This is a genomic window from Roseovarius sp. (assembly GCF_040223625.1).
In the GTDB taxonomy this organism is placed as follows: domain Bacteria; phylum Pseudomonadota; class Alphaproteobacteria; order Rhodobacterales; family Rhodobacteraceae; genus Roseovarius.
The window spans coordinates 172,136-228,219 of the sequence record NZ_JAVKFX010000033.1 but is presented as its reverse complement, the minus strand read 5'-3'; the positions used below and the strand labels follow the sequence as shown (position 1 = coordinate 228,219).

Annotated in this window: 56 protein-coding genes and 1 pseudogene (2 of these 57 running past the window's edge); 42 read left to right on the top strand and 15 right to left on the bottom strand. The window is 67.1% G+C overall.

Features of this window, described 5'->3' with window-relative positions:
* Together ahcY and RLN94_RS10400 are read left to right on the top strand one after the other, a co-directional pair.
* Positions 1–349, top strand: part of the annotated coding region (gene ahcY / locus RLN94_RS10405; protein WP_350168923.1) for an adenosylhomocysteinase (this coding region is incomplete at its 5' end). 993 nt of the annotated region lie to the left of the window's left edge; 349 of its 1,342 annotated nt are in view.
* A gap of 12 nt (positions 350–361) precedes the next feature.
* On the top strand, positions 362–1,354 hold the full coding sequence (locus RLN94_RS10400; RefSeq protein WP_350133018.1) for an adenosine kinase: 993 nt from the start codon (positions 362–364) through the stop codon (positions 1,352–1,354).
* Positions 1,355–1,391: 37 nt separating this feature from the next.
* Here RLN94_RS10400 and argE read toward each other — a convergent pair whose 3' ends face one another.
* The 4 genes from argE to RLN94_RS10380 form a co-directional block, all read right to left on the bottom strand.
* Complete coding sequence (gene argE, locus RLN94_RS10395; RefSeq protein WP_350133016.1) at positions 1,392–2,537, bottom strand: acetylornithine deacetylase; 1,146 nt, start codon at positions 2,535–2,537, stop codon at positions 1,392–1,394.
* A gap of 10 nt (positions 2,538–2,547) precedes the next feature.
* Positions 2,548–3,471 (bottom strand): LysR family transcriptional regulator, encoded by a 924-nt coding sequence (locus RLN94_RS10390; protein WP_350133014.1) that lies wholly within the window; start codon positions 3,469–3,471, stop codon positions 2,548–2,550.
* 97 nt (positions 3,472–3,568) lie between these two features.
* Complete coding sequence (locus RLN94_RS10385) at positions 3,569–4,243, bottom strand: DUF1028 domain-containing protein (RefSeq protein ID WP_350133012.1); 675 nt, start codon at positions 4,241–4,243, stop codon at positions 3,569–3,571.
* Complete coding sequence (locus RLN94_RS10380) at positions 4,240–4,665, bottom strand: RidA family protein (RefSeq protein ID WP_350133010.1); 426 nt, start codon at positions 4,663–4,665, stop codon at positions 4,240–4,242. The genes RLN94_RS10385 and RLN94_RS10380 overlap by 4 nt, the downstream gene beginning before the upstream one ends.
* A 227-nt stretch (positions 4,666–4,892) precedes the next feature.
* On the opposite strand from RLN94_RS10380, the gene RLN94_RS10375 reads away from it, so the two are divergent.
* Positions 4,893–6,167, top strand: coding sequence for a flavin-containing monooxygenase (locus tag RLN94_RS10375; RefSeq protein ID WP_350133008.1), 1,275 nt, complete (start codon positions 4,893–4,895; stop codon positions 6,165–6,167).
* Between the two features lie 24 nt (positions 6,168–6,191).
* Here RLN94_RS10375 and RLN94_RS10370 read toward each other — a convergent pair whose 3' ends face one another.
* The 3 genes from RLN94_RS10370 to dctP (RLN94_RS10360) all read right to left on the bottom strand — a co-directional run bounded on the left by RLN94_RS10370 (position 6,192) and on the right by dctP (RLN94_RS10360) (position 9,261).
* Complete coding sequence (locus RLN94_RS10370) at positions 6,192–7,535, bottom strand: TRAP transporter large permease (protein ID WP_350158759.1); 1,344 nt, start codon at positions 7,533–7,535, stop codon at positions 6,192–6,194.
* A 3-nt stretch (positions 7,536–7,538) separates the two neighbouring features.
* Positions 7,539–8,081, bottom strand: a complete 543-nt coding sequence (locus RLN94_RS10365; RefSeq protein WP_350133004.1) for a TRAP transporter small permease — start codon at positions 8,079–8,081, stop codon at positions 7,539–7,541.
* Positions 8,082–8,184: 103 nt separating this feature from the next.
* Positions 8,185–9,261, bottom strand: a complete 1,077-nt coding sequence (gene dctP / locus RLN94_RS10360; protein WP_350133002.1) for a TRAP transporter substrate-binding protein DctP — start codon at positions 9,259–9,261, stop codon at positions 8,185–8,187.
* Positions 9,262–9,372: 111 nt separating this feature from the next.
* Here dctP (RLN94_RS10360) and RLN94_RS10355 point away from each other — a divergent pair, with 111 nt between their 5' ends.
* The 12 genes from RLN94_RS10355 to RLN94_RS10300 all read left to right on the top strand — a co-directional run bounded on the left by RLN94_RS10355 (position 9,373) and on the right by RLN94_RS10300 (position 22,704).
* On the top strand, positions 9,373–10,167 hold the full coding sequence (locus tag RLN94_RS10355) for an IclR family transcriptional regulator (protein ID WP_350132999.1): 795 nt from the start codon (positions 9,373–9,375) through the stop codon (positions 10,165–10,167).
* Between the two features lie 92 nt (positions 10,168–10,259).
* Entirely contained in the window at positions 10,260–11,543 is a 1,284-nt protein-coding gene (locus RLN94_RS10350; RefSeq protein ID WP_350132997.1) for a 3-isopropylmalate dehydratase large subunit, read from the top strand.
* The gene (locus tag RLN94_RS10345; protein WP_350132995.1) at positions 11,540–12,055 is read left to right on the top strand and encodes a 3-isopropylmalate dehydratase small subunit; all 516 of its coding nucleotides are present in this window, start codon (positions 11,540–11,542) and stop codon (positions 12,053–12,055) included. The genes RLN94_RS10350 and RLN94_RS10345 overlap by 4 nt, the downstream gene beginning before the upstream one ends.
* Before the next feature lie 3 nt (positions 12,056–12,058).
* A complete protein-coding gene (locus RLN94_RS10340; protein WP_350132993.1) occupies positions 12,059–12,955 on the top strand; it encodes an isocitrate lyase/PEP mutase family protein in 897 nt (298 codons plus the stop codon).
* Positions 12,956–12,977: 22 nt separating this feature from the next.
* Positions 12,978–14,603: a hypothetical protein gene (locus tag RLN94_RS10335; RefSeq protein WP_350132991.1), complete on the top strand. Its 1,626-nt coding sequence runs from the start codon at positions 12,978–12,980 to the stop codon at positions 14,601–14,603.
* A 289-nt stretch (positions 14,604–14,892) separates the two neighbouring features.
* Positions 14,893–16,200 carry an NtaA/DmoA family FMN-dependent monooxygenase gene (locus RLN94_RS10330; RefSeq protein WP_350132989.1) on the top strand — a complete coding sequence of 436 codons (1,308 nt, stop codon included), beginning with the start codon at positions 14,893–14,895 and terminating at the stop codon, positions 16,198–16,200.
* Between the two features lie 62 nt (positions 16,201–16,262).
* A complete protein-coding gene (locus RLN94_RS10325; RefSeq protein WP_350168918.1) occupies positions 16,263–17,279 on the top strand; it encodes a TRAP transporter substrate-binding protein in 1,017 nt (338 codons plus the stop codon).
* Between the two features lie 19 nt (positions 17,280–17,298).
* Positions 17,299–17,796, top strand: a complete 498-nt coding sequence (locus tag RLN94_RS10320; protein ID WP_350132985.1) for a TRAP transporter small permease — start codon at positions 17,299–17,301, stop codon at positions 17,794–17,796.
* On the top strand, positions 17,793–19,079 hold the full coding sequence (locus tag RLN94_RS10315) for a TRAP transporter large permease (protein ID WP_350132983.1): 1,287 nt from the start codon (positions 17,793–17,795) through the stop codon (positions 19,077–19,079). The genes RLN94_RS10320 and RLN94_RS10315 overlap by 4 nt, the downstream gene beginning before the upstream one ends.
* A 37-nt stretch (positions 19,080–19,116) precedes the next feature.
* A complete protein-coding gene (locus RLN94_RS10310; protein WP_350132981.1) occupies positions 19,117–20,070 on the top strand; it encodes a flavin reductase in 954 nt (317 codons plus the stop codon).
* 4 nt (positions 20,071–20,074) lie between these two features.
* Positions 20,075–21,700 (top strand): GMC family oxidoreductase, encoded by a 1,626-nt coding sequence (locus RLN94_RS10305; protein WP_350132979.1) that lies wholly within the window; start codon positions 20,075–20,077, stop codon positions 21,698–21,700.
* Positions 21,697–22,704, top strand: coding sequence for an amidohydrolase family protein (locus RLN94_RS10300; RefSeq protein WP_350132977.1), 1,008 nt, complete (start codon positions 21,697–21,699; stop codon positions 22,702–22,704). The genes RLN94_RS10305 and RLN94_RS10300 overlap by 4 nt, the downstream gene beginning before the upstream one ends.
* 5 nt (positions 22,705–22,709) lie before the next feature.
* Here RLN94_RS10300 and RLN94_RS10295 read toward each other — a convergent pair whose 3' ends face one another.
* A complete protein-coding gene (locus RLN94_RS10295; protein ID WP_350132975.1) occupies positions 22,710–23,204 on the bottom strand; it encodes a flavin reductase family protein in 495 nt (164 codons plus the stop codon).
* 211 nt (positions 23,205–23,415) lie between these two features.
* On the opposite strand from RLN94_RS10295, the gene RLN94_RS10290 reads away from it, so the two are divergent.
* A complete protein-coding gene (locus RLN94_RS10290) occupies positions 23,416–24,045 on the top strand; it encodes a GntR family transcriptional regulator (protein ID WP_350132973.1) in 630 nt (209 codons plus the stop codon).
* Between the two features lie 158 nt (positions 24,046–24,203).
* Positions 24,204–24,821: pseudogene (gene ribB / locus RLN94_RS10285) on the top strand (3,4-dihydroxy-2-butanone-4-phosphate synthase); the annotation flags it as partial.
* Between the two features lie 36 nt (positions 24,822–24,857).
* On the opposite strand, the gene RLN94_RS10280 reads toward ribB, so the two are convergent.
* Positions 24,858–25,337, bottom strand: a complete 480-nt coding sequence (locus tag RLN94_RS10280) for an Lrp/AsnC family transcriptional regulator (protein ID WP_350132972.1) — start codon at positions 25,335–25,337, stop codon at positions 24,858–24,860.
* A gap of 128 nt (positions 25,338–25,465) precedes the next feature.
* Here RLN94_RS10280 and RLN94_RS10275 point away from each other — a divergent pair, with 128 nt between their 5' ends.
* The 14 genes from RLN94_RS10275 (at position 25,466) to RLN94_RS10210 (ending at position 40,168) form a co-directional block, all read left to right on the top strand.
* Positions 25,466–25,690, top strand: coding sequence for a hypothetical protein (locus RLN94_RS10275; protein WP_350132970.1), 225 nt, complete (start codon positions 25,466–25,468; stop codon positions 25,688–25,690).
* Positions 25,687–26,919 (top strand): 3-methyl-2-oxobutanoate dehydrogenase (2-methylpropanoyl-transferring) subunit alpha, encoded by a 1,233-nt coding sequence (locus RLN94_RS10270; RefSeq protein ID WP_350132968.1) that lies wholly within the window; start codon positions 25,687–25,689, stop codon positions 26,917–26,919. Before RLN94_RS10275 ends, RLN94_RS10270 begins: the two co-directional genes overlap by 4 nt.
* Positions 26,920–26,921: 2 nt before the next feature.
* Positions 26,922–27,935 (top strand): alpha-ketoacid dehydrogenase subunit beta, encoded by a 1,014-nt coding sequence (locus RLN94_RS10265; protein WP_350132966.1) that lies wholly within the window; start codon positions 26,922–26,924, stop codon positions 27,933–27,935.
* A gap of 3 nt (positions 27,936–27,938) precedes the next feature.
* A complete protein-coding gene (locus RLN94_RS10260; RefSeq protein ID WP_350132964.1) occupies positions 27,939–29,237 on the top strand; it encodes a dihydrolipoamide acetyltransferase family protein in 1,299 nt (432 codons plus the stop codon).
* Positions 29,230–30,609, top strand: a complete 1,380-nt coding sequence (gene lpdA / locus RLN94_RS10255; protein ID WP_350132962.1) for a dihydrolipoyl dehydrogenase — start codon at positions 29,230–29,232, stop codon at positions 30,607–30,609. The genes RLN94_RS10260 and lpdA overlap by 8 nt, the downstream gene beginning before the upstream one ends.
* A 90-nt stretch (positions 30,610–30,699) precedes the next feature.
* Complete coding sequence (locus RLN94_RS10250) at positions 30,700–31,368, top strand: GntR family transcriptional regulator (RefSeq protein ID WP_350132960.1); 669 nt, start codon at positions 30,700–30,702, stop codon at positions 31,366–31,368.
* 116 nt (positions 31,369–31,484) lie between these two features.
* Complete coding sequence (locus tag RLN94_RS10245) at positions 31,485–32,216, top strand: 4-carboxy-4-hydroxy-2-oxoadipate aldolase/oxaloacetate decarboxylase (protein ID WP_350132958.1); 732 nt, start codon at positions 31,485–31,487, stop codon at positions 32,214–32,216.
* A 372-nt stretch (positions 32,217–32,588) separates the two neighbouring features.
* On the top strand, positions 32,589–33,155 hold the full coding sequence (locus tag RLN94_RS10240; RefSeq protein WP_350132956.1) for a TRAP transporter small permease subunit: 567 nt from the start codon (positions 32,589–32,591) through the stop codon (positions 33,153–33,155).
* On the top strand, positions 33,152–34,462 hold the full coding sequence (locus RLN94_RS10235) for a TRAP transporter large permease (RefSeq protein ID WP_350132954.1): 1,311 nt from the start codon (positions 33,152–33,154) through the stop codon (positions 34,460–34,462). The genes RLN94_RS10240 and RLN94_RS10235 overlap by 4 nt, the downstream gene beginning before the upstream one ends.
* A gap of 52 nt (positions 34,463–34,514) precedes the next feature.
* A complete protein-coding gene (locus tag RLN94_RS10230) occupies positions 34,515–35,534 on the top strand; it encodes a TRAP transporter substrate-binding protein (RefSeq protein WP_350132952.1) in 1,020 nt (339 codons plus the stop codon).
* 155 nt (positions 35,535–35,689) lie between these two features.
* A complete protein-coding gene (locus tag RLN94_RS10225; protein ID WP_350132950.1) occupies positions 35,690–36,904 on the top strand; it encodes an alpha-hydroxy acid oxidase in 1,215 nt (404 codons plus the stop codon).
* A gap of 30 nt (positions 36,905–36,934) precedes the next feature.
* A complete protein-coding gene (locus RLN94_RS10220; RefSeq protein WP_350132948.1) occupies positions 36,935–38,242 on the top strand; it encodes an NtaA/DmoA family FMN-dependent monooxygenase in 1,308 nt (435 codons plus the stop codon).
* Positions 38,243–38,246: 4 nt separating this feature from the next.
* Positions 38,247–39,089 (top strand): amidohydrolase family protein, encoded by an 843-nt coding sequence (locus RLN94_RS10215; RefSeq protein WP_350132946.1) that lies wholly within the window; start codon positions 38,247–38,249, stop codon positions 39,087–39,089.
* Positions 39,090–39,211: 122 nt separating this feature from the next.
* Positions 39,212–40,168: a LysR family transcriptional regulator gene (locus tag RLN94_RS10210; RefSeq protein WP_350132944.1), complete on the top strand. Its 957-nt coding sequence runs from the start codon at positions 39,212–39,214 to the stop codon at positions 40,166–40,168.
* 18 nt (positions 40,169–40,186) lie between these two features.
* Here RLN94_RS10210 and RLN94_RS10205 read toward each other — a convergent pair whose 3' ends face one another.
* Entirely contained in the window at positions 40,187–40,906 is a 720-nt protein-coding gene (locus tag RLN94_RS10205) for a GntR family transcriptional regulator (protein WP_350132942.1), read from the bottom strand.
* Positions 40,907–41,034: 128 nt separating this feature from the next.
* Here RLN94_RS10205 and dctP (RLN94_RS10200) point away from each other — a divergent pair, with 128 nt between their 5' ends.
* The 7 genes from dctP (RLN94_RS10200) to RLN94_RS10170 all read left to right on the top strand — a co-directional run bounded on the left by dctP (RLN94_RS10200) (position 41,035) and on the right by RLN94_RS10170 (position 48,188).
* Positions 41,035–42,060, top strand: coding sequence for a TRAP transporter substrate-binding protein DctP (gene dctP / locus RLN94_RS10200; protein WP_350132940.1), 1,026 nt, complete (start codon positions 41,035–41,037; stop codon positions 42,058–42,060).
* A gap of 70 nt (positions 42,061–42,130) precedes the next feature.
* A complete protein-coding gene (locus RLN94_RS10195) occupies positions 42,131–42,652 on the top strand; it encodes a TRAP transporter small permease subunit (RefSeq protein WP_350132938.1) in 522 nt (173 codons plus the stop codon).
* A complete protein-coding gene (locus RLN94_RS10190) occupies positions 42,642–43,958 on the top strand; it encodes a TRAP transporter large permease (protein ID WP_350132936.1) in 1,317 nt (438 codons plus the stop codon). The genes RLN94_RS10195 and RLN94_RS10190 overlap by 11 nt, the downstream gene beginning before the upstream one ends.
* Positions 43,959–43,972: 14 nt before the next feature.
* The gene (locus RLN94_RS10185) at positions 43,973–44,143 is read left to right on the top strand and encodes a hypothetical protein (RefSeq protein WP_350132934.1); all 171 of its coding nucleotides are present in this window, start codon (positions 43,973–43,975) and stop codon (positions 44,141–44,143) included.
* Positions 44,144–44,148: 5 nt separating this feature from the next.
* Positions 44,149–45,882, top strand: coding sequence for an L-arabinonate dehydratase (gene araD / locus RLN94_RS10180; RefSeq protein ID WP_350132932.1), 1,734 nt, complete (start codon positions 44,149–44,151; stop codon positions 45,880–45,882).
* Between the two features lie 13 nt (positions 45,883–45,895).
* A complete protein-coding gene (locus RLN94_RS10175) occupies positions 45,896–46,621 on the top strand; it encodes a ribonuclease activity regulator RraA (protein WP_350132930.1) in 726 nt (241 codons plus the stop codon).
* Positions 46,622–46,673: 52 nt separating this feature from the next.
* Positions 46,674–48,188, top strand: coding sequence for an aldehyde dehydrogenase (NADP(+)) (locus tag RLN94_RS10170; protein ID WP_350132928.1), 1,515 nt, complete (start codon positions 46,674–46,676; stop codon positions 48,186–48,188).
* 112 nt (positions 48,189–48,300) lie between these two features.
* On the opposite strand, the gene RLN94_RS10165 is transcribed toward RLN94_RS10170, so the two are convergent.
* Positions 48,301–48,939 (bottom strand): HD domain-containing protein, encoded by a 639-nt coding sequence (locus RLN94_RS10165; RefSeq protein ID WP_350132926.1) that lies wholly within the window; start codon positions 48,937–48,939, stop codon positions 48,301–48,303.
* Positions 48,940–49,105: 166 nt separating this feature from the next.
* Positions 49,106–49,969: a shikimate dehydrogenase gene (locus tag RLN94_RS10160; RefSeq protein ID WP_350132924.1), complete on the bottom strand. Its 864-nt coding sequence runs from the start codon at positions 49,967–49,969 to the stop codon at positions 49,106–49,108.
* Between the two features lie 183 nt (positions 49,970–50,152).
* Between RLN94_RS10160 and RLN94_RS10155 the strand changes: the two genes are divergently transcribed.
* The 4 genes from RLN94_RS10155 to RLN94_RS10140 are packed head-to-tail and all read left to right on the top strand — an operon-like array spanning position 50,153 to position 53,848.
* Positions 50,153–50,989 carry an alpha/beta fold hydrolase gene (locus tag RLN94_RS10155; protein ID WP_350132922.1) on the top strand — a complete coding sequence of 279 codons (837 nt, stop codon included), beginning with the start codon at positions 50,153–50,155 and terminating at the stop codon, positions 50,987–50,989.
* Complete coding sequence (locus RLN94_RS10150; RefSeq protein WP_350132920.1) at positions 50,982–52,505, top strand: flavin-containing monooxygenase; 1,524 nt, start codon at positions 50,982–50,984, stop codon at positions 52,503–52,505. Before RLN94_RS10155 ends, RLN94_RS10150 begins: the two co-directional genes overlap by 8 nt.
* Positions 52,506–52,524: 19 nt before the next feature.
* Entirely contained in the window at positions 52,525–53,313 is a 789-nt protein-coding gene (locus RLN94_RS10145; RefSeq protein WP_350132918.1) for an SDR family NAD(P)-dependent oxidoreductase, read from the top strand.
* 58 nt (positions 53,314–53,371) lie between these two features.
* On the top strand, positions 53,372–53,848 hold the full coding sequence (locus RLN94_RS10140) for a MarR family winged helix-turn-helix transcriptional regulator (protein ID WP_350132916.1): 477 nt from the start codon (positions 53,372–53,374) through the stop codon (positions 53,846–53,848).
* A 4-nt stretch (positions 53,849–53,852) separates the two neighbouring features.
* Here the strand turns inward: RLN94_RS10140 and mdoH are convergent, their stop codons facing one another.
* The 3 genes in view from mdoH to RLN94_RS10125 are tightly spaced (at most 8 nt apart) and all read right to left on the bottom strand, a layout consistent with a single transcriptional unit that may run on beyond the window.
* Complete coding sequence (gene mdoH / locus RLN94_RS10135) at positions 53,853–55,652, bottom strand: glucans biosynthesis glucosyltransferase MdoH (RefSeq protein WP_350132914.1); 1,800 nt, start codon at positions 55,650–55,652, stop codon at positions 53,853–53,855.
* Positions 55,653–55,660: 8 nt separating this feature from the next.
* The gene (locus RLN94_RS10130) at positions 55,661–55,894 is read right to left on the bottom strand and encodes a hypothetical protein (RefSeq protein ID WP_350132911.1); all 234 of its coding nucleotides are present in this window, start codon (positions 55,892–55,894) and stop codon (positions 55,661–55,663) included.
* On the bottom strand, positions 55,876–56,084 hold the final stretch of the coding sequence (locus RLN94_RS10125) for an OpgD/OpgG family glucan biosynthesis protein (protein ID WP_350132909.1). Its footprint extends 1,396 nt past the window's final position; 209 of the gene's 1,605 nt are visible here — the last part of the coding sequence; the start codon falls outside the window, past its right edge; the stop codon is at positions 55,876–55,878. Before RLN94_RS10125 ends, RLN94_RS10130 begins: the two co-directional genes overlap by 19 nt.

Genomic DNA, 56,084 nt, shown 5'->3' with positions numbered 1-56,084 from the left:
GTGGACCAACATCAAGGACCAGGTGGACATGATCGAGATGCCGAGCGGAGCCCGGATCATTCTGCTGTCGGAAGGGCGTCTGCTGAACCTCGGCAATGCCACCGGTCACCCCAGCTTCGTGATGTCGGCGAGCTTCACCAACCAGGTGCTGGCGCAGATCGAGCTTTGGACCAAGGGCGAGCAGTATGACAACCAGGTCTACATCCTGCCCAAGCATCTCGACGAGAAGGTCGCGCGACTGCACCTCGAGCGGATCGGCGTCAGGCTGAGCGAGCTTCGGGAAGACCAGGCCGACTATATCGGCGTGCCGAAGGACGGCCCCTACAAGCCGGAACACTACAGGTATTGAGGGATGGCTGACATGAGCAACAAGACGCCCCATATCGTGGGCCTCGGCAATGCGATTGTCGACGTGGTCGCGGCGGTGGAGACCGCCGTGATCGACCGCCACGGCCTGACGCCGGGGGGCATGCACCTTGTCGATGCGGGCGCCGCGCAGGCGCTGTTCGACGAGGTCGGCCCCGGCGTGAGGCAATCGGGCGGGTCGGTGGCCAATTCCATCGCCCACCTGTCGGAAACCGGGGTCACCGGCACCTACCTGGGCAAGGTCGCGGATGACGACCTTGGCCAGACCTTCCGCGAGGAGATGTCGGGGTTGAGCATCGCCGCCCCGGTGGCGCCGTCGCCGGATGGCGAAACGGGCACGGGCCGCTGTGTCGTGCTGGTGACGCCGGATGGCGAGCGGACGATGAGCACCTACCTGGGCGCCGCCGTGACGATGGCGCCCTCGGACCTGGCCGAGGCGATGCCCGACGGCCTCGATATCCTGTTCATCGAGGGCTACCTGTGGGATGCCCCGCAGGGCGCCGCGGTGATCGAGGATGCGGCGCAGAAGGCCAAGGCGGCGGGGGCGCGCATCGCGCTGACCCCGTCGGATGCCGGCTGTGTCGAGCGCAACCGGGACGTGATGTGGAATTTCATCACCCGTCACGTGGATATCCTTGTCGGCAACCTGGCCGAGGTCGGCCAGTTGGCGGGCACGGAAGACCCCGACAGCGCGATGGGCTGGGCCATCGGCAACGTGCCGGTGGCGGCGGTCACCCTGCATGACGAGGGCTCGATGGTGGCGGATGCCAGCGGCGTCTACCGCATTCCGGCCGCCCCCGTGGCCAAGGTCGTGGACACGACCGGCGCGGGCGATGCCTATGCCAGCGGCTTCCTCGGCGCGCTGGCGCGGGGCGAGACGGTCGAAGAGGCCGGCAAGCGGGGCGCCGAGATGGCCGCGCGCGTGCTGACCCATTACGGCGCCCGCAACGGGGCGGCGGCGCAGGCGATCTCGCTGCCTGCCGCATAAGGATTGGCAGGCCCCGCCGGTGGTGCGGGGCCTGACCCTAGTTGGAAATTTCCCCCACAATCCGGGCCATCATCCGGTCGCAGGCGTCAAGCTGTGCGGTGGTGATGTATTCGTCGGCCTTGTGGCCCTGGCCGGCCATGTCGCCCGGCCCGCAGACGACGGTGGGGATGCCCAGCCGGTCGAACACGCCGGCCTCGGTGCCGAAGGCGACCTTGGTGAGCTCAGTTTGTGCAAAACTGCGGGCGAGTTGGGTGACTGCGGCATCTTCGGCCACGTCGAGGCCGGGATAGGCGGTGGTCTGGTCGAGCTCGATGCGGGCGTCGGGGAAGGTGCCCTTGTAGCGGTCGGCGACGCGCTCTGCCGCCTCGGTGATCCGTTGAGACATTTCGTCGGCCGGGTCAGCGGCGAGGTGGCGCAGTTCGAAGCGCATCTCGGCCCGGTCCGGCACCATGTTGACGGCGAGCCCGCCTGAAAGCTGGCCCACATGAACCGTGCTGTAGGGGATGTCATAGCCCGGATCGCGGGCGCCGGTCCGTTCGAGCCATGCCTGCAGGTCGCGCAGCTCCGCCATGAAATCGCCCGCGAGGTGCAGCGCGTTGACGAAACCCGGCGCCAGCGCGGAATGGCCGGCCTGTCCGTGGCAGGTGGCGCGCCACGCGGCCTTGCCCTTGTGGCCGGTGGCGATCTGCATCTGCGTGGGCTCGCCCACGAGGCAGGCGCGGGGCTGGCCGAGGAGGGGGGCGAGGGCGTCGGCCATCTGCTGAATGCCGACGCAGCCGATTTCCTCGTCAAAGGAGAAGACGAGCTTCAGCGGTTCGCGGAGGTTCTGCCCGGCGGCCCGTTCCGCGGCGGTGAGCATGCAGGCGAGGTAGCCCTTCATGTCGGTGGTGCCGCGGCCGTAGAGGCGGTCGCCCTCGGGCGTGAGGCGGAATGGGTCGTGGGTCCAGTCCTGCCCATCGACGGGCACCACGTCGGTGTGGCCTGAGAGCAGGATGCCGCCGTCGCCCGGCCCGGTTTCGGCGTAGAGCCCGGCTTTCTGCCCGCTGGCATCGGGCAGGCGGGTGGTGTGGAGGCCGAGGGTTTGCAGGACGCCTTCGATGTAGTCGACGATCGCCAGGTTGCTGCGATGGCTGACCGTGTCGAAGCCCACCAGCTTTTCGAGATGGTCCGTCGTGCGTGTCATCTCGCGACGCTCATATCTTCACACCCGGCAGGTGGTCGGGGGTGACCCGCGCCTTGCAATGCTCGACGAAGGCGCGCACCACGCTGGCGCTGCCGGCGCCCTCGGCCATCAGCAGGCCCAGCCGCATCGGGCGGGCGTCGCCCTCGAGGGGGATGAATTTCAGCGGCTTGCCGTCGGGCGAGACATCGCTCAGCAACCGGACATTGGCCAGCGAATAGCCGAAGCCGTTCGCCACCAGCCCGCGCATCACCGCCATGTCTCGGGTGCGCTCGGCGATCACCGGCTTGGCGCCGATCCGGGCGAAGAAGGACAGGAAGTATTCCGCGCTGAACGGCAGGTCGAGCAGGACCATGGGCAGGCCCAGCAGGTCTTCGACCGCGACGGTCTTGCGGTCGGCCAGGACGTGATCTTCGCTGACGATGGCGTAGGGGGGCAGTTCTATCAGCGGCTCGAAGGAAAGATCGGCGGGCAGGTCGAGATCGTAGGTAAGAGCCACGTCGATCTCGGCCCGGCGGAGGAAGCTGAAGATATCGGCCTGGTTCAGCTCGTGCTGTTCGACGCGGACCTCGGGGAAGGCATCCTGAAAGCTGCGGCGGACGGGGGGCAGGACGACCTGCGCGAAGGTCAGCAGGCACCCCACGGCCAGCGGCCCGCGTATGAGGCCGGAGATGTCGCCGGAAAGGTCCATCAGCGCGTCGGCCTCGCGCAGGACGGTGCGGGCCTGCTCCAGCATCCGCCGCCCGCCCGAGGTCAGCGACAGGCCCTGCGCGTGCTGGCGGACGAAAAGAGGCAGGCCGAAGACGCCTTCGAGATGGGTGATGGCGGCGGAGATGGAGGGCGAGGAGACGTTCACCTTTTCCGAGGCGGCGGCGATGCTGCCGGTTTCGCCGACGGCCACGAAATATTCCAGTTGCCTGAGCGTGTATCCCAGCATGTGCGCGCCTCCGCCGGCCGGGGAGGGGTGGGGCGTCCCGGCCGCTGGGGCGGGAGTATAGCGACGGGGCGCGTACATGGAAGGGACGGACCGGGGCTCAGTCGTCGCCCGGCACGCCGTAGGAGGGCGCCTCGCGCGGGTCGAGGGCGCGCTGGATATAGGCGTCGAGCTGGGGTTTGTAGACCTCCCACGCGGTGGCGATGGCCTCTACGGGGCAGTCCTCGGTCCAGTCGCAGCGGAGGTCGGCGACGGGCCATGGCACGCGGTCGACCAGCATCATGCCGGCGGAATGCACCGGCCCGGCCTCGCCCCCCGCCGCGAGGCCGGCGCGCATGGCGGCGATCAGGCGGTCGCCGAGGTGGCCGGTGGCGGTCTCGAAGCCTTCGACGATGGCCGAGGGCACGCCGTCATTGGCCAGAAGGTTGCCGCCCGAGGCCACGTCACGGCCCTGGGCCTGGGTCCAGATGCCCAGCGAGTTGGGGCCGGAATGGATGGCGGTGCCGCCCTGGGTATCGACGGCCAGAACCTGACGGTATTCGATGAACCGGCCACGTTTCTGCACCTCGGCGATGGCGTCGGCCGCGCTGAGGCCTTCTTCCATCAGGTCGAGCGCCAGCGGGCCGAGGGTGGGGTCGGTGACGTTCTGCGAGGCGACGGCGCCCACGCCCGCCCGGGCGTAGGAACAGCGCGCGGCGACGGCGGGGGAGGAAGAGGAGATCGCCACGCCGAACATACCCGTTTCGGCGCAGCGGGCGACGAGGGAAAAGGTCATGCGTCCCCCTGCGGGATGACGGCGGTGCCGTCGATCTCCACCAGCCATTCGGGCCGCGCCAGCGCCTGCACCACCAGCCCGGTCGAGACGGGGTGCACGCCTTTGATGTATTCGCCCATGGTGCGATAGACGGCCTCGCGGTGGCGCACATCGGTGATGTAGACCACGACCTTGACGAGGTGTTCCATCCGCCCGCCGGCCTCCTCGATCAGCTGCTGGATGTTCTGCATGACCTTGTGGGTCTGTTCGACCGGGTCGTGGCTGTCGATATTCTTCGCGTCGTCGAGGTTCTGGGGGCATTGCCCGCGCAGCCAGACGATCCGGCCGCCTTCCGTCACCACCGCCTGGCAGAGATCGTTGTCGAGCTGCTGTTCGGGGTAGGTGTCCCTCGTGTTGAACTTGCGGATGCGGGTATGGGCCATGGGTCTCTCCGATTTGCGTGCGTCCGGGCGGTGGCGCGATCCTGTCACGAACCGGGCCCCTTGGGAAAGCAGGCTATGCCTCATCGGCGCTTAGGCGCAGGCTAAGGCGGCGGCTTAGGCTGGGCCCAAGCAACGGTTAGAGAGATCATCGTTTTGGCAGGCGGGCCGTTTGCCTATTCTCGGGGGCAAGACGCATTTCAACCGGACAACAGGAAGAGGAGGCGAAGATGACCCCCGAGAAAACCAACACGCTCGTCGTCGGCGGCGGACAGGCCGGGATCGCGATGAGCGAGCACCTGACCAAGAACGGCATTGCCCATATCGTGCTGGAACGGCACCGGATCGCCGAGCGCTGGCGCTCGGAGCGGTGGGATTCGCTGGTGGCGAACGGCCCGGCCTGGCATGACCGGTTCCCCAACATGGAATACACCGTCTCGGAGGCGGACGCCTTTCCCGGCAAGGAGGAGGTGGCGGATTACTTCGTGGACTATGCGAAGATGATCGGCGCGCCGGTGCGCTGCGGTGTCGAGGTGACCCATGTCCGGCGCAACGAGGGGCGGCCCGGGTTCCGGGCGGAGACCTCGGCCGGCGTCATCGAGGCGCAGAACGTGGTCGCCGCGACCGGCCCGTTCCAGCGGCCCGTCATTCCCGACATCGTGCCGGCCGAGGCGGGGGTGGTGCAGATGCATTCCACCGGCTACCGCAACCCCGACCAGCTCCCCGAGGGGGCGGTGCTGGTCGTGGGCGCCGGGGCCTCGGGCTCGCAGATCGCCGAGGAACTGCTTGCCTCCGGGCGCAAGACCTACCTGTCGGTGGGGCCGCATGACCGGCCGCCGCGCAGCTATCGCGGGCGCGATTTCACCTGGTGGCTGGGCGTGCTGGGCAAGTGGGACCTGTCCACGCCGGGGCCGGACAGCGAGCACGTGACCATTGCCGTGAGCGGCGCCAACGGGGGCCGGACGGTGGATTTCCGCAGGCTCGCCGCGGAGGGCATGACGCTGGTCGGGCGGACGGAGGCCTACGCGGGCGGCACCCTGACCTTCGCGGCCGACCTTGCCGGCAACATCGCCCATGGCGACCGCAACTACCTGTCGGTGCTGGACGAGGCCGACGCCTTCATCTCCCGCAACGGGCTCGACCTGCCGGAGGAGCCAGAGGCGCGCGAGATCGGCCCGGACCCGGATTGCGTGACCGATCCGATCCGCGAGCTTGACATGGCCGAGGCCGGGATCACCTCGATCATCTGGGCGACGGGTTTCTCCGTCGATTACGGCTGGCTCGAGGCCGACGTCTTCGACGCAAGCGGCAGGCCCCGCCACCAGCGCGGCGTCTCGCCCGAACAGGGGGTCTATTTCGTGGGCCTGCCATGGCTGTCGCGGCGGGGGTCGTCGTTCATCTGGGGCGTGTGGCACGATGCCAAGTACATCGCCGACCACATCGCCACGCGCGAGGGCTATCTCGCGTACCGGCCGATGCCGCAGAAGGAGCTTGCCGGCGCCTGATTTCGGGCGCCGGCGGGGCCATGGTCACATCAGGATGCCGGGCAGCCAGAGCGATATCGCCGGTATCCCCGCGATCAGGCCCAGCACCACCACCTCGGCGATCAGGAACAGCGAGATCCCCGCGAAGATCGACTCGAGACGCACCTTGTCGCCCAGGATCGACTTGATCACGAAGACGTTCAGCCCGATGGGTGGCGTCACCAGCCCGATCTCCAGCAGCTTGATGACCAGCACGCCGAACCAGATCAGCGACAGGTCATAGCCGCTGACGATCGGGATGGTCAGCGGCAGGGTCAGCAGGATGATCCCGATCGGGTCGAGGAACATGCCGAGGACGAGGTAGAACAGCACGATCAGCAGCAGCACCGCCACCATCGACACTTCCGACGCGGCGATCCAGTCGCCGATGGCGCCCGAGAGGCCGGTCAGCGCGATGAAGCTGACATAGATCTTGCCCGCCACGGCGATGGCGAAGATCATCGACGACTGGAACACGCTTTCCCGCAGGGCCGAGACGATGCGCTTGAAATCCAGCCGGCCGAGCAGAAGGCCCAGCACCAGCGCCGAGATGGCCCCGACGCCGGCGGCCTCGGACGGGGTGAAGAAGCCGGCATAGATGCCGCCGATCACCACCACGAACAGCGCCACGATGGACCAGCAGTTGCCCAGGCTCTGCCAGCGGTCGCGGGCCGAGATGGTCTCCTCGGGGCGGGGCGCGGCGGAGGGCTTGAGCTTGGCCCACAGGAAGATCACCAGCAGGTAGGCCAGCAGCGACAGGATGCCCGGCACGATCGCCGCCATGAACAGCCGCGCGATGGATTGCTCGGCGAAGACGCCGTAGAGGATGAACAGGATCGACGGCGGGATGAGCGAGCCCAGCGTGCCGCCGATGGCGACGGACCCGGTGGCGAGCGGCTTGGAATAGCCGAATTTCAGCATCTCGGGAATCGCGATCCGCCCCATCGCCGCCGCACAGGCGACCGAGGAGCCGGTGATCGCCGAGAAGCCGCCGCAGCCCACGACCGAGGCCATGGCCACGCCGCCCGGCAGCTTCGCGAGCCAAAGGCGTGCGGCGCGGTAGACATCCGTGGTGAACCCGGCCTCGTAGGCGAGGTGCCCCATCAGCACGAAGAGCGGCACGGTGGCGAGGCTGTAGCTTTTGAGGAAGTCGTAGGGCCCGTTGGCGATCAGCGACAGGGTGGGGCGCCAGGCGTATTCCGGCATGAACTCGGCGCCCGGGCGCCACGAGAAGATGATGAACACGCCCACCGAGGCGGAGATGCCCAGCGCCGCCGCGATGGGCACGCGGATGGCCAGAAGCAGGATGGTAATGCCGAGCGCGATCAGGCCGACCATAAGCGGATCCATGGGTCAGACCTCTTCGTTCGGGGTTTCGGGGGCGGTCTCGTCGCGGCCGGTGATGACGGTGTGGATGCCGTCGATCATGCTCAGGACAAGGCGGGCGACGAAGAGCAGGATGGCGGCGCCGAACACTGCCTTCATCGGCCATGTGGGGATTTGCAGAACCCCGTCGTAATAGGCGCCCTTGGCGATCTCGTTGGGCATCCGCCCGGCCACCATGATGCCGATCCCGCCGAAGAATACCGCCATCGCCAGCGCGCCGAACACCCGCAACGCCCCCAGCATCCGCGTGCCGAGCCAGTCGGTGGTGACGGTCACGGTGATATGCCCGCGCATCCGCTCGACATAGGCCAGCGGCAGGACGATCACCGCCACGTTCAGGAGGCCCACCATCAGCAGGTCATCGGGGATGGGCCGGAGAAACAGGAGCTTGCCGAGGATCGAGGCGACGATGATCAGCCCCATCGTCAGCAGGACGATCCCCGCGAGGATCATGGCGAGGGTTTCGAGCAGCGACTGCGCCTTGCGGACATGCGTGCCTACGGAAGTCATGGGGGCGACACCTTGAAGCTGTGCAGAAAAGGACGGGATTTCAAAAACGCCGGACACCCGTTCGATCGAGTGCCCGGCGCCATGTGCCGTTAGAGACGTCGGATCAGTCCCAGGGGTAGCCGTTCTCTTCGACTTCCTTCTGGTACTTCTCGGCGAGCGAGAGCCAGTCCTGCGAGATCGTCTCGCCATCCAGGCCCTTGGCGTTCGCCTTCTCGACCCAGTTGACGTTGTCCTTCAGGGCTTCCTCGATCAGCGCCTGGCGCATTTCTTCCGGCGCGTCGATCATCTCGACCTTCTTGCCGTCGATGCCCTCGGCCAGCATGGCCTTGGTCTCGACGCGCGAATTGGCCATGATCTTTGCCATTTCGAGCGTGAAGTCGCGGCCCAGCTCCTCGACGATTTCCTGGTGCTCGGGCGACAGGCTTTCGAAGGTTTGCTTGTTCATGATGATCCCGAAGCCCAGCGTCTGGCCGAGCGCGGTTTCGGTCATGTAATCGGCGACCTCGTACTGCTTGTAGCCGTTGACCACGTAGTAATAGGTGGTCGAGCCGTCGACCGAGCCGTTCGACAGCGCCTCGTAGACCTTGGGCTGCGACATCGACACGGTGGCCGCGCCATAGGCTTCCAGCGCCGGCACGTGGGCGCCGGTGGTGCGGATCGTCATGCCCTCGAGATCCTCGAGGCTGCGCACGGCCTTGTCACGGGTCAGAAGCTGGGTCGGGCCGGTGGTGTAGTTGCCGAAATACTTGACGTTGAAATCCTCGGCCTCTTTCAAGGCGTCGGGATGCGTCGTCATCAGTTCATAGGCCGCCATCATCCCGGCGTATTCGTCGGCGATCTCGCCGGTATCCACAACCTCGTAGACCACCAGTTCGCCGGGCGCATAGACCGGAACGATCGAGCCCATGTCGGCCACGCCGTCCGAGATGGCCTGCGCCGCGCCGGACGCGCCGACAAGGGCGCCGCCCCAGATGATGTCGAGGCCAAGCTCGCCGTCGGTGCGCTTGCGCAGCTCCTCGTCGAGCCAGACGAGGCCGCCCGCCCGGGCGCCGGCATTCGGGCCGAACTCGGCAAAGCGCAGTTCGCGCGTCTGCGCCTCGGCGGCGGTGGTCAGGGCCGCGGTGACGAGCCCGGCCGATACGAGTGCGGGGGCGACAAGGCCCCTGATCAAGTGTTTCATGGTATTCCTCCCTGTTCAGGCCGATGACGGCCAGTCGAGCCGAATATCGCACGAGAGGATTGCGTTGTGTCAACAGTCAATTTATATTTCACCAGATGAAAGGGAGATAAAATGGCAAATGACGCGGTAAAGTTGCGAGGTCAGCAGGGCGCCACCCTTCCGCGGGTCCGGTCGATCTCCCGCGCGGTGGCGATTCTTCGGGCCTTTTCGTCCGCGCACCCGCACCGGGCGCTCAATGAAATCGTGCGCGAGACGGGGCTGGACGCCGGGACCACCCGGCGCATTCTGGTCACCCTCAGGGACGAGGGGCTGGTGTTCCAGGATCCGGTGAACGGGCTCTACAGCGCGTCGGCCGGGCTGCTGGAACTGGCGCGTGCGGTGCCCGAATCGGTGACCCTCGTGAGCCTCGTGAACGACCGGCTTCTGCAACTGGCGCGCGATACGCAGACGACCATCTACCTGTCGACGGTCGATGGCGACGCGGCGATCTGCCAGGCCTGTCACAATGGCGGGCAGGCGATCGAGGTGCGCTGGTGGGCGGTGGGGGAAAACCGCTCGTTCGACCGGGGCACCGGGCCGCGCGTGCTGCTGGCGCATCTGTCGGAGCAGGAGCAGGAGCGCATCCTGGCCGGGCCGCTGAAGCTGGAACCGGGCGAGGAAAAGACCCTGCGCGCCGAGATCGCCCGGGCCCGCGAGAAGGGCTTCATCGTCAAACATGACGAGATCGTCGAGGGGATTTCGGCCATGGCGGTGCCGCTTCTGGATGACAACGGCCAGTTGCTGGGCGCGATTTCCTCGGGCGGGCTGACGCCGAACTACGTGGGGGCCGCGCAGGCGGACCATCTGGAGAAGATGCAGACGGCGGTATCGGACATGCGCAACGCGGTGCGGGGCCTCGCGGTCTGATCGTTTCACCAGATGAAATTAGAGTTGTTGGTTGACTTGCGCGCCGGGAAGGCTCACCATCGCGCAAACCCAATCCGAAGGGAGGTCGGAGCATGGGCTTCACCATAGCCGAAAAGATTCTCGCCCGGGTCTCGGGCAAAACCGAAGCGCGGGCGGGCGATGAATTGCTCGCCAAGCCGGATTTCGTCATCGCCTACGATTTCCCGGGCTACACCGACGTGATCTTCCGCCAGATGGAAGAGGAGTTCGGCATCGAGAAGGTGGCCGAACCGGACCGCTACGCGCTGTTCATCGACCACATGGTGCCCACCGCCACCGCGGCGGAAGAGGACCTGCACGAGAACACGCGAAGCTGGGGCAAGAAGAACAACGTGCCCGTCTACGAGCGCAAGGGCATCGGCCACCAGGTTGCCGCCGAGCTGGGCTATGCCACGCCGGGCGCCTTCGTGGTGCATTTCGACGGGCATATCTCGCAATTGGGCACGTTCGGCACGCTGGCCATCGGCGTGCGGCGGCACCTGCTCGAGGCGTTCGTGAAGGAGCGGATCAAGTTCCAGGTGCCCGAGACGGTGCGGATCGACATCACCGGCGAATTGCAGATGGGCGTCACGTCGCGCGACGTGTTCCACCATATCGTGCGCGAACTGGGCCCGCGGGCCTGCCGCGGCATGGTGATGGAGATCGGCGGCCCGGCGATCGAGGCCATGTCGCTGGAGGCGCGGCAGACGATCAACTGCCTGGCGATGTTCACCGGCGCCATCACCGCGATCAACAACCCCGACGAGAAGGCGCTGGCCTATATGCGCGAGCGCCAGAAGCTGGATATCGAGCCGCTCTTCTCGGACCCCGACGCGACCTATCACGCGCGGCATGAGATCGACATCACCAACCTCGAACCCGTCGCCGTGATCCCGCCCAGCCCCGCCAACACCCGCGACCTGAGCGAGGTGGCGGGCACCGAGGTGCAGGTGGGGTATCTGGGCTCCTGCGCCTCCGGCAGGGTCGAGGACCTTGCCCTGGCCGCCGATGTGCTGGAAGGCCGCCGGATCAAGGACGGCTTCCAGCTTTACGTGATCCCCACCAGCCAGGAGATCATGGAGGAGGCGGCGCGGCAGGGCATCCTCAACCGGCTGATCAACGCGGGCGCCTTCATCAGCTCGTCCTCCTGCGACTATTGCTTCGGCCGGATGGGCGCAATGCGCGAGGGGCAGAAGGCCGTCTCGACCGGCACGCTCAACGTGCGGGGGCGCATGGGCTCGCCCGACAGCGATATCTATATCGTCAACGCGGCGGCCGTCGCCGCCTCGGCCATCGAGGGCCAGATCGCCGATCCGCGCCCCTACCTGGCCGCGGCCAAGGAAAAGGTGCCGTCATGACGCTGGCCAACCTCCGGGGTCGCGTGGCCTGGATTTTCGAGGACGAGGATTTCGACGTCGACCAGATCGTCGGCGTGAAGAACATCAAGATCAAGGACCCCGACGAGCTGGCCAAGCTGTGCATGGCCGCCGAGGAACCGGATTTCGCCGAGAAGGTGAAGCCCGGCGACCTGCTCGTCGGCAATCACAATTTCGGCTACGGCCACCCGCATTACCCGCCGATGATCGGGATGCGGAAGCTGGGGATCGGCGGCGTGATCGGCGAAAGCTTCTCGCCCGGCTACTGGCGCGGCGAGATCGCGATGGGCTTTCCGCAGGTGGTCTGCCCCGGCATCATCGGCGTGGTCAGCCGCTGGGACGAGATCGAGGTCGACTGGGCCGCGGGCGTGCTGCGCAACCTGACCGCCGGAACCGAACTGCCCATCGAACCACTCAGTGAAAGCGACCGCGACATGCTCGAGGCCGGCGGCATCGTCGGATACCTGCATGCCCGTGAAGGCGAGGAGGCCTGACCCATGATCGAAGATGACGTGAAACGCGATTTCGCGGCGAAGGCCCGCGCGGGCGAGACCCAGTTCGTGGCCGGCTGTTTCGACGCCATGTCGGCCATGCTGGCCGAGAAGGCCGGGGCGCCGGCGGTGATGACCTCGGGCTTCGCGCTCTCGGCCACCAATTTCGGCTTCCCGGATGTCGAGCTTTACACCATGACCGAGAACCTCGGCGTGATCCGCAACGTGGCCAATGCCGTCAAAATCCCGGTCATTGCCGATGCCGATACGGGCTATGGCAACGCCATCAACGTGATGCGCACCGTGCGCGAGTTCGAGCACGCGGGCGTGGCCGCGATGATCTTCGAGGATCAGCTCGCCCCCAAGCGCTGCCCCGCCGTGGCCAATCAGGTGGAAATCCTGCCGGCGCATGAGCAGGCGGGCAAGATCCGCGCCGCCGTGTCGGCGCGCAGGAACCCCGACACGCTGATCATCGCCCGCACCGACGCGCCCACCGTCTCGGGCGCCATCGACCGGGCAAAGCTTTATGTCGAGGCGGGCGCCGACCTCGTCCAGCCGATCAGCAAGACCTTCACCGATCTCGACAGCCTCAGGCAATTGCGCGAGGCGGCGGGCGTGCCGCTGTCGCTGCAGATCCTCGGCTGGCTGGAGAAGGACCTGACCGCCGACCAGATCCGCGAGGTGGCGGGGCTGGCGACCTATCCGCTGGTCGGGCTGATGTCCGCCGCGCAGGCGATGCAGGACAATTACGCCCGGCTGATGGCCGACCTGAACACCGGCGACCTGCCGCATCCGGTCATGAGCATGGGCGACTTCAAGGATTTCATCGGGTTCGAGGAAGTCGAGAACCAACAGGAAAAGTACCTCCTCGCCGACATCCGCGCGGCGAACGCGGCCGAGTGACTCAAGGAAAGACAAGAAAAAGATGGCAGAAGATTTCACCCGTATCGCCGCCGAACGCCCGCCCCATGCGCTCGGCGCCACGCCGGGCCGCGAGCGGATCGCCGCGCGCCCCAGGGCCGTGCCCAGCTTCGACCGCCCGCCGCTGATCGAGACGCGGCCGCCGCGCTGTCCGCCCTTTGTCGAGGTGACGGACCCCGACCAGTTGCTGCCCTATCTCGAACACGTCGCGCAGCGCCCCTACAACCACGGCCTCAACGCCTGCTGGGATCTGAAGCCGGGCGAGCGGGTGCTGCTGCGGGTCGACAACTGGCATTCCGACCTGGTGATCCGGGCCTGCCAGAAGATCCTCGAGAAATACGGGGTGAAGTACGAGATCAAGAAGATCGACCGCGGCCCGGTGCCCCAGTGGATCGGCACCGACGAGGTGGATTACTACCTGTTCCGCACCCGCGAGCTGGCGGAATGGATGGACTGGTGGGAAGAGGCCGAGAAGGAACAGGCCTATGACAAGATCCTGATGGGCTATGGCGGCCCGGTCCTGGCCGAGCGTCACATCAAGATCCAGCGGATGCCGTTCATCACGCCGGAAATCCTGGCCTCCCCAGCGCATACCATGCCGATCGAGGTGCTGAACGCCATCGACCGCTGGACATGGGACCGCGTGCGCACCTGCAAGCGGGCCCGCATCGTCGACCCCGAAGGCACGGATATCGAGTTCACCAACCACGCCGGCTACTGGGACAGCAAGCGCGAGTTCTACGACCCCGAGCTGACCGCCCGGACATGGACCACGAACGAGCATTTCGGCAAGCAATACCTGCCCGGCCACGTCACCGGACGGCCGTGGATGTTCCTGCCCGGCAAGGAGGATGGCAACGGCGTCATCGCCGGCACCACCAACCACATCGCGCCCTGCGACTGGACCCAGCTGATCGTCGAGAACTCGAAGATCACCCAGATCAACGAGGGCGGCGAATTCGGCGACCGGCTGCGCGAGCTTAAGGAGCAGACCGACCACCTCGAATACCCCGAGTTTCCGGGCAAGGGCCTGCTCTACTGGTGGGAAGCCTCGATCGGCACGAACCCCCACGTGCATCGCCCGCGCAAGGATTTCCCGTCGGGCTTCGTCAACTGCCTGTATGAGCGGGTGCGCTCGGGCGTCATCCACATGGGCTTCGGCACGATCATCTCGTCGATGGCGGAACGGCGCGCGGCGCGGGCCGGGCACCCGGTGGGGCACTGGCATCTGCACCTCTATTTCCCGACCTACACGATGGAGCGGGAAGGCGACAACGAGACGCTGATCGAGAACGGCCGCCTGGGCGCGCTGGACGATCCGGAGATCCGCAAGCTCTGCGCCAAGTACGGCGATGTCGACCTGTGGCTGGACGAAAGCTGGAACCCGGCGGTGCCGGGGCTGAACATGGAAGGCGACTACTGGGATCACTATGGCCGCGATCCGCTGCACTGGGTCAAGACCGAGCTGGAGGTCTGCCGCAACTACCACCCGCTGTTCATGAAGATGACCGGGGCGGACGACAAGTATTGCCACGGCGCGGGCGCGGAGTGGTGGAAGGGCGGTTGCTGCAACCACTCGGGCGTCACCGGCGGCGGGTTGCCGGGCAATTGCTGTGGCGGGCATGGCTGAAGCCTGACGTCAGAACGTAAGGGAAATGGAAAAAGCCCCGCCGAGATTGGCGGGGCTTTTTCCTTTTGCGGTCAGGATGTTGGCCGCGTTTCGCGTTGCCGGGGACGAGATAAACAAAAAACTAGTATACAAGCTGGAATACCAGTTGTAGCCTACCTATCGAATCGTCGTGACCCGCGCAGGGGGCGACCACGAATTGGGAGGAGAGGACCATTGCCCGACCGGCTGGCAGACCGAATTCATGCGCCCGCAGGACGCCCCGAGCGGAATGACCGGAAGGCGCACGGCCATGTCTGAGATCCATCTCGTTCACATGTTCTTCCACTCGCCCATCACGCACACGGCGCTGAGCTGGGCCAGCGAGGAGGACGGGCAGCTTGCCGGGCTGGGCAGCTTCGCCTACTGGCAGGACATGGCCCGCACGCTGGAGCGCGGCTGTTTCGATGCCGCCTTCTTTGCCGATACGCCGGCCGCCTCGGACCAGTACAAGGGCGGGCCGGAGACGCCGCTGAAATACGGGGTCGTCTGGCCCACGCATGACCCGATGCCGCTGGCCGCCGTGATGACCGCCGCCACGAAGCACCTGGGCGTCGGCGTGACCCTGTCGATCACCGGCAATTCGCCTTACCTGGCCTATCGCCGGCTCTCGACGCTCGATTACCTCAGCGGCGGGCGCATCGGCTGGAACGTGGTCACCGGGCACATGCAGGCCGAGCACAAGGCCGTGGGCCAGCAGCTCGTGCCCCATGCCGAGCGCTATGACGCGGCCGACGAGTTCATGGAGGTCTGCTACAAGCTGTGGGACAGCTTCGGGGAGGGGGCGCTGCCGATGGACAAGGCGGCGGGTATCCTCGCCGATCCCGACAAGGTCGCGCAGGTTCGGCATGAGGGGAAATATTTCCGCTGCGACGCGGTTTCGCCGACATTGCCGTCGCCGCAGGGGCGGCCGGTGATCTTCCAGGCGGGCTCCTCGGGGCGCGGCATGGAGTTCGCGGTGAAACATGCCGAGGCGATCTTTGCCATCCAGCCGCATCTCAAGGCGATGACCAAGTTCCGCGAGCGGTTCGACGACGCCGCGGCACAGGCCGGGCGCGACCCGATCGGCATCCTGTTCGGGCTGCAATACGTCCTTGGCAGCACCGAGGAGGAGGCGCAGGCCCGGCTCGAGGCGCTGCGCGAGCGGGTGCCGCTCGATGCCGGGCTGAGCCGGCTGTCGGCGCCGCTGGGCATAGATTGCAGCACGCTCGACCCCGATCAGCCGCTCGAGGAGGTGCCGACACAGGCCTCGCAGGGCATGGCGCAGGCGCTGAGCCAGATCGGCAGCGACACCGGCAAGAAGATCACCGTGCGCGAGGCCGCGATCCAGATGGGCCTGTCGGTCGGTCTGCCGCAGGTCGTGGGCTCGCCCGAACAGGTGGCGGACGAGATCGAACGCTACTGGCGCGAAAGTGGGGCACTGGGCTTCAACCTCAGCGCGCCCACCAAGCCGGGTATGGTCGAGGAGTTCGTCGACCACGTCGTGCCGATCCTGCAGGATCGCGGCCTCGTGCGCCGCGCGTATCCGGGGGACACGCTGCGCGACAGTCTGAAACTTTGAACGCACCGGGCGCGCCGCCCGGACAATCCTGATATCAAACGGCGCAACAACGGGAGGAAGACATGAGAACTCACCAGATCATGGCCGCCGGGGCCGCTCTGCTCGTGCAGGTGTCCGGAGCCTATGCCGCGGATCACAACTGGCGCTACGTGGGCGTGATCAACGCCGCGCACGACTATGCCAAGATCATGATCGAAGGCTTCGAACGGGTCGAGGAACGCACCGATGGCGCGCTGCGTATCGAGTACGTGTCCTACGGCGAAACGCCCTACAAGGCGACGGATGCCCTGACCCTCGTCCGCGACGGGCTTGTCGAGATGACCGAGTGGATCCCGGCCTATTACGCCTCGACCTATCCGCTTCTGGCCGGGCCCGAGCTGCCCTTCGTGACGGCCGAGCTCAAGGATGCCGCCGGCTTCCAGGCGGCGACGCTGGAGGCGTGGAGCACGCCCACGATCAGCGAGTACAAGCAAGGCATCATCGACGAGCACGGCGCCGTCAGCCTGTCGACGCAGTTCTACGACCCGATCAACATCTGGTTCACCGACGAGGTGACGGATATCGAGGGGATGAAGGGCAAGAAGGTGCGGGCGTTCTCGCCGGTGCAGGCCGATTTCCTGACCTCCGCCGGCGCCTCGCCGGTCAACATCGCCGCCGCCGAGGCCTATACCGGGCTGCAGCGCGGGGTGATCGACGGGGTGATCACCGGCGCCGGTGCCGTGGTCAGCTTCAAGTGGAACGAGGTGCTGGAATCGGGCTTCACCACGAACCTGACACTGCTGTCCTTCGACATGGTGGCCGCCGAGTCGAAGCTGAACGAGCTGCCCGAAGAGGTGCGCGCCGTGCTGGTCGAGGAGATGGCCAATGTCGAGGCAGAAATCCGCGAGCTGATGCCCAAGGCGTATGAAGAGAAGATCGCCGAGCTGAAGGAGGAGGGGCTGACAATCACCAACCCGTCGCCGGAGCTTTATGGCGAGTTCCACCGCATGGCGGTCGAGGAGGTTTTCCCGGCCTGGGCCGAGCAGGCCGGACCGCAGGCCGAGGAAATCCTGTCGGATTTCGGCATCGAGCTGAACTGAGCAGGGAACGGACGGGCCAATGGAGACCGGACAGGCCAGATGGCACGAGCGGGCGGGGGTGTTTGCCTCCGCCGCCTTGCTGATCGTGCTCTTCCTGCTGCTGCTGGCGGATGTGATCCTGCGCTGGCTGCAGGTCGAGTTCTATTGGGGCAGCGAGGGCGGCGGGCTCTTGATGGCGTGGATGATCTTCCTTGCCCTGCCGATGGTGATGCGCAGGCGCGGCCATATCGCCACCGACTTCGTTGTGGCGCACCTGCCGCTGTCGGCCCGGGCCGTGCTGAGCATGGCGGGGCACGTCCTGATGATCGCCTACCTTGGCTGCCTGGTCTGGTACTGTGCCGAGCTGGCCCATTCCAACTGGCAGGGCGGGGCGCGGTTCCAGGGCATCCTGCGGCTGCCGATGCATGTCGTGCAAAGCGGCATCCTTTTCGGCCTTGTCCTGATGCTGCTCAGTGAAATCCTGATCCTGTTTGAAGAGGTCCGCGCCTTCGGCCGGGCCGGGAAAGGCAAAACATGACCGTTATGGTTCTCATGGGGCTGACGGTCGTGCTGCTGCTGGCCTTCGGCTTTCCCATCGCCCTGGTGCTTGGGGCGACTGGGGTGATCTGGACGCTGATCTATGACCCCAATTACATGTCGGGCATCGCCCATACCGTGTTCAACACGGCCAGCGGCGAGACGCTGATCGCCATCCCGCTCTTCGTGCTGATGGGCCAGATCGTACAGCATTCCCGCGTGGCCGAGCGGTTCTATGAAACCGTCGCCCGCTGGCTGCGCTTCCTGCCGGGGGGGCTTCTGCATGCCAACATCTCTGTCAGCGCCGTCTTCTCGGCGGTCAGCGGGTCGAGCATGGCGACGGCGGCGACCGTGGCCTCGGCCGCGCTGAACAGCCTCGAGCGGCTGAAATACGACCGGCGGATGGCCACCGGCACGCTGGCGGCGGGGGGCACGCTGGGCATCCTGATCCCGCCGAGCATCCCGCTGATTGTTTATGGCTCGCTGGCCGAGGAATCGATCGGCAGCCTGTTCATCGCGGCGCTGCTGCCGGCGCTGCTGATGGTGACGCTGTTTCACGCCTACATCTTCGTCCGGGCGCTGCTGAACCCGTCGCTGGCGCCGCGGGTGCACGGCTCGGAGATCACCAAGGTCAGCGTGGCGGAGGGGCTCAACAGCGTGCTGCCGGTGATGGCGATCATCCTCGTCGTGCTGGGCGGGATCTATGCCGGCTGGACGACCAGCACCGAGGCCGCGGCGCTGGGCTGTCTGATGTCGCTGCTGGCGGCGGGATGGCAGAAGGCGATGTCCGTGCCGATGCTGCGCCGGGTGCTGACCGAGACGGTGATGCTGAGCGGGATGATCCTGTTCATCGTGATCGGCGCGCAGGTGTTTTCCTTCGCGGTCTATACCTGGGGCATCAATATCGAAATTGGGCGGTTCGTGGCCGGCCTCGCCTTCCCGCCGCTGGCGATCTTCGGCGTGATCGTGGTGGTCTACCTCGTGCTGGGCATGTTCGTCGACGCGCTGTCGCTCATGCTGATGACGCTGGCGGTGGTGCATCCGATCGTGACGAACCTCGGCTATGACCCGATCTGGTTCGGCATCGTGCTGGTGCTCCTGCTCGAGGTCGGGCTGATCACGCCGCCGGTGGGCATCAACCTCTTCACCATCAAGGCCGTGCGAAACGACATAGCGCTGAGCGATGTCGCCTTCGGGGCGCTGCCCTTCGTCGTCATCGTGCTGCTGACCGTCGGGGTTCTGGTGGCCTTTCCGCAGATCGCGCTCTGGCTGCCCTTCCGCTAGGCGCGGCGCCGCCCTCGAACCCTACAGGGAGACCCAAATGACCAAGCCTGTCGAAGACGGACACCCGAGCGACGACCTGAGCGGCTTTCGCCGCAGCCTTGGCGAGTTCGCCACCGGCGTCACGGTGATCACCACCTGCGTCGATGGCGTGTGCTATGGCATGACGTCGAATTCATTCGCGTCCGTCTCGCTCGATCCGCCGCTGGTGCTGTGGTCGGTGAAATACGAAAGCCAGAGCTTCCCGGCCTTCCGCGACTGCACGCATTTCACGGTGAACGTGCTGGCCGATGACCAGATGGACCTGTCGCAGAATTTCGCCCGCTCGGGGCCGGACAAGTTCGACGGGCTGGACTACCGCGAGGGTGAAGGGAAGGCGCCGGTACTGGCGGGGGTGGCGGCCTCGTTCGAATGCAGCCTGGCCGAAACCCATGACGGGGGCGACCACCTGATCCTGATCGGGCAGGTCGAGCGCTTTGCCCGCTACGACCGGCAGCCGCTGCTGTTCTCGAAGGGGCGTTACGCTGTGGCGGCCGACCATCCCGCGACGCGCGTGACCACCGATGCCGCCCCCGCCGCGCCCGACGGTGCCGGGGCGCCGCCGCTCGCGCAGCTTCTGGCGCGCGCCTACGGGGCCGTCGCCCACCGGCTCGAGCAAAGCCGGAAGGACGCGGGCCTTGGCCTGACGCTGATGCAGGCGCGGCTTCTGAAGACGGTGCAGACCTTTCCCGACAGCACCCTGCAGGACCTGCTGCCCGAGATCTTCCTCGATTTCAACGCCAGCCAGAACATCCTCGAATCGCTCGAGGGGCTGGGCCTCTTGTCGATCGACGGGGCGGGTCGCGTGCGGCTGACCGAGGTCGGGGAGGACCGGATCAACGCCGTGGTCGAACATACGCGCGCGAACGAGCAGGACCTCTTCCGTGGCGTGCCCAAGGAGGACCTTGCCGCCATGCAGCGGGTGCTCGAACGCGTCGTCGGCAACCGGGGTTGAGGCCGTGACCGGCGCGGCATACGACTATATCGTCGTGGGCGCCGGGGCCACCGGCAGCGTCGTCGCCGCGCGCCTGTCAGAGGGGGGCACGGCCAGCGTGCTGCTGATCGAGGCGGGCGGCCGCGATGCCAGCCCGGTACTGCGGGTGCCGGGGCTGGGCTTCGCCGCCGGCACGCTGGCGCGCTACAACTGGAACTTCTTGACCGAGCCGGTGCCGGCGCTGAACGACCGCCCGCTGACCTTCCTGCAGGGCCGCGTGATGGGCGGGTCGGGCAGCATGAACGGCATGGTCTACAGCCGCGGCCATTCCGGCGAATACGACGCCTGGGCCGGGATGGGCTGCACCGGCTGGTCCTTCGACGAGGTAAAGCCGTATTTCCTCAAGTCGGAGACGAACGCCCGCGGCGCCGGCGAATGGCACGGCGGCGACGGCCCGATGCATTTGCGGCCCGCGCGGCCCGACCTGCCGATCTGCGATGCCTTTCTCGAGGCGGCCGGGGCCCAGGGGGTGCCGGTGGTCGAGGATCTCAACGCCAATCACCGCGAAGGCCTTGGCGTCTACGACCTGAACATCCGCAACGGCCGCCGCCACAGCGCCGCGCGGGCGTTTCTTGGACCGGCGGGCAAGCGGGCAAACCTGACGATCATGCGCAATACGCAGGTGACCGGCGTGACGATCAAGCACGGCCGGGCCACCGGCGTGCGGGCGGTGCGGAAGGGCAGGGCGGTCACCTTTTCCGCCTCGCGCGAAGTGGTGCTGTGCGGCGGCGCCATCATGAGCCCCGTGCTGCTCATGCATTCCGGCATCGGACCGGCGGGGCACCTTCGCGACATGGGGATTGACGTGCTGGTCGATGCGCCGGAGGTGGGCGGCAACCTGCAGAACCATCCCTGTTACCGCCCGCAATATGCCTGCTCGCACCCGGTGACGGCCCGCAGCCATGTCACCGCCGGCGGGGCTTTGCGCGCCGGGTGGCAGTACCTCACCCGGGGCACCGGGCCGCTGGCGGAGAGCTTTGCCTCGGTCGGCGGGTTCTTCAAAAGCGACCCGGCGCTCGAGAGGGCGGACATGCAGGTCGTCTTCCTGTCGGCGCTGCCCCCCTCCGGCGGCAAGGGCATCTTCGACCTTCTGCCCCGCGAGCATGGCTTCGGCCTCACAATCTACCAGGGCACGCCCCACAGCCGCGGGAGGGTATCCCTGCGCTCTGCCGATCCGCTGGCGCCGCCGCGGATCGACACCGGCTATTTCACCGATCCGCGCGATATCGAGGTGCTGGCGGCGGGCGTGCAGCGGATGCGCGACGTGATGCGCCAACCGGCCATCGCCCGCTATATCAGCCGCGAGCTGGCGCCCGGCCCACAGGTTCAGACCCGGGCCGAGCTGATCGACGAAATCCGCCGCAATGCCGGCACGTCCTATCACCAGAGCGGCACCTGCGCGATGGGCGCCGATAACCGCGCGGTGCTCGATCCCTCCCTCCGGGTGCGGGGGGTCCAGGGGCTGCGCGTGGCCGATACCTCGATCATGCCGCGCATGCCCAACGCCGCGCTGCACGCGCCCGCGCTGATGATCGGCGAGAAGGCGGCGGCGATGATCCTCGACGATGCGGCAGGAAAGGCAGCGTCATGACCGACAGCGAGACACCGACCCCCGAGACCGCGATCGAGCCGGAGATGCCGATCATCGACGCCCATCACCACCTGTTCGACCGGCCCGGCCGCCGCTACCTGTTCGACGCCTATCTCGCCGACGCCTCGACCGGGCACGACATCCGCGCCACGGTCTATATCGAAAGCCAGGCCATGTGCCGGGCCGACGGGCCCGAGGCGCTGAAACCCGTGGGCGAGACCGAGTTCGCCGCCGGCATCGCCGCGATGAGCGAAAGTGGCCGGTACGGCCGCTGCCGCGTCAACGCGGGGATCGTGGGCCATGCCGATCTTGCGCTGGGCGATGCGGTGGCGCAGACGCTCGACGCGCATGTCGCGGCCGCGGGCGGGCGGTTTCGCGGCGTCCGGCAGGTGGCCCTGTCGCATCCCAGCCCGGAGCCGTTCCGCTACGTGCTCAACCCGCCGCCGCCGGGGCTACTGAACGCCCCCGCCTTCCGCGAGGGCTTCGCCCAGCTCGGGCCGCGCGGGCTGAGCTTCGAGGCCACCGTCTTCCATACGCAGCTTGCAGACCTGGCCGAGCTTGCCGATGCCTTTCCCGAGACGGTGATCGTCCTCGACCACCTCGGCTTCGCCATGGGCATGGGGCTGTCCGATACCGAGAGGCAGGGCGTTTTCGGTGACTGGGCCAAGGCCCTCCGCGATCTGGCCCGCCGCCCGAACGTCATGGCCAAGATCGGCGGTTTCGGCCTGCCGTTCTGGGGGTTCGGCTTCGATCAGGCGGAGGTGAAGCCCGGCAGCGACACGCTGGCCCGCACGTGGCGGCCTTATGTCGAGACCGGGATCGAGGCCTTCGGCACCGACCGCTGCATGATGGAAAGCAACTTCCCGGTCGACGCGATGAGCTGTGATTACGTCACGCTCTGGAACGCGCTCAAGAAGGTCACGCAGGGCCTTGATGCCGGCGCGCGGCACAAGCTGTTCTTCGCGAATGCCGCGAGGGTCTACGACCTGGGCGTCGCCTTATGACCCGGTCAGAGGTCGCGGTAGCCGCCCTGGTGGGCGAGGGTCACGCCCGCCCCGCCGGTGCGTACGCCCGCAACTCGGCCGATCAGGATGACCGCGCCTTCCTCCTCGATGGCTTTCTCGAGGTGACAGTCGAACACCGCCGCGGCCGTGTCGAGCACCGGCGCCCCGGTCACGAAGCTTGCCCATTGGCCGGCCGCGAACCGCTCCGCCATCTCCGCCCCGCCGCCGAAAAGGCGCGCGATCTCCTCCGACCCGCCGGGCAGGAGGTTCACGGCGAAATGCCGCGCCGCCCGGATGACGGGCAGGGCCGAGGTGCCTTTCCCGGCCGAAACCAGCACCGTCGGCGGCTCCGCCGAGACATGCGCGGAGGAGAGGCCGAGGAACCCGGTCGGGCCGGCCTCACCGCTGGCGGTGATCACCGTGGCCCCCACGGGCCGCGCGCCGACCGTGCGCCAGAAGGCGCCTTGCGTGATCTCCGCGCCGGTGGCCTCGAAACTCATGATGCGCTCTCCCTCTCGGTCCGCCGCCGGGGCGTGACGACGAAGGGAGGTTCTCATGTATCCCACTGGAATACAAGATGTGGATTCCCGGCCCTCACCCTCCGCTTGGCCGGGTATCGCCCGTGTGATATAGCCCGTGAAACCCGATCCCGGCTTATTGGATACCCGAGTGGCACACAGCTTCGCTTCCCCTGCCGAGGACGGCAGCGACATGGATAGACAGTCGCGAGACACCTACTCGACCATCCGCGAAAGGATCGTCACGCTGGAGCTTCCGCCGGGCTCGATTCTGTCGGAAAACTCGCTCGGCGCCTCGCTGGGGCTCAGCCGGACGCCGATCCGCGAGGCGATCAAGCGGCTGGAGCGGGAAGACCTTGTCGCCATCCTGCCAAGGCGCGGTATCGTGGTGACCGAGGTCGACCTGAAAAGCCAGCTCGACCTGCTGGAATTCCGCCGGGGGATAGAGATCCGCCTGATCCGGCGGGGGGCGGAACGCGCCAGCGCGGCACAACGCGCCCGGATTGCCGAGATCGCGACACAGGCCGAAGCCTGTGCCGCCTCGGGCAACCTGTCGGATTATATCGCCCACGACACCGAGTTCGACGCGATCATCGAGCAGGCGGCCGACAACCGGTTCCTGACCAACGCGATGAAGCCGGTGCACGCGCTGGTGCGCCGGTTCTGGCACACCCAGCGCGGCCGGTCGGCCCTGCCCGAGGCGCTGGTGCAGCACGCGAAGGTCATCCGGGCTGCCGCCGACGGCGCGCCCGAACGGGTGGAGGCGGAACTGTCGGCGCTCTACGACCGGAACGAGAAATACATTCGCGGCCTGATGGCCTGAGCCCTTGCCGTGCGGAGGGCCGGCGAACCCGGTTCCCGCCCTTGACGCGCTGCCGTCCCATCTAGTATACCAGTGGAATACGAGAAGGCAGGCGAGTCGCTCCGCCATGAGCCGGCAACAGGAAAGGCAGACCCATGAACATGATGCGGACCATCCCCATGGCGTCGGATGACCCCGAAAACGACGTCATCGTCGGCCCCGCCGAGATCATTGCCGAAGCCGCCGCCGGGCGGATGTTCATCCTTGTCGACGACGAAGACCGCGAGAACGAGGGCGACCTGATCATCCCCGCCGATGCCGCCGACGCCGCGGCGATCACCTTCATGGCGCGGCAGGGCTGCGGCCTGATCTGCCTTGCGATGTCGGGCGAGATGATCGACCGGCTCGATCTGCCGCCGATGCCGAAACGCGGCGGCTCGCGCCACGACACGGCCTTCACCGTCTCGATCGAGGCGCGCCATGGCGTCTCGACCGGCATTTCCGCCAAGGACCGCGCCCGCACCGTCGCTGCCGCGATTGCGCCCGATGCCGGGCCGGCCGATATCGTCACGCCGGGCCATGTCTTTCCGCTGCGTGCCCGCGATGGCGGCGTGCGCCGGCGGGCGGGGCATACCGAGGCGTCGGTCGAGATCGCGCAGCTGGCCGGGCGGCCCGCGGCCAGCGTGATCTGCGAGATCATGAACCCCGACGGCACGATGGCCCGGCTCGATGACCTCGTGCCGTTCGCCCGCCGTCATCACATGAAGATCGGACGGATCTGCGACCTCGTGGCGTGGCTGGACGCCCCCGTCGCCCGCACGGCCTGAGGCAGGTTATTCCTCGTCCGGCAGGTAGGCCTGAACGTTCTTCAGGCTCCGCAGAACGAAGCTCGACCGCGAATGCCGGATGCCGGGCACTTTGTAGAGCTTCTTGCGCAGGAACTCCTCGTACCCGCGCGTCCCGTTCACCGCGACCTTGATGAGATAGTCGTATTCGCCGGTCGTCAGGTGAACCTCCAGCACCTCGTGCAGCTTTTCCATCTCCCGCCCGAACACCTCGAGCGTCCGGTCGTCATGCCGGTCGAGCACTACCTCGATCAGCACGATTTCCGGCGCGCCGAGGCTTTCCTGGTTGAGCATCGCCCGGTAGCCGGTGATCACGCCGTGATCCTCCAGCCGCTTCACCCGCTGCCAGCAGGGGCTGGCCGACAGGCCCACGATCTGCGCCAGCCGCGCGTTCGACACGCGCCCGTCCTCGGCCAGCGTCCGGAGGATTCGGCGGTCGATATCATCGATCTGAAGGGGTTGCGACATGGCGAAATAATCTGCTTCGATATAGTACCATGGCAGCATAGTATTTTGAATTTTGATTATATACCAGCAGAATTCAAAAGCACCTTTTTCCCTCCCCGGGCTACCCTTTCCACAGGAGGTACCCGCCCATGGAAGCCAGGTTCTACTGCTGTGATCCGCTCAATACCGTCAGCCGCGTCATGGACACGGCAAGGCGCATGGGGCTCGGATTTTCCACCCTGAGCTTCGACCGGCAGGAGGGCAGCCTCTACGTCTTCGACATCGTGCTCAGCGACCCGCCCGAACCGCTTGCGCGCAACTTCATCGACCGGATCGCCAATTTCGTCGATCTCGAACCGGGACAGACCGCATGACCGAGGAACGCGCCCCCCGACTGCATGTGCCCGAACCGGCCATCCGCCCCGGCGACCAGCCCGACTTCTCCCACGTCCGCGTGCCCCGCGCGGGCGAGGTGCGGCGGCCGGAGCCCGATGAAAGCCCCGAGGAGCTGCGCGATCTGGCCTTTACCATCATCCGCGTCCTGAACCGTGCGGGCGAGGCGGTCGGCCCCTGGGCCGGCTCGCTCGACGATGACGCGATCCGCGACGGGCTGCGCCACATGATGATGCTGCGCGCCTACGACGCCCGGATGCTCAAGGCCCAGCGTCAGGGCAAATCCTCCTTCTACATGCAGCACCTCGGCGAAGAGGCGATTTCCTGCGCCTTCCAGAAGGCGCTGCGCCCGGGCGACATGAACTTCCCCACCTACCGGCAGGCGGGGCTGCTGATCGCGGCGGGTTATCCGCTCACCAAGATGATGTGCCAGGTCTACTCGAACGACGGCGACCCGGTGCGCGGCCGGCAGCTTCCGGTCTTCTACAGCTCGCGCGAGCACGGGTTCTTCTCGATCTCGGGCAACCTCGCCACGCAATACGTGCAGGCCGTCGGCTGGGCCATGGCCGCGGCGATCAAGGGCGAGAACAGCCTCGCCGCCGGCTGGATCGGCGACGGCTCGACCGCCGAAAGCGATTTCCACGGCGCGCTGGTCTTCGCCTCGACCTACAAGCCGCCGGTGATCCTGAACATCGTCAACAACCAGTGGGCCATTTCCACTTTCCAGGGCATCGCCCGCGGCGGGGCCGGCACCTTCGCCGCCCGCGGCCACGGCTTCGGCATCCCGTCGCTCAGGGTCGACGGAAACGACTACCTCGCCGTTCATGCCGCCGCCTCCTGGGCCGCCGAGCGTGCCCGGCGCGACCTCGGGCCGACGATGATCGAATACGTCACCTACCGCGCCGGCGGGCATTCCACCTCCGACGATCCGGCGGCCTACCGCCCCAAGGAGGAGGGCAGCGCCTGGCCGCTGGGCGACCCGATCCTGCGGCTCAAGGCGCACCTGATCCAGAAGAACCTCTGGTCAGAGGAGCGCCATGCCCAGGCCGAGGCCGAGATCATGGACGAGGTCGTCGCCGCCCAGAAGGAAGCCGAGGCGATCGGCACGCTGCATTCCGGCCGCCGCCCCAGCCCGCGCGACATGTTCGAGGATGTCTATGCCGAGATGCCGCCGCATCTCGTGCGCCAGCGGCACGAAGTGGGGTACTGACCATGGCGCGCATGTCGATGATCGAGGCCATCCGCAACGCCCACGAGGTGGCGATGGAGACCGACGAGAATGTCGTCGTGATGGGCGAGGACGTGGGCTATTTCGGCGGCGTCTTCCGCTGCACCGCCGGGCTGCAGAAACGCTTCGGGGTCGAGCGCTGCTTCGACACGCCGATCAGCGAGCTGGGCATCGTGGGCACCGCGATCGGCATGGCGGCCTACGGGCTCAAACCCGTGGTCGAGATCCAGTTCGCCGATTACATGTACCCCGCCTATGACCAGCTCGTCTCGGAAGCCGCGCGCCTGCGCTATCGCTCGGCGGGGGAGTTCACCTGCCCGATGGTCGTCCGCATGCCCACCGGCGGCGGTATCTTCGGCGCCCAGACCCACAGCCAGAGCCCCGAGGCGCTGTTCACCCATGTCGCCGGGCTGAAAACCGTGGTCCCCTCGACCCCGGCCGATGCCAAGGGCCTGCTGCTCGCCGCCATCAATGACCCCGACCCGGTGATCTTCCTCGAGCCCAAGCGGCTCTATAACGGGCCGTTCGACGGGCATTTCGACCGCCCCTCGCGCTCGTGGAACAAGGACGAGAAGGGCGAGGTGGAGCCCGGCCATTACGAGATACCTCTGGGCAAGGCCAGCACCGTGCGCGAGGGCAGTGCCGCGACGCTGGTGACCTATGGCACGATGGTGCATGTCGCGCTGGCCGCGGTCGAGGAGAGCGGCGCCGATATCGAGGTGATCGACCTGCGCACGCTGCTGCCGCTCGACCTCGACGCCGTGGCCGCCTCGGTCAACCGCACCGGCCGCTGCATCGTGCTGCACGAGGCCACGCTCACCTCGGGCTATGGCGCCGAGCTTGCCGCGCTGATCCAGTCGGAATGCTTCTACGCGCTCGAGGCGCCGATCCTGCGGGTGGCCGGGTGGGACACGCCCTATCCGCATGCGCAGGAATGGGATTACTTCCCGGGCCCCGAACGGGTGAAACGTGCCATCGCCACGGTGCTGGAAGGGTAGGCCATGACCGAACAAAGCTTCAAACTTCCCGATATCGGCGAGGGCATCACCGAGGCCGAGCTGAGCGAATGGCTGGTCAAGGTCGGCGACGAGGTCCGCGAGGACGACCCGATCTGCGAGGTGACGACCGACAAGGCCACCGTCGAGATCCCGGCGGCGGCGACCGGCCGGGTGACATGGGTCGGCGGCGAGGCGGGCGACGTGCTGGCCGTGGGCAGCGAGCTGATCCGGATCGAAACCGATGCCGAGGCCACGCCGCAGGCCCCGGAGAGTGAAGAACCCGCGCCGGAACCGGTCCCGAATCCGGAACCGGAGCCGGAGTCCGAAGCGCCCGCCACACCCACGAATCAGCCCGAACCGCCCGCCAGTCCCGCCCGCCGGGCGCAGGCGCCGGCCTCGGCCGCCATGGTCCGCAACGCCGCCGGCCGGCCGCTGGCCGCGCCCTCGGTGCGGGGCCGCGCGCTCGAGATGGGCATCGACCTGCGCCAGCTGCGCGGCACCGGCCCGGCCGGCCGCATCCTGCATGAAGACCTCGACGCATACGCCGAAAGCGGCGGCGCCGCCGCGCCCGGCACCGGCCTGCGCCGCCGCGACACCACCGAGGAGGTCCGGATCACCGGCGTGCGCCGCAAGATCTCGGAACGGATGTCGCTGGCCAAGTCGCGCATCCCGCATTTCTCGATCATCGAGGAGGTCGAGGTCGATGCGCTGGAAGACCTGCGCGCCAGCCTCAACGCCCGTTTCGCCGACAGGCGCGGCAAGCTGACCCTGCTGCCCTTCGTGATCCGCGCCCTGTCCGAGGCCGTGCTCGACCACCCGGAAATCAACGCCCATTTCGATGACGAGGCCAGCGTCGTCACCCGCCACGCCGCCCTGCATTGCGGCATCGCCACCCAGACCGAGACCGGCCTGATGGTCCCCGTGCTGCAACACGCCGAGGCGATGGACCTGTGGGAAGCCGCCCGCGACATCCGCCGCCTCTCCGACACCGCCCGCGCCCGCCGGATCGCGCCGGAAAACCTCTCCGGCTCGACCATCACGATCACCTCGCTGGGCCCGCTCGGCGCGCTGGCGACGACGCCCATCATCAACCACCCCGAGGTGGCCATCGTCGGCATCAACAAGATCGCCGTCCGCCCCGTCTGGGACGGCCACGCCTTCCAGCCCCGGCGGGTGATGAACCTGTCCTGCAGCTTCGATCACCGGGTGGTCGACGGGTGGGTGGCCGCGGAATTCGTGGCCAAGCTGAAGGCACTTCTGGAAACCCCGGCAATGCTATGGATGGAGTGGCGCGATGACTGAGATGACCTGTGACCTGCTCGTCATCGGCGGCGGCCCCGGCGGCTATGTCTGCGCCTCCCGCGCGGCACGGCAGGGGCTCGACACCGTGCTGGTCGAGGGCCGCCGCGTCGGCGGCACCTGCCTCAACGTGGGCTGCATCCCGTCGAAGGCGCTGATCCACGCGGCCGACCTTTTCCACACCGCCACGCGTCAGGCGGGGGAGGGGCTCTGCGGCGTCACCGTCGCCACGCCGACGCTCGACTATGGGCAGACGCGCGACTGGTCCGGCTCGGTCGTCGACAAGCTCTGTTCCGGCGTGACGGGCCTTCTTGGCAACAGCGGCGTGAAAACCCTGACCGGCTGGGCGCATTTTCGCGATGGCAAGACCGTCGAGGTCGACAGCGAAACCGGCCCGGTGACGATCCGCGCCGCGAAGGTGGTGATCGCCACCGGGTCGCGCCCCGTCGAACTGCCGGGCCTGCCCTTCGGCCCGCATACGCTCGATTCCACCGCCGCGCTCGCCCTGGCCGATCTGCCCTCGCGATTGGCGGTCGTCGGCGCGGGTTATATCGGGCTGGAGCTGGGAACGGCCTTCGCCAAGCTGGGCTGCGCGGTCACCATCGTCGAGGCCGCCGACCGCATCCTGCCGCAATATGACGACAAAATGACCCGCCCGGTGCGCCGTCGCCTCGAAGAGCTGGGGATCACCCTGAAGCTCGAAACAAGAGTAAAGGGCTGGGCACAGGAAGGCGAAACGCTGTCCCTCTCCGGCCCCGATGGCGAGGAGAGCCTCGCCGCCGACAAGGCCCTCGTCACCGTGGGCCGGGCGCCCAACCTCGACGGTCTGCGGATCGAGGAGCTGCGCCTCCGCCATGACGGCCCCTTCCTCGAGATCGACGACCAGTGCCGCACCTCCATGCGCGGGGTCTATGCCATCGGCGACGTGACGCCGGGCCCGATGCTGGCCCATCGTGCCATGGCGCAGGGGGAGCTGGTGGCCGACCTGCTGGCCGGCCATCCGAAACGGTGGGACAAGACCTGCATCCCCGCCATCTGCTTCACCGACCCCGAGATCGTCACCGCCGGGCCGCTGCCCTCCGAGGCCGGCGAGGCCGTGACCAACAGCTTCCAGTTCCGCGCCAATGGCCGGGCGCTCACGCTGGGCGACACGGAAGGCTTCGTGCGGATCGTGGCCCGCCCCTCCGATCATGTCGTCCTCGGCATCCAGGCCACCGGGCCGGGCGTGTCGGAACTGGCCGCCGCCTTCGGCCTTGCGATCGAAGCCGGCCTTCGGGCCGAGGATGTCGCCGCCACCATCCACGCCCACCCGACCCTCGGCGAGGCGTTGCAGGAGGCCGCGCTGGGCCTCGCCTCGATGTCCAATCACGGCTGATCCCCTGCCGATGGCAGGGGTGCCACGTTGCTTCCAATCTTCCGCACCAGTGGTATACAGGCAGCCTGAACAGGACGAAGGCAGGGCCCGATGGCACGACAGATCCCGAAAACGCAGGACTCCGGCGAACTCGATCCGCTGGCGGCCACGGCCTACACCACCCTCCTCGACCGGATCGTCCGGCTCGACCTGCCGCCGGGCAGCCTGATCTCGGAAAATTCCCTCGGCCGCGAGATGGGCCTCAGCCGCACACCAGTGCGCGAGGCGCTGAAACGGCTGGAACGCGAATACCTCGTCTCGATCATGCCCCGCCGCGGCATCATCGTGACCGAGGTCGACCTCCGCAGCCAGATCCAGCTTCTGGAAATGCGCCGCGGCATCGAGATGCGCCTGCTGCTGCGCGGCACCGAACGCGCCAGCGACGGCCAGCGCGCCGAGATGAAGCGGCTGGCCACCGAGATGGAGGCGGCGGCAGGGGCAAACGACCTGAAAAGCTATGTCCGCCACGATGCCGAGTTCGACGCCATCATCGAGGAGGCCTGCGCCAACCGCTTCCTCACCCAGGCGATGTGGCCGGTCCACGCGCTGGTCCGCCGCTACTGGCACACGCAGGTCGGCACCGCCGGCCTGCGCGAGGCGCTCGACCGGCACGTGCGCGTGGTCCGCGCCGCCGCCGATGGCGATACCGAGGCGGTGCGCCAGAGGCTGACCGAGCTTTGTGACCAGACCGAAAGCTACATCCTCGACCAGATGCGCTGAGCCGCGGTTCCCACGACCGGAGGTTTCGACGGCGCCACCGGCGCTGCCCGCTTGACCTGCCTTCGCCGCAACATGTATTCTACTGAAATACTAGATGCGCGATGGGAGGAGACACCATGAACGAGATGAACCCGGTGGCCTATACGAAGATCCCCAGGATCGACCGGGCCCTGATCGAACGTGCCAGCCGGAATTCGGTGGCCGACCTGCACGAGGGGCTGGGCGGTATCGCCGGGCGGCGGCACCTGCTGTCGCCCGCCATGCGCCCGGTCTGGCCGGGGGCGAAAACCTGCGGGCAGGCGGTGACCTGCTACAACTACCCCGGCGACAACCTGCTGCTGCACATCGCCGCCAGGCTGGCCGAGCCCGGCGACGTCATCGTCGCCACCAATGGCGGCAGTGCGCAGGGGGCACTCTGGGGCGACATGATCACCTATTACGCCCAGCGAAAGGGCATCGCCGGTGCCGTCGTCGACGGCGCGGTGCGCGACACCGGCCGGGTGCGCGAGATGGGCTTCCCGGTCTTCTCGACCGCGATCTCGGTGTCGCACCCCGAGAAGCGCGGCCCGGGCTCGGCCAACGTGCCGGTCGTTGTGGCGGGCGTGACCGTGAACCCCGGCGACCTGATCGTGGCCGACGATGACGGCGTGCTGGCGATTCCGCCCCACCTCGTCGAATCAGCCGTGCAGAACGCCGAGGCGCGGGCGGCCAAGGAATCCGGCTTCCGCGAAAAGCTCGACGAGGGCGCCACGATGTACGAACTCCTCGGGCTCGAGCGCGATGTCGCGGCCTGCGGGCTGACCGAAATCGACGGCACCTGGACGGAGGCCGGGCCGGGCAAAGCCTGACCGGCCCCGCCAACCCGGCCCACCGCGCGGTCGGAGTGATAAAAACCGTTCAATCCCGGGATCAGGGCGTTGATTCGACGCCATTTTCCCGGGAACGGCGACGTGCGATCTGCATTCCCATCCATCAGATAAACCGATGAAAATCATCACATCAATGATCATCCAGATGATCGGTTGGTATGCTAGTAAACCTCCCAGCCAAAGTCATCTTTGGCCGCGGCAGGGAGGAAAGCCGCACGGAATCCTGCACCGGGACACACGTGACCGGGCAGTCGACGGAGGAGCGGATCGCGGCGAATGCGGCGGTCCGGTTGACCAAAGAGGATCGGCGTGACCGCAAAGACCATTCCAGAGGAGTGCCGAGGGCAAAGGATGTCCGGCTGGTGCAGGATGTGCAACGCCGCCGCCACGGCGGACCGGTGGCTCCGCCATCTCGAAAACGCGGCGATGGTCGTCTCGGCCCTGTCGATCGTCACCATCACCGTGATCGTCTGTGCCGAGGTGTTCCTGCGCAGTACCGCCGGCATCTCGACCCTCATCTCGGCCGAATACGCGGGCTACCTGCTGGCCGCCAATGTCTATCTCGGCCTCGCCTGGACCTTCCGCAACGGCGGCTTCATCCGGGTCGAACTGGTGCACGGGCTGTTTCGCGGCAGGATGGCGGCGCTGCTGAACCTGCTGATCGCCGTGATCGCCACCACAACGCTGCTTGTCTACACCTGGTACATCATCGATTTCGTCCTGCAGACCTATCGCAGCGGCGCGACCTCGATCTTCATCACCCGCACCGTGCTCTGGGTGCCGCAGCTGGTCATGCCGATCGGCTCGGTGCTGCTGACCTGCAGCATGATCTCGGCGCTGGTCCGCTCCGCCGCCGCGCTCTTTTCCCCGGACCTGTCCGCATCCGAAGACAGTGACCAATCGGAGGACTGGCTATGACCTGGGTCGCCTTTTCCGCCCTCATCATCGCGATGCTCTTCGTCCTGCTGGCCTCGGGCGTCTGGATCGCCATCGCCCTGATGACGACAGGCATGTCGGGCCTCTACATCGCCGGCGGGGCAAAGACCCTGCTGTCGCTGGGCTCGATCAGCTGGAACTCGATCAATTCCTTCACGCTCAGCCCGGTGCCGCTCTTCATCGTGATGGGCGCGATCATCCTGCGCTGCGGCGTGGCGCAACGGTTCTACGCGGCGCTGGCGATCTGGCTGCGCGTCCTGCCGGGCGGGCTGTTGCAGTCGAACGTCGTCTCCTGCTCGGTCTTCGCCGCCGCCTGCGGCTCCAGCGTGGCGACGGCGGGCACCATCGGCACCGTCACCATCCCGGAACTGAAGGCGCGCGGCTATGACGACCGGCTGATCTTCGGCTCGCTCGCGGCCGGGGGCACGCTGGGCATCCTGATCCCGCCCAGCATCATCATGATCATCTACTGCTCGATCGTCGAGGTGTCGGTCGCCAAGCTGTTCATCGCCGGGGTCGTGCCGGGGCTGGTGCTGGCCGTGGCCTTCATGGGCTATATCGGGGTGCGCTGCCTGCTGAACCCGGCCCTGGCCCCCACGGAAACCGAGCCGGTAAGCATGGGCGACCGCCTCCGCTCGCTGGGCGATATCCTGCCGCTCTTCGGGCTGATCTTCTTCGTCATGGGCTCGATCTACCTCGGCTGGGCCACGGCGACCGAGGCCGCCGCCATCGGCGTGCTGGCCTCGGTGGTGATCGCCGCCCTCTACCGCGGCCTGAGTTGGGAGAACGTGAAGGAGGCCCACCTCTCGGCGGTGCGCACCACCTGCATGGTGCTGGTCATCGTCGTGGCGGCCCAGGTCTTTTCCTACGCGCTGGTCTACTCGGGCGTCAGCCGCTCGCTGACCGGCTGGGTCATCGGGCTCGACCTGCCGGTCTTCGTGCTCTTCCTCGCCATCGTGTTGCTCTACATCTTCCTCGGCTGCCTGATCGACGGCGCCTCGATGATGCTGCTGACGCTGCCGGTGCTGTTCCCGATCATCAATGCCGCCGGTTTCGACCTGATCTGGTTCGGCGTCATGGTCGTGGTGCTGATCGAGATCGGCATGATCACCCCGCCGATCGGTCTCAACCTCTTCGTATTGCACGGGATCGGGCAGGGCACGCCCTATGCCGACGTGGCGCGCGGCGCGCTGCCCTACGTCTGCCTGATGCTCGCGTTCCTGCTGCTGATGTGGTTCGTGCCGGGCCTCGCGCTCTGGCTGCCGGACCAGATGACCGTGGCGCGATGACAGCGCGCCGCAACGATAACCAGGAGAAACATGTCAACCAGGGAGGACAGACATGAAAGATTTCGGACTTAGCCGGCGCTCGCTTCTGCGGGGGATGGGCGCGGCGGGCATCGTGACGGCCGCCGCCGGAACCCGCGCCTTCGCCGCGCCGATGAAATGGGATTTCACCATCTATTACGGCCCCGGCCATTCGCTCACCAATCTCTACATCGCGCTCACCGACGACATCCGCGAACGCACCAATGGCGAGCTTGACATCACCGTCCGCACCGCCGGCGAGATGCCCTTCCGCGCGACCGAGGCCGTGCCGGTGCTGGGGCAGGGGCAGGTGGAAATGGCGCTGGCCTACCAGGGCTTCATCGCCGGCACCACCAAGGTCGCCGCCTTGCCCGGCCTGCCGTTCCTGATCCGCAACGCCGACGAAGCGGAAACCGCGATGGACGTGCTGGTGCCGCATATCAACAAGAAGCTGAATTCGCAGGGCTGCCAGATGCTGCTCTGGTCCGGCCAGAACTGGCCGCAGAACGCCTATGGCCGCGGCGAGCCGCTGACCAAGCTGGAAGACTTCAAGGGCAAGAACGCCCGCGGCTCCAGCCCGGAACAGGGCGACATCATCCGCAAATACGGCGGCGCCGCGGTCACGCTGACCACCGCCGAGGTGCCCGAGGCCATGCATCGCGGCGTGGTCAACGCGGTCTTCACCGGCGCGGCCAATATCACCGGCTCGGGCTGGACGGAGTTCCTCGACTGGGGCTATTTCTGCGACCCGCACACCGGCATCGAGTACATCCTGATCAACCAGGATCTCTATACCGGCCTGCCCGAGGACATGCGCGCCGCCGTCGACGCGGCCGTCACCGAGAACCAGGCCGAGTTTGCCGCCGCCCGCAAGAAGGCCAATGACGAGGCCGAGGCGGAACTGCGCGAGGTCATGACCATCGTCGAGGCCGACCCGGCGGACGTGAAACGCTACGAATCCGAATGGGCAGGCTACTGGGACGAATGGGCAAAGGACGGCGGGCCTGAGGTCGAGGCCGCCGTGGCCGACGTGCGCGAGGCGCTCGGCAAGTAACCTGCATCCCCGCCCGGCGCCCGAGTGTGCCCGGGCGGGCCACCCTCCCGATCTGTCGGGAGAATTGATGAACAATATCAGATAATTGCGCGATCCCGTCTGGCCCTCATCCGGCATGATGGACGCGCCGGCACTCTCCTATTGCCGCTGAAAGGATGGCGACCAGACCGATGCGCATCGACAAGGCGATCAACATTCACGATGTCCGCGACTGCGCGCGCCGCTACCTGCCGCGCATCGCCTTCGATTTCATCGACGGCGGCGTCGACGGCGAGGCGGCGCTCGAGCGGAACCGCGCGGCCTTCGACCGGTGGAAGCTGCTGCCGCGCTACCTTGTCGACGTGTCGGAGCGCAGCCAGAAGGTCACCCTGTTCGGCCACGAGTATTCCAGCCCCTTCGGTGTCTCGCCCATGGGCATTGCCGGCTTCTTCCGCCCCGGCGCCGACCTGATGCTGGCCCGGGCCGCCGCCAAGTTCGACGTGCCCTATCTCATGTCCAGCGCCAGCTGCGATTCCATCGAGGCGGCGATGGAGGCGGCGCCGAAAACCACCTGGTTCCAGGTCTACGGCACGCGCAACCCAGAGATCACCGCCGACCTCATCCGTAGGGCGCGCGCGCTTGAGGTTCGCGTGCTTGTCCTGACGGTCGATACGCCGGTGATCGGCAAGCGTGAGCGCAACCTCCGCAACGGCTTCACCCGCCCGATGAAGATGACCCCGGGCGTGATCATGCAGGGCCTCAGCCGCCCGGCCTGGACCCTCCGCTACCTGAAAGGCAGCGGCATCCCGATGATGGAGAACTGGCGACCCTATGCCGGGCCGAACGCGAATGCCGGCACCGTGGCCGACCTCTACGGCAGCGAGACACCCGCCCCGGAACAGACATGGGAGGTGCTCAGGTCGGTGCGCAAGGCATGGCCCGGCCCGCTGGTCGTCAAGGGCGTGATGCACCCCGACGACGCGCGCCGCTGTCGCGACCTCGGGGCCGACGGGCTGATCGTGTCGAACCACGGCGGCCGGCAGCTCGACTCCGCGCCCGGCTCCCTCGACATGCTGCCGCTCGTGGCCGACGCCGTGGGCGATGGCATGGAACTGCTGATCGACAGCGGCATCCGCCGCGGCTCCGACATCGCCAAGGCGCTGTGCCTCGGCGCCAAGGCCACGCTTTTCGGCCGCCCGGCCATGTTCGGCGTGGCGGCCGGCGGGCAGGCGGGGGCCGAGAAGGTCTTCGACATCTACCGGCAGGAGCTCGGCCTCGTCATGGGCATGATGGGCTGGACCGACTTGGCCGCCCCGGGCCCCGATAGCCTTTACGACCTCGCCAACCCGCCCGCGCGCGCCACGGGCCCAAGCGCCCGCGCCGCGGAATGACCGTTCCTGAATTGAAAGGTGACCAACCCCATGAGTGAACAAATGCACCTGATCGGCTTCTACATGCACAGCCCGATCAACCACAGCGCCATGAGCTGGGCCGATCCGGAGGATGGGCGGCTTGACGGGATGGCATCGTTCGATCACTGGAAGAAGCTCGCCCGCACCCTCGAACGCGGCTGCTTCGACGCGGCCTTCTTCGCCGACACCCCCGGCGGCTATGACTGGTACCGCGACAGCCTCGACGACTACGTCCGTTACGGCGTCTGCTGGCCCAGCCACGACCCGATGGCGCTGATGGGGGTGATGCTGGCGGAAACCGAGCATCTCGGGCTCGCGCTGACCCTCTCCACCTCCGGCAGCCACCCCTATACCACCGTCCGCCGCCTCTCGACCCTCGACTACATGAGCGGCGGGCGCGTCGGCTGGAACATCGTCTCGGGCCACCTGCGCGCCGAACACCGCGCGCTGGGCGCCGAGCAGCTTCAGCATGACGCGCGCTATGACCACGCCGATGAATACATGGATGTCTGCTATGCGCTCTGGAACGGCATCAAGCCGGGCGCGATCCTCGCCGACCGGGAAAAGGGGCTCTATGCCGACCCGGAAAAGATCGACGTGATCGATTTCAAGGGCGAGTATTTCCGCTGCCGCGGCGTGCCCCCGGTGCTGCCCTCGGCACAGGGCCGCCCGGTGCTCTTCCAGGCGGGCTCCTCCGGCCGTGGCCAGAAATTCGCCCTGAAACATGCCGACGTGGTCTTCGCCATCCAGCCACAGGCCGCCGCCATGACGAAATTCGTCAAGAAACTGGCCGAAACCGCCGAAACCGAAGGCCGCAAGGACACGCCCAAGGTCACCTTCGGCATCCAGTGCGTGCTCGGCGGCACCGAGGAAGAGGCGAAGGCCCACCAGACCGAGATGGCCGACCGCATCCCGATCGACGCCGCCCTCAACCGCATGTCCGGCACCATGGGCGTCGATTTCAGCCGGCTCGAGCTGGATTCCCGCCTGGCCGACAACACGACCGAGGCCTCGCAGGGGATGCTGATGGCGCTCGCGAACATGGCCGGCGACGGCGACGCCACGGTGCGCGACGCCGCCCGCATGTTCGGCGCCTCCACCGGCATGCCGCAGGTCGTCGGCACGCCCGAACAGGTGGCCGACGAACTGGAAACCCTCTGGCGCACCAGCGGCTGCCACGGCTTCAACGTCACCCCCACGACCAGCCACCGCAGCGTCGAGGATTTCGTCGACCAGGTCGTGCCGCTCCTGCAGAAAAAGGGCATCTACCGGACGGAATACACCGGCAAGACCTTCGCCGAGAACGTGATGGCCTGACCCGATGACCAGGACCGACACGACCCGCCCCAAGATCGCCGTGCCCCCCGGCGCCTGCGACACCCATATGCATTTCTACGACGACAGCTACCCGGCCTCTCCCAGGGCATGGCTCTTCCCGCCGAACCACCTGCCGGAAGACTACCGCGCCGTGCAACAGCGGCTCGGGCTCGACCGCATGATCGTTGTCCAGCCGGTGACCTACGGCTTCGACAACCGCTGCATCCTCGACGCCATCGCGCGCATCGGCGACAGCGCCCGCGCCGTCGTCACCGTACCCGCCGACATCTCCGACGCCGACCTCGCCGCGCTGTGGGACAAGGGCGCGCGCGGCCTGCGCTATCACCAGATGGCGGGCAGCATGACCGAATGGTCCGACCTGCCCGTGATGGCCGCGCGGATCGCGGGCACCGGCTGGCACCTTCAGGTGCAGCTCGACGGGCTGGAACTGCCCGACCGGGAAAACCTCATCGCCGATCTGCCCTGTACCGTGGTGATCGACCATATGGGGCGGTATTCGGACTGCATCGCGCCCGACCACCCGGCCCATCAGGCCCTCCTGCGGCTCGCCGCACGGCCGAATGTCTGGGTCAAGCTTTCCGGCGCCTATCACATCTCCAAGACCGGCAAGCCCGACTACGCCGATGCCGCCCCGCTGGCCCGCGCGCTCGTTGCGCAGGGCACCGACCGCCTGCTCTGGGGCTCCGACTGGCCGCACCCGACCGAGACGGCGGACACCATGCCCGATGATGCCCGGCTGATTGACCTGCTGGCCGACTGGGGCCTCTCGGAGGCACAGCGCGAGGCGGTGCTGGTCAGCAATCCTGCCCGGCTCTACGGTTTTTGAACCGGCCCGGCCCGGAGGCGAAATATCACCAAACCTGATGCCTGCGACGGCTTTTTCTGGCCAGAATCAGATGCTCTGGTATACTAGCGCCCGCCGACAAGCCGCGTTAAGGGAGGACGGCCATGCTGAACCGGGTCACCATAGACCAGCTCCACATGCTGACCGCCGTCGCCGAATGCGGGAGCTTCTCCGCCGCCGCCCGCAAGCTCAACCGCGTGCAGTCGGCCGTCAGCCAGTCGATCCAGTCGCTCGAGGACGCGCTGGAACTCCAGCTCTTCGACCGGAGCCAGAAACTCCCCCGCCTGACCGACGCGGGCGAGGCGATCCTGATCGACGCCCGCCGCGTGATCGGCGGGGTCGACGCCCTGCGCGCCCGCGCCCGCAGCATCGCCACCGTGGCCGAACCCGAGATCAGCATCGCCATCGAACAAGTCTTTCCCAACGAGGTGCTAATCGGCGCGCTGAAATCCTTTCACGAGGAATACCCCTCGGTCTCGGTCACGCTCTACGGCGAGGGGCTGGGCGCGCCGGAGCAATCCCTGCAGGAGGGCAATGCCGGGCTCGCCATCTATTCCCCGGCCCGCGACGGGATGCCGGGCGTGCAGATGGAATTCTTCGGCAACGTCCCGATTTCCGCCGTCGCCAGCTCCCGCCATCCGCTCTCGCGCATCGGCGCGCCGATCACCCAGCCCCAGCTCGACGAGCACGTGCAGCTCACCCTCACCGACCGCACCGGCCGGTTCCGCGGCGTGGTCATGAGCGACCGCACGTGGAGCTTCATAGACCAGTTCAACCGCCTCGATTTCGTGCTCAACGGGTTCGGCTGGTGCGTGATGCCGACCCATCTCGCCTGGCCGCATATCGAGAACGGCGATCTCAGCGAACTCCAGTTCGCCATTCACCGGGGCAAGCCCCTGCGCTTCCCGCTCTACACCGCCCACAAGCTCGACCAGCCGCCCGGCCCGGCGGCGGTCTGGCTGCTGGACGAGCTGCAGACAAGGTTTTCCAACTGGATCGAGGCGCGGCCGGAATGGCACGACGGGGGCGAGGGGATACAGGTGCGCGTCACCCCCACCTGACCGGCCCGTGCCGCGCGCTCAGAAATACTGCGGATACTTGTCGGTGATCTTCGGCACCTGCGCCAGCGTGCCCGACAGGTGCTCGCGCACCACCGCCTCGGCGCCGGGCACGTCGCCGGTCTCGATGGCCTTCAATATCCGGTCATGGCAGGACAGGATCGAGGTCGATTTCCCCGGATCGGGCAGGTTCAACTTGCGCAGCCGGTCGATATGGCCCGACCTTGCGGTGACGATCTGCCACAGGTTGGCGACGCCCGCCGCCTCGTAAAGCGCCCTGTGATACTCGCGGTCGAGCCGCGCGAACTCGTCCAGGTCACCCGAGTCCAGCGCCGCCCGCTGCAGGCTCAGGCAGGTCCGCGCCCGGCCGATCCGGTCGGCCGCGCTCTCCTGCGCCAGCCGCCGCGTCACCTCCAGCTCGATCGACAGGCGCAGGAACTGCGTCTCCTGCGCATGGGCCACGTCGATCTTCGACACCAGCGTCTTGGACTGCGGATAGATGATCAGCAGCCCTTCCTCCTCCAGCCGCATCATCGCGTCGCGCACCGGCGTCTGGCTGACCCCGTAATAGGCGGCGATCTCGGCACGCGACAGGAAGGCGCCCGGCGCGAATTCCAGCGCGACGATTCGCTCGCGCAGCGCATCGTGGATCTGCGCGCTGGCCGAGCCGCGCTTGATCGGCCGGCCGGGCGGGGCAGGCGTGGCGGCAATTTTTCCAGACAGGTCAGGCGTTTCGGTCATCAGGTGTCGTCAGGTCCCTTTCTCGTGTCAGGGGCAACATAAGCTTCGCTTGCCAACAATACACTAATATATTAGTACATCAATCAGCCGCGGGGGGAGGCCCCCGGTGATTTTCAGGGAGGACCCGAATGACCTTTTCCAGAACCGCCACGCTGGCCGCGTCCGTTTCGATGCTGGCCGGGCTGGCCCATGCCGACACGCTCAACATCCAGACCTCGTTCAACGCCGGCGACTTCTCGACCAAGTACATCACCGACGAATGGCTGCCGAAGATCGAGGAGCGGACCGAGGGCCGCATCTCCATCGTGCTGACGCCCAACGGCTCGGTCGTGCCCGCCCGCGACACGCCCGAGGCGGTGGCCGCCGGCGCGCTCGACGGCGATTTCACCTCCGTCAACTACTTCTCCGGCCAGGAACCCGCCTTCGCCCTGCTGGGCGACCTGATCTCGGGCTACGACACGCCCCAGCAGATGATCGGCTTCTGCGAGGAAGGCCCGGGCGAGGAGATGATGCAGAAGGCCGCCGACGCCATCACCGGCGGCGAGGTCAAGGTCGTGGCCTGCGGGCCGTACTCGCGCGAGGCGCTGGTCGCCCGCGAACCGATCCGCACCTTCGAAGACCTCGAAGGCAAGAAGATCCGCTCGCCCGAGGGGCTGGCCGCCGCCGTCTTCCAGGCCGCCGGTGCCTCGCCCGTCGCGATCCCCTTCTCGGAGGTGTTCGGCGCTCTCGAGAAAGGCATCGTCGATGCCGCCGACGCCTCGGCCTATGTCAACAACGACGCGACCGGCCTGCACGACGTGGCGCCGTACCCGCTTTACCCCGGCATCCACTCCATGCCCGCCATGCAGTTCACCGTGAACCGCGAGGTCTGGGAAGGGCTGGAAGAGCAGGACCAGGAAGCGCTGCGCACATGGTGGTACGAGGCGATGTACGCCATGGCCGACGAGGTCACCAAGCTCGACAAGGAACTGGCCGAGCGCGACAACGCCACCGACGATATCGAGGTGATCGACTGGGCCCAGGAAGACCGCGACCAGCTGCGTGAAGTGGCCCGCAAGGAATGGGAAGCCTATGCCGAGAAATCCGACCTGGCACAGGAAGCGCTCGACGCGCACATTTCCTACATGACCGAAATCGGTCTCTTCAAAGAGTAATCTCCGCTCTTGCCGGGGCGGCGTCACGCGCGCCGCCCCGCCGCTTTCCAAGGCCAACGGGAGAGACCCCATGAAACGCCTGCTTGCGGGCTATGCCGAGGTGATGGACCGGTTCAGCGTCTTCATCGGCCATGCCTGTTCCACCCTCTTCTTCACCTGCATCGCGGTCTCGGCGCTCGAGGTCGTGCTGCGTTACGGGTTCGACAGCCCGACCGTCTGGTCGACCGAACTGGCGATGACCCTCTGCGCCACCGTCTGGGTGCTGTCGGTGGGCTACGTCACCCAGCGCAACCGCCACATCTCGATCACCATGATGGAACTGCTGGTCAGCCCGCGGGTCTGGCATTACTTCCGCCTCGCCCAGCTCTGCATCGCCTTCGGTGCGATCCTCGTGCTGGCGATGGCGCTCTGGGGGCCGGCGGTCAAGGTGCTGGGCCGGACCGAACATTCCGGCACCGCCTTCAACTCGCCCCAGCCGACATACCTCAAGGTGCTGATCGTCGTGGGCTGCGGTCTCTACATGGCACAATTGCTGGCCAACATCATCCGTTGGTTCCAGAACACAGAAAAGGACGTGACCGGTGGGCATTGAACTGATCACACTCCTGATCGTCGTCGCCCTTCTGGGGCTGATGGCCGTGGGCGTGCCGCTTGGCATCACCACGCTGACCGTCTCGCTGGTCACGGCGATCCTCTATTTCGGCGAACGCGCCGGCTTCTTCATCGTCGCCGCCAACGTGAGCGAGGTGCTGCACAAGTACGAGCTCATCGCGGTGCCGTTCTTCGTCTTCATGGCCAACGTGCTGGAACGATCCGGCATCGCCAAGTCGCTCTTCGACTCGATGGCCATCGCCGGCGGCCGGTTCCGCGGCTCGGTGGGCGTGCAGACCTGTGTCGTGGCCGTGCTGCTGGCCGCCATGTCCGGCATCATGGGCGGCGAGATCGTCATGCTGGGCCTGATCGCGCTGCCCCAGATGCTGCGGCTGGGCTATGACAAGAAGCTCTCCATCGGCATCATCTGTGCCGCGGGCGCCCTCGCCACGCTCATTCCGCCATCGGTCGTGCTCATCGTCTACGGGCTGGCGGCCCAGGTCTCGATCACCAAGCTCTTCGCGGCCTCCGCCATTCCCGGGATCATGCTGGCCTCGCTCTACATCACCTATATCCTGGTACGCGTGCGACTCCGCCCCGAGATGGCGCCGATCTACGACATCCCGGAAACCGGCCTGCCGTTCTTCCAGCGCCTGAAGTTCCTCAAGGGCATCCTTTTGCCCGCCGCGCTGATCTTCACGGTGCTGGGGGTGATCTATTCCGGCATCGCCACGGTGACCGAGGCCGCGGCCATCGGCGCGGTCGGCGCGCTGGTCGTCGCCGGCATCCGCAAGGAGCTCAACTGGACCATGGCGCGCGACGCCATGCGCCAGACGGTGCTGACCGTGGGCTCGATCATCTGGCTGGTGCTGGGCGCGGTCTCGCTGATCGGGATCTACAACCGCATCGGCGGGGGCGACTTCCTGCGCGGCGTGCTGACCGGGCTCGACATGGCGCCGATCATGATCGTGCTGGTGATGATGCTGATCGTCATGGTGCTCGGCACCTTCCTGGAATGGATCGCGATCATCTTCATCACCGTCCCGATCTTCGCGCCGGTGGTGGTCGAGCTTGGCTTCGACCCGGTCTGGTTCGGCGTGCTCTTCGCCATGAACATCCAGATCTACTACCTGTCGCCGCCCTTCGGGCCAGCCTGCTTCTTCCTGAAATCCGTGGCGCCAAAGGGCGTCGAGCTTCAGGACATCTTCGTCGCCGTGCTGCCCTTCATCGCGCTGCAGGCCATCGGCCTCGCCCTCGTGCTCTTCATCCCGGAGATCGCGATGTGGCTGCCCAACATGCTTGATTGAGGAGAACCGTCCCCATGTCACAGGACAAAGACCCCGATCTGACCCGCCAGGACGAAGAGATCGACACGGCCCATTTCACGGCCGAGGAAATCGGCGACTCGCACCATTTCGGCAACTGGCCCGACCTCGTCGGGCTGGCCGTCGCGGCCGCCGTGATCTGGTACAGCTTCAGCTTCACAGGGTGACAGGAATGTCCAAGAAAGACCCGCAAACCCTGCGCTCGGCCCGCTGGTTCGCCCCCGACGACCTGCGCAGCTTCGGCCACCGCTCGCGGATGATGCAGCTCGGCTACGACGAGGAGGATTTCCGCGACCGCCCGGTGATCGGCGTGCTGAACACCTGGTCGGAACTCAACACCTGCCACTCCCACTTCCGCGACCGGGTGAAGGACGTCAAACGCGGCATCACCCAGGCGGGCGGCTTCGGCGTCGAGATGCCTTCGCTCTCGGTCGACGAAAGCTTCACCAAGCCCAGCTCGATGCTCTACCGCAACATGCTGGCGATGGAGACGGAAGAGATGATCCGCTCGCACCCGCTCGACGGCGTGGTGCTGATGGGCGGTTGCGACAAGACCACGCCGGGGCTGGTGATGGGGGCGATCTCGGCGGGCGTGCCGATGATCTACCTGCCCGCCGGCCCGATGCTGCGCGGCAATTACGCCGGCAAGATCCTCGGCTCCGGCTCGGACGCCTGGAAATACTGGGACGAACGCCGCGCCGGCAACATCTCGGACGAGGAATGGCGCGGCGTGCAGGGCGGCATCGCCCGCTCGGCCGGCACCTGCATGACCATGGGCACCGCCTCGACCATGACCGCCATCGCCGACGCGATGGGCCTGACCCTTCCCGGCGCCTCCTCGATCCCGGCGGTTGACAGCGGCCACCAGCGCATGTCGGCGGCCTGCGGGCGGCGCATTGTCGACATGGTGTGGGAAGACCTCACACCCGACCGCATCATCACCGACGCCGCCTGCCGCAACGCGGCCATCGTCGCCATGGCCACCGGCTGTTCGACCAACGCGGTCGTCCACCTCATCGCCATGGCCCGCCGAGCGGGCGTCGACATGCAGCTCGAAGACCTCGACGGGCTGGGCCGCGCCACGCCGCTCATCGCCAATGTCCGCCCCTCGGGCAAGGACTACCTGATGGAGGATTTCTACTACGCCGGCGGCCTCCGCGCCCTGATGAAACAGATCGAGGAGATGCTGGACACCTCGGCACTGACCGTCACCGGCAAGTCGATGGGCGAGAACCTCCAAGGCGCCGAGGTCTACAATGACGACGTGATCCGACCGCTCTCGAACCCGGTCTACCACGAGGGCTCGCTGGCGGTCCTCAAGGGCAATCTCTGCCCCTCCGGCGCGGTCATCAAGCCCGCCGCCTGCGACCCGAAATTCTACAACCACGAAGGCCCGGCGCTGGTCTTCGACAGCTACCCCGAGATGAAGAAGGCCGTCGATGACGAGACCCTCGACATCACCCCCGATCACGTCATGGTCCTGCGCAATGCCGGGCCGCGGGGCGGGCCGGGCTTTCCCGAATGGGGCATGCTGCCGATCCCCAAGGCGCTGATCAAACAGGGCCACCGCGACATGCTGCGCATCTCCGACGCCCGCATGTCCGGCACCTCCTACGGCGCCTGCGTGCTGCACGTCTCGCCCGAAAGCCACGTGGGCGGCCCGCTGGCGCTGCTGAAAACCGGCGACATCGTGCGCCTCGACCTCGCCAACCGCCGCCTCGACATGTTAGTCGACGAGGAGGAACTCGAGGCCCGCCGCAAGGCCCTCACGCCCCCCGAACCCCGGTTCGAACGCGGCTATGGCTGGATGTTCCTGCAACACGTCACCCAAGCCGACCAGGGCTGCGACTTCGACTTTCTGCAATCCGATTTCGGCCGCACCGCCGGCGAACCCGACATCTTCTGAAGGACCGACCCCGATGAGCACACACACGCTGTCCGACGACACCCGCAACAAGCTGAAAAAGGTCTCGACCGCCTCGGTCGCCACCGCGCTTTTCAAGCGCGGCCTGCGCAACCAGTTCATCCAGGGCGTCACGCCCGTCTCTCCCAAGGACGAGAACATGGTCGGCCCCGCCTTCACCCTGCGCTACATCCCGGCGCGTGAGGATCGCAACCCGATCACCGTCTTCCGCAATGCCGACCACCCCCAGCGCGTGGCGGTCGAAACCTGCCCCGAGGGCCACGTGCTGGTGATGGACGCCCGCAAGGACGCCCGCGCCGCCACCGCCGGCTCGATCCTCGTCACCCGGCTGGCCAAGCGCGGCGCGGCCGGCATCGTCTCCGACGGCGGCTTCCGCGACGCCCACGGCATCGGCCAGCTTGCCATGCCCGCCTATTGCGCCGGCCCCTCGGCCCCCACCAACCTGACTCTGCACGAAGCGCTCGACATCAACGTGCCCATCGCCTGCGGCGATGCGGCGGTCTTCCCCGGCGACGTGCTGGTGGGCGACCGCGACGGCGTGATGGTCATCCCCGCCCATCTCGCCGACGAGATCGCCGAGGAATGCACGGGTATGGAAACTTTCGAGGATTTCGTGTTGGAAGAGGTCGAGGGTGGCGCGCCGATCATCGGGCTCTACCCTTGCACCAAGGACGAGAACCAGGAAAAATTCGAGACGTGGCGCAAGAAGACCGGCCGCTGAGGGCCTGCGCCGCGCCACCCCAACCCACCGAACAACCCCAAAAGGACACCGCATGACCTTCAAACCGCATGGCAAGCACCTGATCGCCGGCGAATGGATCGCCACGGATGACACCTTCACCTCCGAGCCCGCCAGCGGCGAGGCGCACAGCTTCTCGGTGGGCAACCCCCAGCTTGTCGATCAGGCCGCCAAGGCCGCTGAAGAGGCGTTCCTCACCTACGGCTACACCAGCCGCGAGGACCGCGCCGCCTTCCTCGACACCATCGCCGACGAGATCGAGGCGCGCGGCGATGACATCACCGAGATCGGCACCTCCGAATCCGGCCTCCCCGAGGCCCGCCTGCAAGGCGAGCGCGGCCGCACCACCGGCCAGCTCCGCCTCTTCGCCGAACATATCCGCAAGGGCGACTACCTCGACCGCCGCCATGACGAGGCGCTGCCCGACCGCGCCCCCATGCCCCGCCCCGACCTGCGGATGATGCAGCGCCCCATCGGCCCGGTCGCCGTCTTCGGCGCCTCGAACTTCCCGCTCGCCTTCTCGACCGCCGGGGGCGACACCGCCGCCGCGCTGGCCGCCGGCTGCCCCGTGGTCGTCAAGGGCCACGGCGCCCATCCCGGCACGGGCGAGATCGTGGCCGAGGCTATCCACGCCGCCATCGGCAAGTGCAACATGCCCAAGGGCACGTTCAGCCTCGTGCAGGGCGGCAACCGCCAGGTCGGCCAGGCCCTCGTGCAGCACCCGCTGATCAAGGCGGTGGGCTTCACAGGCTCCCTCGCCGGCGGCCGCGCGCTCTTCGACCTCTGCGCCCAACGCCCCGAGCCGATCCCCTTCTTCGGCGAGCTGGGCTCGGTCAACCCGATGTTCCTGCTGCCCGAGGCCGTCGCCGCCCGCGGCGCCGCGATCGGCGAGGGCTGGGCCGGCTCGCTCACCATGGGCGCGGGCCAGTTCTGCACCAATCCCGGCATCGCCATCCTCCTCGACGGGCCGGAGGCCGATGCCTTCACCAGCGCCGCCAAGGACGCGCTCGCCGGCACCGGCCCGCAGGTCATGCTGACCGACGGCATCGCAAAGGCCTATCGCGACGGGCGCGACCGCGTCGCCGCCTCCAAGGGCGTGCAGGAGGTGCTCACCTCCACCTGCGACCAGCGCAACGCCACGCCCTACCTCTACGAGACCGACGGCACCACGTGGCTCGAGAACGAGGAACTGGGCGAAGAGGTCTTCGGCCCGCTCGGCCTGGTCGTCCGGGTGGCCGACATGGACCAGATGAAGCAGGTGGCAAGCAGCCTGCGCGGCCAGCTCACCTGCACGCTGCACATGGATGACGGCGATGCCGGCGCGGCGCGCGACCTGCTGCCGATCCTCGAGCGCAAGGCCGGCCGGCTTCTGGCCAACGGCTTCCCCACCGGCGTCGAGGTCTCCGACAGCATGGTCCATGGCGGCCCTTACCCGGCCTCCACCAATTTCGGCGCCACCTCCGTCGGCACCCTCTCGATCCGCCGCTTCCTGCGGCCGGTCTGCTACCAGAACCTGCCGGAAGAGGTGCTCCCCGCCGACATCGCGTAGGCAAGACCAGAAAGAGCAGTGAAAACGCCGGGGGCCACGTGCCTCCGGCGTTTTCCATTTCGTAGTGCAGATGAGCGCCAAGGGCTCGGATCGCGATGGCCGGTTTGAGTCCTTAGCCGACCTCCGCCAACATTCCACGGTAGAAGTCTTCAAGGTCTTTGGATCGCTTTGCCGCCAACCGTGCACCGGTCACGGTCCGGAAGTTGGCTCCCAGCTTCATCAGCTTGGTCTGGAAGTGATCCAGAGCAAAGGCATGATCATCAAGCGGTCTGTTACCTGCCGCTGGATCTATGGCATCGCAGATGGATGCACGTCGTAGACCAGCAACATAGAAGCATCGTGCCACGCCCATAAAGCCGATTGAGTCGAGACGATCAGCATCCTGGAGAACTTCAGCTTCTAAACTGATCGGCGTAATGCCAGCAGAATAGCTGTGTGCCTCGATCGCATGGCAAACCTGTCGAATCCGATCGTGTTTCCAGGACAAGCCGGACAGCACTTCTTGTGCCTTAGCCGCCGCAAGTCGGGAGGCCATATCCCGCTGTGACGAGCCTTTGTCGATCCATACGCAGTCATGCAGCAGCGTTGCTGCAAGCAGAATCTCCATATCGCCCCCTTCACCGCTGGCAATCTTCTCGACGTTTCGCCAGATGCGGAAAAGATGGGCCTCGTCGTGCGATCCGTCCTGCACATCGAAAGCATGAAGCAGCAGAGCTTCGGCAAGGTGGGGGTTGGGGAACTGGTTATGCATCTCTCAGACTGTCGTGATAATCTCCCTGCACCTTAGCTGCGAACGGCAGCGATGTCCCGCAAAGCCGCCCTCCGGCGCATTATTGAACCTAAAGTCGGTCCCGCAGTGACCTCGGCCACAAGTTGCTCCTCGAAATGCAAGGGCCTACCTCAAGGGCCCGGTGTTTTCATCCGCCGCCCTCCGCCGCCATCGCCTCGAAGGTCCGCCGCATCCGCCCGGCATCCGCCGCCCGCCCGGTGAACAGCTCGAAGGCCCGCACCGCCTGGTACACCGCCATGCCCGCCCCGCTCAGCGCCCGGCAGCCCCGCTCCCGCGCCGCCTCGAGAAACGCGGTCTCCAGCGGGAAATAGACGATATCCACCACCCAGTGCCGCGGCTCGAGCAGGGCAGGGGGGATCGGTGTGCCCGGCAGCTTGGCCATGCCCACCGGCGTCGCGTTGACCACCCCGTCTGCCAATTGCACCGCCTCCGCCACATCCTCGACCACCTCGGCCACCGCGCCCACGGCCCCGGCCAGCGCCGCCGCCGCCCCCTCCCGCGTGTCCGCGATCATCACCCGCCGCACGCCGAGATCGGCCAGCGCGAACCCCAGCGCCGCCCCCGCGCCGCCGGCGCCCAGCAACAACACCCGGCCCATCGCCGCGCCCCGCAATCCCCGCCGCACGCTTTCCGAGAACCCCCAGTAATCCGTGTTGTGCCCGAAGCGCCCGCCATCCCGGAACACCACCGTGTTGACCGCCCCGATCCGCGCCGCCGCCTCCGACACGCCGTCGAGATGCGCCATCACCGCCTGCTTGTAGGGATAGGTCACGTTCAGCCCGGCAAACCCCTCCGCCTCGGCCCGGTTCAGGATCGCGGCAAGATCGTCCTCGACCCCTCCATCGGTATCCAGCAACTCGTACCGGCAGGCCAGCCCCTGCGCCGCCGCCTCCGCCTCGTGCATCGCCGGGGTCCGCGACAATTGGATACCGCGCCCGACCAGCCCCAGCCGCAGCAAAGGGGTGTCCCCGTCTGACCCGTCAAGATGCATCGGCGCGCCGGCCCCCTTCCACCACGGTTTGCCGCAGGATGTCCCCGGTGACCCCGATCATCAAGCGCGAAAGCCGCCCGCCGACGCGGGTCGTGGACGGTTGACAAGGGGCATCGCAACCGCCTACTTATAATAATAAGTATACTCATGAATATCCGGCCAGCACCGGCCGGGGAGGGCAAAATGGCATTCACATCCGATGTCGTGGAGGGCGAGATCACCCATGACGGGCTCACCATCCGCACCTACGATTCCGCGCCCCACCGGCGGGCCGAGGACACCATCGTCCTCCTCCACGGCACCAGCGGCTCGGCCCAGAGCACCTACTGGGCGCTCTTCCCCATGCTCGCCGACGGCCGCCGCGTCGTGGCCTTCGACTTCGTCGATATAGACGGCGCCACCGCTGACAGCTACGCCGATCAGGCCCGCGCCGTCATCGCCGCCCTCTGCGACGGGCCGGTGCACCTGACGGGCTGCTCCTTCGGCGCCGTCATCGCCGCCCACCTCGCCGGCACCACGCCCGGGATCGTGAAATCCCTCACCCTCATCGCCGGCTGGATCAAGACCGACATCCACCAGCACCTGCGCTACGACGTCTGGTTCAAGCTGCACGAGGAGAAAAGCGCCGCCATGCCCGGCTTCATGGTCATGACCGCCTTCAGCCACGCCTTCCTCACCATGCGCCTTCCGGGCGAGGTCGACGCGCTGGTCGACAAGATCGGCGACGGCTCCGACCGCTACGCCAAGATGGTCTTCAACCGCTCCGTCGACATCACCGACGCGGTCGCCAAAATCACCGTGCCCACCCTCGTCATCGGCTGCACGCACGACCAGATGGTGCCGATCTATCACTCCAAGCTGCTCTTCGGCGCCATCGAGAACGCCCGCTTCGCCGAGGTGCCCTCGGGCCACGCCGTGGCCCATGAACGCCCCTCGCACCTGCTGATGCTGATCCGCGACTTCATCGACGCACCCGAGCGCGACGCGCCCGGCACCGTCCACGCCCCCATCCATGCCTGAGCCCAGACCCGAGGTCCACATGAACATCCAGACCACCACCCCGAAACCAAAGGTCGATGCCGAGGTGCTGATCGTCGGCACCGGCTTCTCCGGCCTCGGCCTCGCCGTCATCCTCGAACGCGAGGGCAACCGCGACTACCTGATGCTCGAACGCGGCCATGACGTCGGCGGCACATGGCGCGACAACCACTACCCGGGCGCCGGCTGCGATGTCTTCTCGCACCTCTATTCCTATTCCTTCCGCCCCAACCCGTACTGGAGCCACACCTACTCCAAGCAACCGGAAATCCTGAAATACCTGCAGGACACGGCGGAAGACGAAGGCATCTATCCCAAGGTCCGCTTCAACACCACCGTCACCCGCGCCGAATGGATCGAGGCCGAAGACCTCTGGCAGGTCGAGACCACCACCGGCACCTACCGCGCCCGCGCGCTGGTCTCGGCCACCGGCCACCTCTCCGACCTCTCCATGCCCGATATCGACGGGCTTGACAGCTTCACCGGCAAGATGATGCACTCCTCGCAATGGGATCACGATTACGACTATACCGGCAAACGTGTCGGCATCATCGGCACCGGGGCCTCCTCGATCCAGATCGCGCCGGAAATCGCCCCCGACGTCTCCCACCTCACCGTCTTCCAGCGCACCGCGCCCTATATCGTCCCCCGCCGCGACGCGCCCTATTCCGAGGCGCAGAAGGGCATGTTCGCCCGCTTCCCCGAGATGCTTCAGGACTTCCGCAAGGAACTCTTCTGGGGCAATGAAAGCCGCTTCCCCCAGCGCCTGCAGATCCCCGCCTTCCTCGCCCAGATCGAGGAGATGTCGCGCGGCCATCTCGAGGCGCAGGTCGCCGACCCCGCCCTCCGCGAAAAACTGACGCCCCCCTATTCCGTCGGCTGCAAGCGCATCCTGATCTCGAACGACTACTACCCCGCCATCCAGCGCGAGAACGTGACGTTGGAGACCACCGGCATCGCCCGCATCGACGAAACCGGCGTCGTCCTCACCGATGGCACCCATGTCGATCTCGACATGCTGATCCTCGCCACCGGCTTCGAGGCGACCGAGCTGCCCATCGCCGAGGTCATCCACGGCAAGGTGGGCCGCCTGTCGGACCAGTGGGAAGATGGCGGTCAGGCCTTCGCCTGCACCTCCGTGCATGGCTACCCGAACTTCTTCATGATGCTCGGCCCCAACACCGGGCTCGGTGCCGGCTCGATGATCTACATGGTCGAAACCCAGATCGAGTACATCCGCGGCGCGCTCGAATACCTTGCCGAAAGCGGCAAGGTCATCGAACCCGACCGCGAAGCGCAGGAAGCCTACGTCAAATCCATCCACGACCGCGCCGAACGCACGGTCTGGATCGCCGGCGGCTGCCAAAGCTGGTACCTCCACCCCCGCAGCGGCAAGCTCACCGCCATCTGGCCCGACTACATGTCGCAATTTCGCAAGGAAAACGGCACCTTCGCCACCGAAGGCTACATGGTCCGCGACGCGACCGTTCCGGCCTGACGACCGGAGTCATCGGATCATGTTCACCTTCAGGCAAGGCGTCACCGTCATCACCGGCGGCGGCTCGGGCATCGGGCAGGCCACGGCCGTCGCCCTGGCCGCACAAGGCGTCCCCGTCGCCGTGGCCGATATCGACGCGGCGCGCGTCGCCGCCACCGTCAGCCAGATCACGGGGGCAGGGGGGCAGGCCCTCCCCCTCACCCTCGACGTCACCGACGAGGCCTCCGTCGACACCGCTTTCACGAAAGCCGAAGACTGGGCCGGCCCGATCACCGGCCTCGTCAGCAGCGCCGGCATCCTTCAGGTCGCGCCCATGGCCGAGATGTCCGGCGACACCTTCGCAAAAGTGCTCGACGTCAACGTGCGCGGCAGCTTCCTCTGCGGCCGCCGCGCCGCCACGGCCATGAGCGCCAACCGCTACGGCCGCATCGTCAGCCTCTCCTCGGTCTCGGGCTACCGCGCGGGCATCGGCCGGGCGGCCTACGGCACGTCAAAATCCGCCATCATCGGCCTCACCCGTCAATTCGCCCTCGAATTCGGCCGCGCCGGCGTCACCGCCAACGCGGTCGCCCCGGGCCCCACCGTCACCGCCATGACCGAGGAACTCTACACCGAGGCCACCCGCGCCGCCGTCCTGCCGATGATCCCCAACGGCAAGCTCGGCAGCGTCGATGACATGACCCCCGCGATCCTCTTCCTGCTCTCGGAAGAGGCGCGTTATATCAACGGGATAACCCTGCCGGTCGATGGCGGCTACCTCGCCTCGGGCATGCTCCAGACCGGCGATCTCGGCGGGGCGAACGGTTGACAGCCCCCCGCCCGAATGCTCTCGTCCCCAGACACCCGGAACCGCCCAGGGCCACAGCATGACCATCCGCAAACTGCCCGATCAGCCCGGCTTCATGATCCGCCGGCTGCAACAGGTGGCCATTTCCCTCTTCCACGAAACGCTCGAGACGGCGGAAATCACCCCGGTCCAGTACACCATCCTGCAGATCCTCGCCCAGAACCGGCAGCTCGACCAGACCGCCATCGCCGCGCTCGCCTATCTCGACGCCTCCACCACCGGCGACGTGCTGCGTCGGCTGGAAAAGCGCGACCTCGTCCGCCGCTCGGTCAAGGAAACCGACCGCCGCTCGCGCGTGGTGGACATCACCGAAGAGGGCGCCGAGCTGCTCGCCCGGCTCCGCGACCGGATCTTGGAAAGCCAGCACTACCTGCTCTCGCCGCTGGCCGAGCAGGAACAAACCGATTTCCTCGATTACGTCAGCCGCATCCTCGCCTTCCACGAGCCCCAGGGCGAGGCGGATTACCCCACAACCCCCTGGCAGCGCGGCGCCTGAACGCTCACGCCTTCAGCCCGTCCTCCGGCAGGCGCAGCGGCACCACCGGGATCGAGCTTTGCGCATCGACGCCCCAGCGCGCCAGAACGGCATCGTAAAGCTGGATCACCCGCTGCGGCGACTGCTCGGCCGGCGTGATCATCAGCTTGCCCAGCGACGGCAGCGACCCCCAGCGCAAGAGCGCCGGCGCAAGGATCATCGGCACCCCCACCGGCAGCAGCCACAGGAACAGCTCGGGCGTCAGGAACCACGCGGCGAACAGCCCGCCACAGCCCGTCACGATGATCCACCACGAGGCGGCGAACGCCTCGGGCCATTGCAGAACGCCATCGCCCCGGTTGTTGGTGGGCCAGCCCCCGTCGCGCCGCATCAGCACCTCCAGCACCGACCGGATGGTGAACATCATCAGCACCGGCGCGGTCAGCGACGACAGAAGCAGCTCGCACAGCGTCGACAGGGCCACCCGCCCCGACCCGCCGAACCGCTTCGCCTCGCCCGACAGGATGGCGCGCGTCATGATCAGCAGCTTGGGCAGGAACAGCAGCCCGAAGATGCCGATGGCAAGGCTGATCGCCATCGACGCGGCCGATTGCGGGAATTGCGGGAAGGGCCAGCCGGGTACGGGGAAGTAATCCGGCGGCGTCACCAACAGCGGCGCCGCGATCGACGCGGCGATGAACCCCATCCAGAACAGCGGCGCGATGAACGCCATCACGCCCTGCGCGAACACGAAGCGCGACCACGGCTTCAGCGCCGGCGCGCCGATGATCCGCAGGTGCTGCAGGTTCCCCTGGCACCAGCGCCGGTCGCGCTTGGCATGGTCGACGATATTCTCCGGCCCTTCCTCGAACGAGCCTTCCAGGTCGTCATCCAGCCGCACGATCCACCCGTTCCGCGCCAGCAATGCCGCCTCGACATAGTCATGGCTCATAACGTGCCCGCCGAAGGGCGGCGCGCCCTTCAGCTCCGGCAGCCCGCAGGACTGCGCGAAGGCCCGCACGTTGATGATCGCGTTATGCCCCCAGAACGGGCCCGTCCGCCCCTGCACCATGGCAAGGCCGCGGGCGAAGACCGGCGAGAAGAAGCTCGCCGAGAACTGCATCGCCCGCCCGAAATACGATTCCGCCCGGATGATCTTGGGCAGCGTCTGCAACAGGCCAAGCTGCGGCTCCGCCTCCATCCGCCGGATCATCGTCAGGATGGTCTCCCCCTCCATCAGCGAATCCGCGTCGAGGATCACGGCATAATCATAGGCCGCCCCCGACCGGGTGATGAAATCCTCGATATTGCCGGCCTTCTTGCCGGTATTCTTCTCGCGCCGGCGATAGAAGAACCGGCCGACGCCGTCGCATTCCTCCACCATCCGCCGGAACACCGCACGCTCCTGCGCGGCTATGCCCTCGTCACGCGTGTCCGACAGGATGGCGAAATGTATTTCCGCCGGATCGCCGATCTCGCTCAGCGAGGCCTCGATCGCCGCCACCCGCGAAAAGCTCTCCTCGGGGTTCTCGTTGTAGACCGGCATCAGGATACAGGTCCGGCCCCGGATCGGCGCATCCTCCACCCCTTCGGGCGGCCGCGCCCGCGAGGTCATGCCGACAAAGGCCAGCATCGCGCCCCAGGCCAGCCACAGGGTCGAGATCAGGATCAGCACCGCGCGGAACACGTCGATCCATGTCAGGCCCGTGGCCTCTCCGAATTCGAGGAAAAGGATGAACGCCCCAAGCCCGCACAGCAGGCTGGTGACGATCATTCCGGTCCGCAACGCATAGATTGCGGACATGCTCCCGCGCGGCGATCCCATGCGTCGCGTCAGGCGCCCACATCCATCGAGGGCCGCACCGCGCCGCCCCTCAGCCGCCGCAGCAGCCGGTAAAGCGCGCCGGTTTCGGCCTCGATCGACTGCGTCGGCATCGCCAGCGGTGCGGCAGGCAGCGCGCACGCCTCGTCCGAAAAGCCGCGCCCGACGAAGGGCGCGTCGGCCTCTCCGCCGCTCACACCCACGTGCAAGATCGCGTCATCCGTCGCTATTGTTCCGTAAGCCATTGAAAAAGCCATGTTTCCGTGAGTTTCTGACCATAACCTTCTACGTGCGCCGAAAGTTCGATCACCTCGCCCTCGCCGACTACGTCAAGCACCAGCCGCCACATGTTGTTCCCGGCAATGCGATGAAGAACTTGCGAAGTAATACGTGCTCCGACCGCCGACGCGACGACCGTCAGCTCTTCAACCGCTT

Bases quoted from the DNA above. Each gene is read 5' to 3' on its own strand.
- RLN94_RS10315 (WP_350132983.1), top strand. From the start codon at position 17,793: ATGACCGTTATGGTTCTCATGGGGCTGACGGTCGTGCTGCTGCTGGCC.
- RLN94_RS10175 (WP_350132930.1), top strand. From the start codon at position 45,896: ATGAGCACACACACGCTGTCCGACGACACCCGCAACAAGCTGAAAAAG.
- RLN94_RS10290 (WP_350132973.1), top strand. From the start codon at position 23,416: ATGGATAGACAGTCGCGAGACACCTACTCGACCATCCGCGAAAGGATC.
- RLN94_RS10300 (WP_350132977.1), top strand. From the start codon at position 21,697: ATGACCGACAGCGAGACACCGACCCCCGAGACCGCGATCGAGCCGGAG.
- RLN94_RS10280 (WP_350132972.1), bottom strand. From the start codon at position 25,337: ATGTCGCAACCCCTTCAGATCGATGATATCGACCGCCGAATCCTCCGG.
- RLN94_RS10150 (WP_350132920.1), top strand. From the start codon at position 50,982: ATGCCTGAGCCCAGACCCGAGGTCCACATGAACATCCAGACCACCACC.
- RLN94_RS10400 (WP_350133018.1), top strand. From the start codon at position 362: ATGAGCAACAAGACGCCCCATATCGTGGGCCTCGGCAATGCGATTGTC.
- RLN94_RS10215 (WP_350132946.1), top strand. From the start codon at position 38,247: ATGACCAGGACCGACACGACCCGCCCCAAGATCGCCGTGCCCCCCGGC.
- RLN94_RS10210 (WP_350132944.1), top strand. From the start codon at position 39,212: ATGCTGAACCGGGTCACCATAGACCAGCTCCACATGCTGACCGCCGTC.
- RLN94_RS10350 (WP_350132997.1), top strand. From the start codon at position 10,260: ATGGGCTTCACCATAGCCGAAAAGATTCTCGCCCGGGTCTCGGGCAAA.
- RLN94_RS10365 (WP_350133004.1), bottom strand. From the start codon at position 8,081: ATGACTTCCGTAGGCACGCATGTCCGCAAGGCGCAGTCGCTGCTCGAA.
- dctP (WP_350133002.1), bottom strand. From the start codon at position 9,261: ATGAAACACTTGATCAGGGGCCTTGTCGCCCCCGCACTCGTATCGGCC.
- RLN94_RS10275 (WP_350132970.1), top strand. From the start codon at position 25,466: ATGGAAGCCAGGTTCTACTGCTGTGATCCGCTCAATACCGTCAGCCGC.
- RLN94_RS10380 (WP_350133010.1), bottom strand. From the start codon at position 4,665: ATGGCCCATACCCGCATCCGCAAGTTCAACACGAGGGACACCTACCCC.
- RLN94_RS10265 (WP_350132966.1), top strand. From the start codon at position 26,922: ATGGCGCGCATGTCGATGATCGAGGCCATCCGCAACGCCCACGAGGTG.
- lpdA (WP_350132962.1), top strand. From the start codon at position 29,230: ATGACTGAGATGACCTGTGACCTGCTCGTCATCGGCGGCGGCCCCGGC.
- RLN94_RS10295 (WP_350132975.1), bottom strand. From the start codon at position 23,204: ATGAGTTTCGAGGCCACCGGCGCGGAGATCACGCAAGGCGCCTTCTGG.
- RLN94_RS10345 (WP_350132995.1), top strand. From the start codon at position 11,540: ATGACGCTGGCCAACCTCCGGGGTCGCGTGGCCTGGATTTTCGAGGAC.
- RLN94_RS10245 (WP_350132958.1), top strand. From the start codon at position 31,485: ATGAACGAGATGAACCCGGTGGCCTATACGAAGATCCCCAGGATCGAC.
- RLN94_RS10385 (WP_350133012.1), bottom strand. From the start codon at position 4,243: ATGACCTTTTCCCTCGTCGCCCGCTGCGCCGAAACGGGTATGTTCGGC.
- RLN94_RS10310 (WP_350132981.1), top strand. From the start codon at position 19,117: ATGACCAAGCCTGTCGAAGACGGACACCCGAGCGACGACCTGAGCGGC.
- RLN94_RS10340 (WP_350132993.1), top strand. From the start codon at position 12,059: ATGATCGAAGATGACGTGAAACGCGATTTCGCGGCGAAGGCCCGCGCG.
- RLN94_RS10170 (WP_350132928.1), top strand. From the start codon at position 46,674: ATGACCTTCAAACCGCATGGCAAGCACCTGATCGCCGGCGAATGGATC.
- RLN94_RS10370 (WP_350158759.1), bottom strand. From the start codon at position 7,535: ATGGATCCGCTTATGGTCGGCCTGATCGCGCTCGGCATTACCATCCTG.
- RLN94_RS10320 (WP_350132985.1), top strand. From the start codon at position 17,299: ATGGAGACCGGACAGGCCAGATGGCACGAGCGGGCGGGGGTGTTTGCC.
- dctP (WP_350132940.1), top strand. From the start codon at position 41,035: ATGACCTTTTCCAGAACCGCCACGCTGGCCGCGTCCGTTTCGATGCTG.
- RLN94_RS10155 (WP_350132922.1), top strand. From the start codon at position 50,153: ATGGCATTCACATCCGATGTCGTGGAGGGCGAGATCACCCATGACGGG.
- RLN94_RS10375 (WP_350133008.1), top strand. From the start codon at position 4,893: ATGACCCCCGAGAAAACCAACACGCTCGTCGTCGGCGGCGGACAGGCC.
- RLN94_RS10240 (WP_350132956.1), top strand. From the start codon at position 32,589: ATGTCCGGCTGGTGCAGGATGTGCAACGCCGCCGCCACGGCGGACCGG.
- RLN94_RS10195 (WP_350132938.1), top strand. From the start codon at position 42,131: ATGAAACGCCTGCTTGCGGGCTATGCCGAGGTGATGGACCGGTTCAGC.
- RLN94_RS10165 (WP_350132926.1), bottom strand. From the start codon at position 48,939: ATGCATAACCAGTTCCCCAACCCCCACCTTGCCGAAGCTCTGCTGCTT.
- araD (WP_350132932.1), top strand. From the start codon at position 44,149: ATGTCCAAGAAAGACCCGCAAACCCTGCGCTCGGCCCGCTGGTTCGCC.
- mdoH (WP_350132914.1), bottom strand. From the start codon at position 55,652: ATGGGATCGCCGCGCGGGAGCATGTCCGCAATCTATGCGTTGCGGACC.
- RLN94_RS10185 (WP_350132934.1), top strand. From the start codon at position 43,973: ATGTCACAGGACAAAGACCCCGATCTGACCCGCCAGGACGAAGAGATC.
- RLN94_RS10160 (WP_350132924.1), bottom strand. From the start codon at position 49,969: ATGCATCTTGACGGGTCAGACGGGGACACCCCTTTGCTGCGGCTGGGG.
- RLN94_RS10270 (WP_350132968.1), top strand. From the start codon at position 25,687: ATGACCGAGGAACGCGCCCCCCGACTGCATGTGCCCGAACCGGCCATC.
- RLN94_RS10325 (WP_350168918.1), top strand. From the start codon at position 16,263: ATGAGAACTCACCAGATCATGGCCGCCGGGGCCGCTCTGCTCGTGCAG.
- RLN94_RS10330 (WP_350132989.1), top strand. From the start codon at position 14,893: ATGTCTGAGATCCATCTCGTTCACATGTTCTTCCACTCGCCCATCACG.
- RLN94_RS10140 (WP_350132916.1), top strand. From the start codon at position 53,372: ATGACCATCCGCAAACTGCCCGATCAGCCCGGCTTCATGATCCGCCGG.
- argE (WP_350133016.1), bottom strand. From the start codon at position 2,537: ATGACACGCACGACGGACCATCTCGAAAAGCTGGTGGGCTTCGACACG.
- RLN94_RS10260 (WP_350132964.1), top strand. From the start codon at position 27,939: ATGACCGAACAAAGCTTCAAACTTCCCGATATCGGCGAGGGCATCACC.
- RLN94_RS10250 (WP_350132960.1), top strand. From the start codon at position 30,700: ATGGCACGACAGATCCCGAAAACGCAGGACTCCGGCGAACTCGATCCG.
- RLN94_RS10355 (WP_350132999.1), top strand. From the start codon at position 9,373: ATGGCAAATGACGCGGTAAAGTTGCGAGGTCAGCAGGGCGCCACCCTT.
- RLN94_RS10390 (WP_350133014.1), bottom strand. From the start codon at position 3,471: ATGCTGGGATACACGCTCAGGCAACTGGAATATTTCGTGGCCGTCGGC.
- RLN94_RS10235 (WP_350132954.1), top strand. From the start codon at position 33,152: ATGACCTGGGTCGCCTTTTCCGCCCTCATCATCGCGATGCTCTTCGTC.
- RLN94_RS10225 (WP_350132950.1), top strand. From the start codon at position 35,690: ATGGCGACCAGACCGATGCGCATCGACAAGGCGATCAACATTCACGAT.
- RLN94_RS10130 (WP_350132911.1), bottom strand. From the start codon at position 55,894: ATGGCTTACGGAACAATAGCGACGGATGACGCGATCTTGCACGTGGGT.
- RLN94_RS10145 (WP_350132918.1), top strand. From the start codon at position 52,525: ATGTTCACCTTCAGGCAAGGCGTCACCGTCATCACCGGCGGCGGCTCG.
- RLN94_RS10335 (WP_350132991.1), top strand. From the start codon at position 12,978: ATGGCAGAAGATTTCACCCGTATCGCCGCCGAACGCCCGCCCCATGCG.
- RLN94_RS10220 (WP_350132948.1), top strand. From the start codon at position 36,935: ATGAGTGAACAAATGCACCTGATCGGCTTCTACATGCACAGCCCGATC.
- RLN94_RS10205 (WP_350132942.1), bottom strand. From the start codon at position 40,906: ATGACCGAAACGCCTGACCTGTCTGGAAAAATTGCCGCCACGCCTGCC.
- RLN94_RS10230 (WP_350132952.1), top strand. From the start codon at position 34,515: ATGAAAGATTTCGGACTTAGCCGGCGCTCGCTTCTGCGGGGGATGGGC.